Source organism: Clostridioides sp. ZZV14-6153 (assembly GCF_020657855.1).
GTDB lineage: Bacteria > Bacillota > Clostridia > Peptostreptococcales > Peptostreptococcaceae > Clostridioides.
On sequence record NZ_JAGWCZ010000008.1, the window covers coordinates 115,343 to 173,013 of the forward strand.

General features: G+C 26.9%; 51 protein-coding genes (2 of these 51 running past the window's edge). 14 read left to right on the top strand and 37 right to left on the bottom strand.

Annotated elements, in window-relative coordinates:
- A protein-coding gene (ytaF, locus tag KGF46_RS11655; RefSeq protein ID WP_227829509.1) for a sporulation membrane protein YtaF crosses the window boundary here: on the top strand, nucleotides 1-82 show its final stretch. Its footprint begins 542 nt before the window's first position; only the last 82 of its 624 coding nucleotides appear in the window; its start codon lies off the left edge, out of view; it ends in the stop codon at nucleotides 80-82.
- 138 nt (nucleotides 83-220) lie between these two features.
- On the opposite strand, the gene KGF46_RS11660 is transcribed toward ytaF, so the two are convergent.
- From KGF46_RS11660 to KGF46_RS11710, 11 genes are all read right to left on the bottom strand, one after another.
- Nucleotides 221-799: a response regulator transcription factor gene (locus KGF46_RS11660; RefSeq protein ID WP_304521140.1), complete on the bottom strand. Its 579-nt coding sequence runs from the start codon at nucleotides 797-799 to the stop codon at nucleotides 221-223.
- A gap of 4 nt (nucleotides 800-803) precedes the next feature.
- The gene (locus tag KGF46_RS11665) at nucleotides 804-2,390 is read right to left on the bottom strand and encodes an ATP-binding protein (protein WP_227829510.1); all 1,587 of its coding nucleotides are present in this window, start codon (nucleotides 2,388-2,390) and stop codon (nucleotides 804-806) included.
- A 112-nt stretch (nucleotides 2,391-2,502) separates the two neighbouring features.
- A complete protein-coding gene (locus KGF46_RS11670; RefSeq protein WP_227829511.1) occupies nucleotides 2,503-4,482 on the bottom strand; it encodes an FtsX-like permease family protein in 1,980 nt (659 codons plus the stop codon).
- A 25-nt stretch (nucleotides 4,483-4,507) separates the two neighbouring features.
- Nucleotides 4,508-5,257 (bottom strand): ABC transporter ATP-binding protein, encoded by a 750-nt coding sequence (locus KGF46_RS11675; protein ID WP_227829512.1) that lies wholly within the window; start codon nucleotides 5,255-5,257, stop codon nucleotides 4,508-4,510.
- 150 nt (nucleotides 5,258-5,407) lie between these two features.
- The gene (locus KGF46_RS11680; RefSeq protein WP_227829513.1) at nucleotides 5,408-7,324 is read right to left on the bottom strand and encodes an endonuclease MutS2; all 1,917 of its coding nucleotides are present in this window, start codon (nucleotides 7,322-7,324) and stop codon (nucleotides 5,408-5,410) included.
- A gap of 512 nt (nucleotides 7,325-7,836) precedes the next feature.
- Nucleotides 7,837-8,904, bottom strand: a complete 1,068-nt coding sequence (locus KGF46_RS11685) for an RNA ligase RtcB family protein (protein ID WP_227829514.1) — start codon at nucleotides 8,902-8,904, stop codon at nucleotides 7,837-7,839.
- A 251-nt stretch (nucleotides 8,905-9,155) separates the two neighbouring features.
- Nucleotides 9,156-10,133 (bottom strand): protein kinase domain-containing protein, encoded by a 978-nt coding sequence (locus KGF46_RS11690; protein ID WP_227861986.1) that lies wholly within the window; start codon nucleotides 10,131-10,133, stop codon nucleotides 9,156-9,158.
- A gap of 183 nt (nucleotides 10,134-10,316) precedes the next feature.
- Nucleotides 10,317-11,576, bottom strand: coding sequence for a VanW family protein (locus KGF46_RS11695; RefSeq protein WP_227861987.1), 1,260 nt, complete (start codon nucleotides 11,574-11,576; stop codon nucleotides 10,317-10,319).
- Between the two features lie 251 nt (nucleotides 11,577-11,827).
- On the bottom strand, nucleotides 11,828-12,457 hold the full coding sequence (locus KGF46_RS11700) for an endonuclease/exonuclease/phosphatase family protein (RefSeq protein WP_227829516.1): 630 nt from the start codon (nucleotides 12,455-12,457) through the stop codon (nucleotides 11,828-11,830).
- A 192-nt stretch (nucleotides 12,458-12,649) separates the two neighbouring features.
- Nucleotides 12,650-12,811 (bottom strand): hypothetical protein, encoded by a 162-nt coding sequence (locus KGF46_RS11705; RefSeq protein ID WP_227434804.1) that lies wholly within the window; start codon nucleotides 12,809-12,811, stop codon nucleotides 12,650-12,652.
- Nucleotides 12,812-13,153: 342 nt separating this feature from the next.
- The gene (locus KGF46_RS11710; RefSeq protein ID WP_227829517.1) at nucleotides 13,154-14,314 is read right to left on the bottom strand and encodes a DUF819 domain-containing protein; all 1,161 of its coding nucleotides are present in this window, start codon (nucleotides 14,312-14,314) and stop codon (nucleotides 13,154-13,156) included.
- A gap of 485 nt (nucleotides 14,315-14,799) precedes the next feature.
- Here KGF46_RS11710 and KGF46_RS11715 point away from each other — a divergent pair, with 485 nt between their 5' ends.
- The 6 genes from KGF46_RS11715 to KGF46_RS11740 all read left to right on the top strand — a co-directional run bounded on the left by KGF46_RS11715 (nucleotide 14,800) and on the right by KGF46_RS11740 (nucleotide 20,716).
- Nucleotides 14,800-15,840, top strand: coding sequence for a M42 family metallopeptidase (locus KGF46_RS11715; RefSeq protein WP_227829518.1), 1,041 nt, complete (start codon nucleotides 14,800-14,802; stop codon nucleotides 15,838-15,840).
- 379 nt (nucleotides 15,841-16,219) lie between these two features.
- The gene (locus KGF46_RS11720) at nucleotides 16,220-16,471 is read left to right on the top strand and encodes a TM1266 family iron-only hydrogenase system putative regulator (protein ID WP_227434807.1); all 252 of its coding nucleotides are present in this window, start codon (nucleotides 16,220-16,222) and stop codon (nucleotides 16,469-16,471) included.
- A 14-nt stretch (nucleotides 16,472-16,485) separates the two neighbouring features.
- Entirely contained in the window at nucleotides 16,486-17,694 is a 1,209-nt protein-coding gene (gene hydF / locus KGF46_RS11725; RefSeq protein ID WP_227829519.1) for a [FeFe] hydrogenase H-cluster maturation GTPase HydF, read from the top strand.
- A gap of 35 nt (nucleotides 17,695-17,729) precedes the next feature.
- The gene (hydE, locus tag KGF46_RS11730; protein ID WP_227829520.1) at nucleotides 17,730-18,815 is read left to right on the top strand and encodes a [FeFe] hydrogenase H-cluster radical SAM maturase HydE; all 1,086 of its coding nucleotides are present in this window, start codon (nucleotides 17,730-17,732) and stop codon (nucleotides 18,813-18,815) included.
- On the top strand, nucleotides 18,816-20,192 hold the full coding sequence (gene hydG, locus KGF46_RS11735; RefSeq protein WP_227829521.1) for a [FeFe] hydrogenase H-cluster radical SAM maturase HydG: 1,377 nt from the start codon (nucleotides 18,816-18,818) through the stop codon (nucleotides 20,190-20,192).
- 89 nt (nucleotides 20,193-20,281) lie between these two features.
- Entirely contained in the window at nucleotides 20,282-20,716 is a 435-nt protein-coding gene (locus tag KGF46_RS11740; protein WP_227829522.1) for a hypothetical protein, read from the top strand.
- A gap of 72 nt (nucleotides 20,717-20,788) precedes the next feature.
- Here KGF46_RS11740 and KGF46_RS11745 read toward each other — a convergent pair whose 3' ends face one another.
- From KGF46_RS11745 to KGF46_RS11770, 6 genes are all read right to left on the bottom strand, one after another.
- Nucleotides 20,789-22,108: an aminotransferase class III-fold pyridoxal phosphate-dependent enzyme gene (locus tag KGF46_RS11745; protein WP_227829523.1), complete on the bottom strand. Its 1,320-nt coding sequence runs from the start codon at nucleotides 22,106-22,108 to the stop codon at nucleotides 20,789-20,791.
- Between the two features lie 294 nt (nucleotides 22,109-22,402).
- Nucleotides 22,403-23,191: a putative ABC transporter permease gene (locus KGF46_RS11750; protein ID WP_227861988.1), complete on the bottom strand. Its 789-nt coding sequence runs from the start codon at nucleotides 23,189-23,191 to the stop codon at nucleotides 22,403-22,405.
- 112 nt (nucleotides 23,192-23,303) lie between these two features.
- Nucleotides 23,304-24,269, bottom strand: a complete 966-nt coding sequence (locus KGF46_RS11755) for a VanZ family protein (RefSeq protein ID WP_227829525.1) — start codon at nucleotides 24,267-24,269, stop codon at nucleotides 23,304-23,306.
- Between the two features lie 163 nt (nucleotides 24,270-24,432).
- Nucleotides 24,433-24,747, bottom strand: coding sequence for a hypothetical protein (locus KGF46_RS11760; RefSeq protein WP_227829526.1), 315 nt, complete (start codon nucleotides 24,745-24,747; stop codon nucleotides 24,433-24,435).
- Between the two features lie 141 nt (nucleotides 24,748-24,888).
- Nucleotides 24,889-25,389 (bottom strand): GNAT family N-acetyltransferase, encoded by a 501-nt coding sequence (locus KGF46_RS11765; protein WP_227829527.1) that lies wholly within the window; start codon nucleotides 25,387-25,389, stop codon nucleotides 24,889-24,891.
- Nucleotides 25,390-25,443: 54 nt separating this feature from the next.
- On the bottom strand, nucleotides 25,444-26,643 hold the full coding sequence (locus KGF46_RS11770; protein WP_227829528.1) for a DHHA1 domain-containing protein: 1,200 nt from the start codon (nucleotides 26,641-26,643) through the stop codon (nucleotides 25,444-25,446).
- A gap of 359 nt (nucleotides 26,644-27,002) precedes the next feature.
- On the opposite strand from KGF46_RS11770, the gene KGF46_RS11775 reads away from it, so the two are divergent.
- Both KGF46_RS11775 and KGF46_RS11780 read left to right on the top strand, forming a co-directional pair.
- On the top strand, nucleotides 27,003-27,971 hold the full coding sequence (locus KGF46_RS11775) for an L-lactate dehydrogenase (protein WP_227829529.1): 969 nt from the start codon (nucleotides 27,003-27,005) through the stop codon (nucleotides 27,969-27,971).
- Between the two features lie 100 nt (nucleotides 27,972-28,071).
- Nucleotides 28,072-29,034: an L-lactate dehydrogenase gene (locus KGF46_RS11780; protein ID WP_413894756.1), complete on the top strand. Its 963-nt coding sequence runs from the start codon at nucleotides 28,072-28,074 to the stop codon at nucleotides 29,032-29,034.
- Between the two features lie 159 nt (nucleotides 29,035-29,193).
- Here KGF46_RS11780 and KGF46_RS11785 read toward each other — a convergent pair whose 3' ends face one another.
- The 5 genes from KGF46_RS11785 to KGF46_RS11805 form a co-directional block, all read right to left on the bottom strand.
- Complete coding sequence (locus KGF46_RS11785) at nucleotides 29,194-30,324, bottom strand: XRE family transcriptional regulator (protein ID WP_227829531.1); 1,131 nt, start codon at nucleotides 30,322-30,324, stop codon at nucleotides 29,194-29,196.
- A gap of 161 nt (nucleotides 30,325-30,485) precedes the next feature.
- On the bottom strand, nucleotides 30,486-31,439 hold the full coding sequence (msrA, locus tag KGF46_RS11790) for a peptide-methionine (S)-S-oxide reductase MsrA (RefSeq protein WP_227829532.1): 954 nt from the start codon (nucleotides 31,437-31,439) through the stop codon (nucleotides 30,486-30,488).
- 191 nt (nucleotides 31,440-31,630) lie between these two features.
- Nucleotides 31,631-32,542 (bottom strand): patatin-like phospholipase family protein, encoded by a 912-nt coding sequence (locus tag KGF46_RS11795; protein WP_227829533.1) that lies wholly within the window; start codon nucleotides 32,540-32,542, stop codon nucleotides 31,631-31,633.
- A 372-nt stretch (nucleotides 32,543-32,914) separates the two neighbouring features.
- Nucleotides 32,915-34,507, bottom strand: coding sequence for a hydroxylamine reductase (gene hcp / locus KGF46_RS11800; protein ID WP_227861989.1), 1,593 nt, complete (start codon nucleotides 34,505-34,507; stop codon nucleotides 32,915-32,917).
- A gap of 63 nt (nucleotides 34,508-34,570) precedes the next feature.
- Complete coding sequence (locus tag KGF46_RS11805; RefSeq protein WP_227840652.1) at nucleotides 34,571-35,299, bottom strand: 4Fe-4S binding protein; 729 nt, start codon at nucleotides 35,297-35,299, stop codon at nucleotides 34,571-34,573.
- A 163-nt stretch (nucleotides 35,300-35,462) separates the two neighbouring features.
- On the opposite strand from KGF46_RS11805, the gene KGF46_RS11810 reads away from it, so the two are divergent.
- Entirely contained in the window at nucleotides 35,463-36,179 is a 717-nt protein-coding gene (locus KGF46_RS11810) for a Crp/Fnr family transcriptional regulator (RefSeq protein WP_227829536.1), read from the top strand.
- A 201-nt stretch (nucleotides 36,180-36,380) separates the two neighbouring features.
- On the opposite strand, the gene KGF46_RS11815 is transcribed toward KGF46_RS11810, so the two are convergent.
- From KGF46_RS11815 to KGF46_RS11830, 4 genes are all read right to left on the bottom strand, one after another.
- Entirely contained in the window at nucleotides 36,381-37,130 is a 750-nt protein-coding gene (locus KGF46_RS11815) for an amino acid ABC transporter ATP-binding protein (RefSeq protein WP_227841567.1), read from the bottom strand.
- 132 nt (nucleotides 37,131-37,262) lie between these two features.
- The gene (locus KGF46_RS11820) at nucleotides 37,263-38,438 is read right to left on the bottom strand and encodes a M20 family metallopeptidase (RefSeq protein WP_227829538.1); all 1,176 of its coding nucleotides are present in this window, start codon (nucleotides 38,436-38,438) and stop codon (nucleotides 37,263-37,265) included.
- Between the two features lie 139 nt (nucleotides 38,439-38,577).
- A complete protein-coding gene (locus KGF46_RS11825) occupies nucleotides 38,578-39,375 on the bottom strand; it encodes an amino acid ABC transporter substrate-binding protein (RefSeq protein ID WP_227861990.1) in 798 nt (265 codons plus the stop codon).
- Between the two features lie 59 nt (nucleotides 39,376-39,434).
- Nucleotides 39,435-40,097: an amino acid ABC transporter permease gene (locus KGF46_RS11830; protein ID WP_227829540.1), complete on the bottom strand. Its 663-nt coding sequence runs from the start codon at nucleotides 40,095-40,097 to the stop codon at nucleotides 39,435-39,437.
- A gap of 197 nt (nucleotides 40,098-40,294) precedes the next feature.
- On the opposite strand from KGF46_RS11830, the gene KGF46_RS11835 reads away from it, so the two are divergent.
- A complete protein-coding gene (locus tag KGF46_RS11835) occupies nucleotides 40,295-41,047 on the top strand; it encodes an AAA family ATPase (protein ID WP_227829541.1) in 753 nt (250 codons plus the stop codon).
- A gap of 176 nt (nucleotides 41,048-41,223) precedes the next feature.
- On the opposite strand, the gene KGF46_RS11840 is transcribed toward KGF46_RS11835, so the two are convergent.
- Both KGF46_RS11840 and KGF46_RS11845 read right to left on the bottom strand, forming a co-directional pair.
- On the bottom strand, nucleotides 41,224-41,652 hold the full coding sequence (locus KGF46_RS11840) for a 4Fe-4S dicluster domain-containing protein (protein WP_227829542.1): 429 nt from the start codon (nucleotides 41,650-41,652) through the stop codon (nucleotides 41,224-41,226).
- A gap of 13 nt (nucleotides 41,653-41,665) precedes the next feature.
- The gene (locus KGF46_RS11845; RefSeq protein ID WP_227829543.1) at nucleotides 41,666-43,840 is read right to left on the bottom strand and encodes a molybdopterin-dependent oxidoreductase; all 2,175 of its coding nucleotides are present in this window, start codon (nucleotides 43,838-43,840) and stop codon (nucleotides 41,666-41,668) included.
- Between the two features lie 281 nt (nucleotides 43,841-44,121).
- Between KGF46_RS11845 and KGF46_RS11850 the strand changes: the two genes are divergently transcribed.
- The gene (locus KGF46_RS11850) at nucleotides 44,122-47,310 is read left to right on the top strand and encodes a DEAD/DEAH box helicase (RefSeq protein WP_227850127.1); all 3,189 of its coding nucleotides are present in this window, start codon (nucleotides 44,122-44,124) and stop codon (nucleotides 47,308-47,310) included.
- 148 nt (nucleotides 47,311-47,458) lie between these two features.
- On the opposite strand, the gene KGF46_RS11855 is transcribed toward KGF46_RS11850, so the two are convergent.
- Together KGF46_RS11855 and KGF46_RS11860 are read right to left on the bottom strand one after the other, a co-directional pair.
- On the bottom strand, nucleotides 47,459-48,019 hold the full coding sequence (locus KGF46_RS11855) for a chromate transporter (protein WP_227850057.1): 561 nt from the start codon (nucleotides 48,017-48,019) through the stop codon (nucleotides 47,459-47,461).
- On the bottom strand, nucleotides 48,016-48,588 hold the full coding sequence (locus KGF46_RS11860; protein ID WP_227829545.1) for a chromate transporter: 573 nt from the start codon (nucleotides 48,586-48,588) through the stop codon (nucleotides 48,016-48,018). Before KGF46_RS11860 ends, KGF46_RS11855 begins: the two co-directional genes overlap by 4 nt.
- A gap of 113 nt (nucleotides 48,589-48,701) precedes the next feature.
- Here KGF46_RS11860 and KGF46_RS11865 point away from each other — a divergent pair, with 113 nt between their 5' ends.
- A complete protein-coding gene (locus tag KGF46_RS11865; RefSeq protein WP_227850058.1) occupies nucleotides 48,702-49,559 on the top strand; it encodes a LysR family transcriptional regulator in 858 nt (285 codons plus the stop codon).
- Nucleotides 49,560-49,689: 130 nt separating this feature from the next.
- Here the strand turns inward: KGF46_RS11865 and KGF46_RS11870 are convergent, their stop codons facing one another.
- The 6 genes from KGF46_RS11870 to KGF46_RS11895 form a co-directional block, all read right to left on the bottom strand.
- The gene (locus KGF46_RS11870) at nucleotides 49,690-50,454 is read right to left on the bottom strand and encodes an alpha/beta fold hydrolase (protein ID WP_227850059.1); all 765 of its coding nucleotides are present in this window, start codon (nucleotides 50,452-50,454) and stop codon (nucleotides 49,690-49,692) included.
- A gap of 153 nt (nucleotides 50,455-50,607) precedes the next feature.
- The gene (locus KGF46_RS11875) at nucleotides 50,608-51,303 is read right to left on the bottom strand and encodes a DinB family protein (protein WP_227850060.1); all 696 of its coding nucleotides are present in this window, start codon (nucleotides 51,301-51,303) and stop codon (nucleotides 50,608-50,610) included.
- A gap of 42 nt (nucleotides 51,304-51,345) precedes the next feature.
- Complete coding sequence (locus KGF46_RS11880) at nucleotides 51,346-52,839, bottom strand: DEAD/DEAH box helicase (RefSeq protein WP_227850061.1); 1,494 nt, start codon at nucleotides 52,837-52,839, stop codon at nucleotides 51,346-51,348.
- A gap of 350 nt (nucleotides 52,840-53,189) precedes the next feature.
- Nucleotides 53,190-53,732, bottom strand: a complete 543-nt coding sequence (locus tag KGF46_RS11885; RefSeq protein ID WP_227829550.1) for an N-acetylmuramoyl-L-alanine amidase — start codon at nucleotides 53,730-53,732, stop codon at nucleotides 53,190-53,192.
- A gap of 472 nt (nucleotides 53,733-54,204) precedes the next feature.
- Nucleotides 54,205-55,218, bottom strand: a complete 1,014-nt coding sequence (locus KGF46_RS11890) for a DUF11 domain-containing protein (RefSeq protein ID WP_227829551.1) — start codon at nucleotides 55,216-55,218, stop codon at nucleotides 54,205-54,207.
- Nucleotides 55,219-55,245: 27 nt separating this feature from the next.
- On the bottom strand, nucleotides 55,246-55,743 hold the full coding sequence (locus KGF46_RS11895) for an SPOCS domain-containing protein (RefSeq protein ID WP_227829552.1): 498 nt from the start codon (nucleotides 55,741-55,743) through the stop codon (nucleotides 55,246-55,248).
- A gap of 258 nt (nucleotides 55,744-56,001) precedes the next feature.
- On the opposite strand from KGF46_RS11895, the gene KGF46_RS11900 reads away from it, so the two are divergent.
- The gene (locus KGF46_RS11900; protein WP_227829553.1) at nucleotides 56,002-57,258 is read left to right on the top strand and encodes an MFS transporter; all 1,257 of its coding nucleotides are present in this window, start codon (nucleotides 56,002-56,004) and stop codon (nucleotides 57,256-57,258) included.
- A gap of 289 nt (nucleotides 57,259-57,547) precedes the next feature.
- Here KGF46_RS11900 and KGF46_RS11905 read toward each other — a convergent pair whose 3' ends face one another.
- Nucleotides 57,548-57,671, bottom strand: the end of a protein-coding gene (locus KGF46_RS11905) for an ABC transporter permease (RefSeq protein WP_227829554.1). Its footprint extends 581 nt past the window's final position; only the last 124 of its 705 coding nucleotides appear in the window; its start codon lies off the right edge, out of view; the stop codon is at nucleotides 57,548-57,550.

Below are 57,671 nucleotides of genomic sequence, written 5' to 3' on the forward strand. Positions count from 1 at the left end.
ATTTGTTAAAAATATAAATCTAAATTTATCTTGGTTAAGTGGTTTGATTTTACTAATTATTGGATTTATGAAAATATGTTAACAAAAAGGCTATCTTAAAATTTTATTTTAGATAGCCTTTTTATATATATTTTAAAAGATAAAAACTTCTATTTAAATTTAATTATTATATTAGATAAAAATTGACAATCAAATACCTTTACTAAATTACAAACTTTTCTTATTGCATATTAAGTTTAATATATCCAAGCTGAACTCCCTTTGTGACAGCTTCTAATGAAGAAGATACATTTAGTTTATCAAAAATATTTTGGATATGATTAGACACTGTTCGCTCACTTAAATATAATTGACTTGCTATATCTTTTCTCTTAACTCCATTATATAGAAATTGCAATATTAATTTTTCTCTATCCGTTAGCTCTTCAATATATTTTATTTCATCTGGAAAATAATTATATCCATTTTGAATCTGATTTAATATTTCAATAAATTTATCTGGCTCGATATTTTTATTTATAAAGCCTTTAGTACCCATTTTTTGAGCTTCATACTTATATACAGGTAAATCATAACCCGTTAACATGACTATATTTACTTTAGGTATCATTCTTATAATGTCTTTTGCTAGAGACAACCCATCATTATCAATCTTTCCTAAATTAATATCAATAAGAATTATATCGGGTTTTTCATTTTTAATTATTGAAATTACCTGGGAAATATCTTTAATATAAATAAATTTTTCTATTTCAGTATAATCTTCCAATGCAATTTCTAAGCTTTTTGCAAATAACACATGGTCATCTATTAATAAAATATTTATAATAGTTCTCTCCTTCCATAGGAATTTTTACACTAATACTCAATCCAGAAGCTGTCTTATCAATATTAAGAACGCCATTTAACCTATGTAATTGTTCTTGAATAGATGATAGCCCATTATTTTGATGTCTTATTAAATCATATTCACTTTCCACTCCTACTCCATTATCTAATACTGAAAGAATTATATCTTTATTTTTTTGAATTAGTGAAATTTCGATTTTAGAACAATTTGAATGTTTAAAAGCATTTGTTACTAACTCTTTTAATATACGGTATATAATAAAATTATATGGCTCAGCCAAAAATATATTATCTTCACATGTAAAACAAATTTCTATATTTTTAGATAAATAATTGCCTCTAATCATAACAAACATATTTTCTATATTTTCTTTTAATGTAAGTGTTTTTAATAATATTGGATGATAATTTTGCATTTGGTCACGAATAGATAAATTTAATTTTTCTAATGTACTTACGATTATATATTTGACATCTGGCTTTTCAGATTTTTTCATCATATTTTTAATTGACAGTAAATCTTGTAATATTTCGTCATGTAAATAATTGGAAAAATCCTTTTTAAGTTCTTCCTCATTATATATCTGCATTAGATTATTTATTAAATTACTTTCTTGTACATTAAATTTTTCTACTGAATTTTTATTGCAGATGATATCATCAATATTTGTGCAAATTAAAATAAAATAAAGTAAAGTAAACCAAAATATACAATGTATTATTATAAAACATGTAATTATATTAAGGTCTAATAGTTTTCCAATTCCAACAAAAAATACACTTATTAGAGAAATAAAAATCAATCTTTTTTTACCATTTAGCATAGTAGTTTGTTTTATATCACCCTTATCCTTTATAGCAATATTATGGATACTAAATATGGCTAATGATACAATTAAATACATTCCTAGATTCTCAACATATTCCTGTTTTTTAGCAAAAACTATAGCATATACAAGAAATATAAATAATAAAATAGCTGAATATATAAAATTTCTTTTCTCACACTTTAAAACAAGTATCACAGTCTTTTTATATAAGATGATTAAGAATATAAAGCTTATAAAACTTATAATTATTTGTAATAAATAAAGTAGTGCAAACAGATGATTATCAATAAATTTTGAAACGACTGTCAAAACACACATAAGTTTCAATATAAATTCTAAGCTTTTCTGGTAGTTGTATTTGTAATCTTGAAAGAAAAATACAAATAAGAATCTTACACTTTCAAAAACAATAATGGGACTTAGAAAAAAAATTAATTCAGAAGATATTTTATTGTTATCAAGTAAAAATAAAAAGTACCAAGAAATCAAAACAAGCAAGTTTGTAAATTGTACAAGCACTCTATTTTGTTTCAAATTAATTAATTCAATGTACATTATATCAACAACTATAATAGATACAAGTAAAAGAGTGAAAATGGAAATACTTTTAATATTTTTATCATTAAAAAATTCATAAATTAGAAATAATACTATCAATAATTGATTTATTAATATAAAAATCTTTCTTTTATTATAATTGCCTTTGAACATATTAACTCCTTTCTGATAATTAATTATATGATAACATTACATAACTTGTAAATTAATTTATACATACGATGCTTATCTTCTATCTTCCAAATATTTTATAAAATTTTTAATACTATTTTTTAAGTACTATTTTATAACAAGAATACTTCGTCAAGACATAATATCCTACATATACGAGTGTAAATATTACAATTGCAAATACTATTGGAATTATTACAGGTGTATTACTTCCTAATATATTATCTATTAAAGCAGACTTGTAAGCAATTAATCCAAAGATACTATGTAACATCCCTAATATATATGGTATAGAAAAAAACACTAAAATCTGATTCTTAATTATTTTCTTTATATTTTTTTGACTATATCCTATTTTACTCAATATATTAAAACTGTTTCTATCATAAATGGCATTAGAAATACTGTGAAAATACAACATACTTCCTGTAGCAATAAAAAATATAACAGAAAGAAAGCTAATCAATAAAAAAGTCGAACTACTCTCATGCACAATTTCAAATTTTCTTTGGTAAGCACTTATAAAATATGGATTATCCTTTAATAAATTTTTAAGTTTTTCATAAATTTCTTTATTATCTCTCATACCTTTTCCATCAATACTTATGATAGAATTTCTTGATAGATTATTATATCTAGATATTTCATTGTATAATTTATCTGACACTATTAATGTCCCAATACTATTAGAGAAACTAATTGGATTATTCAATGTAGTATCTTTTATAACTACATCTACTTTTTTATCTGAATATAAATCTAAATTAAGGATTTTCCCTTTGTCCACATTTTTTTTACTTGGTCTATATTTTACTAATATACTTTCATTATAATCTAGAGGTTTAAAATCAAGTTTTTTCCCTTGTTGTTTAATTAATTCTATATAATCAGACTCTGATATACAATCAAATCCAGAGATTCTTCCTTTATCTTTGCCAATAGAATACTCAATCGGTAAATTCTTTGATGAAGAATTTACCTTTATAATATTTGTTTCATTGTATTTAAAATTTTCTACTAGTTCATAATCTCTTACAGCATTAATAATTTTATCAACATTAATTTTTTCTTCTACCTTAAATTCGATAGCAGAAGGTACTATACGAGAAACTGCTACTACAGGATAATAAATTGATAAAACAGTAGACGCAAATATACATAATGTTCCTGCTGACAGTAAAGTTAATAAAATTAATGTTTTTGCATTAGAACGTATGGAGTAAATAAACTTAGGAATTGTAATAATCTGTATTTCTCTATAAAAATGATTTTTTTTAGTCTTTAATATTCTAATAATATAAGGTAAAAATGAATTTATAAAAAAAATAGTTCCAACAACTACACAAAGTAAGGTCAATATAGCAATTGGAGAAAATCCAATACTATACCAAACAGAATCCTTTCCTCTAGTCATATCAAAAGCTAGTACATATCCTAATACAAGCATAAAAATACCTATAAAAGCTATCAAAGGTCTTATTCTAATCTGTTTTTCTTCATTTTGCTCTATTTTTACTAAATTAAGAAGAGAATTTCTTCGAATCAATTTCCAATTTGAAAAATATAGTACAAGTAATATAACAATTAAAAATAATAGACTAGAAATAATAGCATTTTTATTAAAAAAGAGTATCTTTGAACTATCTATATTTAAATTTAATGAATACACTATTATATATATAATAAACTTATGTAATAATGAGCCAGTTAAAATACCTATAATAAAAGCAATTATACAAATAAATACATTTTCTATCATAACTAATTTTAATATATTTGATTTTCTATATCCCATCAAGGTGTATATGCCAAGCTCTCTCATTCTACGTCTTATAAAAAATCTATTTGAGTAAAGCATATAGAACAATACAAATGAAATTATAAAAATTGAAATAGTTTTTGTCATAGTTTCGACTCTTCCATCAGATGAAATTTTATTCATTATAATATCATTCATAGAAAAAGATACAAAACTAAAAAATATCATGAGTATAAAAGCTACAGAAAACAAATACAATGAATAAAACGAAAAGTTTTTCTTAAGATTCTTTTTAGCAATGTTATATATATTCATTTTTATTACCTCCTTTTAATGTATATTAATATATTTCTTCTAGTTTAGTGGTCTTACTAACTATAGCTTCAAAGAAATCTTTATGATTTTTTTCATTTTTTTGAAGTTCATCTATAATTTTACCATCTCTAAAAATCAAAATTCTATTACAAAAACTAGCTACATAAGCATCATGCGTTACCATCAATATAGTAGTTTTTAATTCTCGATTTACATCACTTAGTGTTTTTAGTAACTCATTTGCTGATACTGAGTCAAGTGCTCCAGTTGGTTCATCTGCAAGTATTATAGATGGTTTTTTTATAATCGCTCTTGCTGCAGCAACCCTTTGACATTGACCACCAGATAACTCATTTGGATATTTATACAAAATTGAATCTATTCCAAATCGTTTTGTCAATAACTTGATAGAATCTTCAATTTCACTTGGTTGCATATGTTTTAAAGTAAGTGGTACAGCTATATTTTCAAAAACATTCAAACTGTCAATCAAAAAGTATTCTTGAAATATAAATCCAATATTATCCTTTATAAAATCTGCAGTAGAGTTATTATTTAATTCTTTTAAATTTACACCATTAATTACTATCTCACCACTACTTACACTATCTATTGTAGATAATACGTTTAGTAAAGTTGTTTTTCCAGAACCTGACGCCCCCATAATTCCAACAAATTCACCACAATTCACCTCAAATGAAACATGATTCAAACTTGGCTTTTTATTTTTACTATAAATCTTTGTTACATCTTTTACAGATAATAGAACATCCATATTTATACCTCCTTTAATATTATTTCATCTATGTTTAAAGTATAAATTTTTACACACAAAAAAACATGAGTAAAATACGCAAAAATAATCGCATTTATTACTCATGTTTTGTAAAATAATTATTTACATTTTAAATAGTCATTTGTGTTTTTATATTTGTTTTCTATTTTCTTTAATTTCTTTTTGAATCTGTTTAAGAGCTTTTTTTGAACCTCTCTGAATGTCTTTTTCCAATTTTCTATCTTTAAAACTAGTAAACAATGAATTTAAATCATATCCTTCAGGATATAACTCTTCTGCTTTTATACTAAGTTCTAATCTTTTTATATTTACTAATACAAAATTGTCTTTAAATAATACTTCTACATTATTAAACTTATCTCTAGGTTTATACACAACTCCAAAGTCATTTTCATCCAATAATTTTACTTTATCACCTGTATCATACTCTGTATAATGGGAAATAAATTCAATATTATCTTTATTTTCAGTATTGGATTGTAATTTACTTCTCTTAACTAAATCTAAATTGTAGTTTCTATCAGTTATATATTCTTTAGCTCTACTTAATACCTTATTTTTTATTCCCATTTTTTTAGAAATAAAAAGAGCATTACTATCCTCAGATTTTCCTATTGTTAACTTATATAATGGTTCTAAAGTTTCTTTATCAAACATCATACCTGCATTTTCAAATTCTGGATGCAAGTTAGCAAACTTTTTTATCTCACCATAATGAGTTGATGCTATTGTTATACATCCCATACTATAAAACTCTTCTAGTAATGATATTGCTAGTCCTGCTCCTTCATTAGGTTCAGTTCCACTACCTATCTCATCAAATAAAACAAGTGTAGAATTATTTGATGAGTTCATAATTTCTGCAATATTTTTTATGTGTGATGAAAAAGTACTTAGAGCATTTTCAATACTTTGATTATCTCCTATATCTACAAATACTTTTTCAAATACACTTAGTTCACTGTCTTCTTTAGCAGAAATATCAAGTCCACATTGAACCATCAAAGTTAATAGACCAACAGTCTTAAGAGTTACAGTTTTTCCACCTGCATTAGGTCCTGTTATTACAAGACTTCTATAATTTTTACCTATTTCAAAATCTAAAGGTACTACATCTCCTGTTAAAAGTGGGTGCTTACCTTTGATTATTTTTATATATCCATTGTTGTTTATTTTTGGAGTAATACCATTTATTTTTTGGCTATATTTAGCTTTTGCAAATACCATATCATATTCAGAAAGTATTTCTATATTTAACTTTATCTGAACTATTTTATCAAATATAAGCTCTGTTAAATAAGATAATATCTTGTATTCTTCAATAGTCTCATCGGCTTTTAACATAGTCAATTCTGTACTTAAATTTGACACACTTATTGGTTCAACGAATACAGTATTTCCTTTTGATGAAGTATCTAATATAGTACCATCAACTTCATTTTTATAAGAAGATTTAATCGGTATTACATATCTATCATTTCTTTTACTTATTATAAACTCTTGTATATACTTTTTGTTTATACTTGATGTTATAAACTTATTTAATCTATCTTTTATTTTTCCTTCTGTAATTTCTATATTTCTTCTTACCTTTTTTAATTCTTTACTTGCATTAGAATCAACTTTGTTTGATTTTATGCAGTAGTTTATCTCTTCCTCTATGTTTTTACATTCTGTTATATTTAAAGCATAAGAACTTAATGTAGGCGAATAAAATTCTTTGTCTAACATAAAAGCTTTCATCTTCCTACAACCTCTTAAAAAATCCTCTATATTTACAAGTTCAATAGGTTCTATTATCATTCCTTTTTCAATTTTATCTATTGTAGAACCTGCATTAAACAATCCTTCAAGTGGTATATGATTACTGTTTTCAATTATTTTTCTAGCTTCTTTATTTTCTTTTAATTTTCTTCTTACTACTTCAATATTTCCACTAGGAGTTAATTTGTCTATTAGATTTCTTCCAAGTGAACTTACACAATGTATTTTTATTAATTCTTTAACTTCATTTAATTGTAGTCTTTCAATTGTATTACTATTCATTATTTTACTTTCTCCTTTATTTATAAGTCATGAATTTTAAATAACTATTCCACTTACTTTTATAATAATTATTTGTAATCGACTTAATAAATAAGGAATTATTATGCATTAAACTCCTTATTTATTAAGAAGTCTAACCCCGGACTCACTAATGTTAGTATTTTTTTTCATAAAACACTGCTCCTTTTCTATTTTCAATTAACTATTTTAGTCACTTTAACATTATTTCATAAATTATATCCTAGTGTCAATATAAATAAATTTATTTATCTTTTAACATAATAAAAAACCCTATAATGCTCACTATTAAAACAAAAATAATGCTTATTCTTTCATTTATATCCATAATTTCTTATAGAGTCTAATTTTATAAAGATTACACATCATAGAGTTCATCTCTTTAAATTATCATACCTAAAAAAATATAAAAAACAGCTGATAGTATCAAAACATTCTTATATGCTTTAACAAAATCAGCTATTTTTAATTTAATATATTTTTAATTTTTAAAATTACCCTTTATAAGTAATTAGTGGTTTCATAGTTGCCACTACTTGAATAAGTTTATATTCTATCAAACTTTCAATAATTTGTTCTATATTTTTATATGCTTCTGGAGCTTCTTGAAATAATAAATTTATATCATTACATAGAATATAGCTTTTAAATTTAGTTTGTTTTATAGTGTCTTTATTATACTTGTTTTTAAGACGAGATTTACAAATTGAACGAGACCATTTTCTACCAGCTCCATGTGATAGAGAATATAAAGACTGTTCTGTATTTTCAGTAGGCATAACTATATATGATAGACTTCCTCTTGAACCAGGTATAATTACAGCTCCTCTTTCACTTGAAACAGCACCTTTTCTATGTATGAATTTATCTTCTCTTTTTTCTATAAAATTATGATTTATAGATAATATTTTTTCAATATTTCCAGATATACCTATTGATTGCATAATTTTTTTGCTAACAATTTCACGATTGCGCTCTGACCAGATTAAAGCTTTATCATGATTTATCATATAATCTCTTTCTTTTTCACTTCCAACTTCAATACCATTTTTGTTGTAGAACTTTTTAAGTATAGTTTCTCCATAATTTCTTGACCCACAATGAACTAACATCATTATGTCATCAGATGAAAATCTTAATTGCTCAAATTTTTCTTTATTGTGAATTTCATTTACACATTGAAATTCTATAAAATGATTTCCACTTCCAATAGTTCCCAAATTTGATATTGGACATTCCTCTTCATGTGGATTCATTATTTTTACATCAGATAAATCTTTAATTTCAGAAAGACGTTTAATCCATCTATCTTTTTTAAATTTCTTTTTGGAGATTCCAGTTTTAAATAAAGTCATTCCACAACCTATATCATTTCCAATTATATGTGGATAGATAATACCTTCAGTTTCAACTGCTAGACCCACAGGTATTTTACCTGCATGTAAATCAGGCAATCCTACTATTCTTAAAATTCCATTTAATTTTGAAATATCTTCAAGTTGTCTCTTTGCTATATCTTCAATCCAACACTTGTTATTTGCTATTACTTTTATTTCACTCATACTTTGCTCCTTTTTAATATACTCCTGCCTTTAAAAAGTAGCAAAAAGCTGTGACTTTTAGCCACAGCTTTTTTATTTTTAAACTACAAAAGCAGGTGGCTATTTGTTAAAATACTCTTAAACGTTTAATACCTCATCATTTTTTGCTAACATAATAACCACTTCCTCTCATAATTAAAACAATACTAAAATTTTAATCTATATGTATATTATTTATAGACATTTATTTTAAAATGTACAATATATAATTTTTATATTATAGAACCTATAATAATCATTGAAATCATAACTATTGCTAAACCAGCAACAACAATTTTTTTATGTAATTTTCTTCTCACTTTACTTTTATCTTCTTTTTTGACCTGAACAATTTTTTTTGGTTCTTCTTCTACTTTATCTTCAACCTCTATATATGCTTTTTCATACATTACCTTGCTAAGGTCAACAATAATATCATTAGCTCTAGTATACTTATTATTTCTACCAAGTAGCCTTTTTATAACATTTATAAGTTCTATATTTCCATTAATTGCTCTTATACTATTCCAGTCTAGTCCTTTATCAATCAATTGTAACATCTTTTCTTCTGAATTTGCTTCTCCAAAAGGTAATTTCTTAAATATAGACTCAAACAAAATAAGACCTGTTGTGAAAAAATCACTCTCTCTATCAGTATAGTTTATACATAGTTGATGTGGGCATAAATACTTTCTATTTCCATAGCTTCTTGTATTAACCCCATTATTTGCTCTTGTAATTCCAAAATCACAAATTTTAATATTATATTCTGTATTCACCATTATACTACTTGATTTTAAACTGCCATGATATGAATAATTTCTATGTATCATTTCTAAAGCCTTTAAAACTTGTATCATTATATTTATAATTGCTTCTAGATGAAGATAATTACCTAGAATTAATTCATCTAGGCCAATACCATCAAAGTCTTCGCTTACAATATAATACAATGTTGTTTCTTCTGTACAATGAATCCCAACATCAATTATTTTTAGTATATAAGGAGAGTTTATTTCATCTAAAGCAGTACTTTCATCAATTAAATTTGATACAAAATCTTCACAAATATAGTTATTGTGTTTTATAACTTTTATCAACACATTTTTTCTGTAAAAAACATCCCTAGCCTTATAGATTTTGTTAATTTCTAAAACGTCATCAGAATTTACTACCTCATACCTATTGCCTATAAAATTCAACCCTGTCACCTCCTCATACATTTTATATAACTAAATCTATTTATAATTATACCAATATATAGGAATATTTTCTATATATTAATGATTCTAATATCAAAACGACAATTAATAAGTCTACTCTTATACAAAAAACAAGAGAGTTCTCAACTCTCTTGTTTTTTGTATCAATTCAATATTAATCTAAAAAATAATCTATTTTTTCAATTCTTTATAAGAACTATTTGATATATGTTCTCTTTTTATGACTTTCCCACTTGAGTCTTTATACACTCTATATGTAGAATATTTATCTTTTCCAGTGTTTTTTACTTCTATAGATATATTTGGTTTGTCACCAGAATTGCCATATACTATAGATGATACACTTCCTCCACCTGCATAATTTTTAATATATATGGGATGGTTATATGGATTTTTAAATTTTAAATTTAATCCTCCATCACTTACTGTAGCATCTCTACCTCTTGGCACATAAGTAGATGCAGATGAGTGATTTGTAACTTGTGTTATTTCCATACCTGAAAGGAGAGCTGCATTATAAACTGTTGAAGATGTTTGACAAACACCTCCACCTGCTGATTGCTCTAATTTCCCATAAACTATAACTGGTGCATCTTTGTAACCATTAGCTTTATTGCTAGGCCCTGTAAGTTTATTATATGAAAATTCTTCACCTGGCATTAGTAAAACATCACTAGTTTTTCTTGCTGACAATGCCACATTATATGCTCTACCTGATACAGATTGAGAATATGTTGTTGAATATTGGCCTATAACAGAATTCACAGATTTTACTTGTTCTGTCGTTATATCTGGTTTTTGAAGATTTACTTTTAGTTCTAAAGACTTGTACTCTTTATTTTTTATCATGTTGTATATAGATTCTTTATTTGATGCCAAGTCAAATTCTCTACCTACAACAGACTCTGTGTAATTTAATCCACCACTTCCAACACTAATTGAAGCATTTTTCATTTTAACATTGATACTATCAGCTACTGAAGATACTTGAGCACTAAGTTTTGCCTCATCATATCCAGATTCTATTTTTAGGGCTAGCTTATTTATTCTTATATCGATATACTTCTTTAAGTTTTGAAAGTAAGAACCTTTTTTTGTACTCTCATAAGCATTTTTTACAACTTCTTCTGTGTTATATTTTAAATCAATATCATTTGGAGATATTTTATAATCTTTTCCATCATAAGTAAGATTCAGGTCTTCTGGAGTATACTTATCTGTTATAGCTTTTAATGCTTCTTCTTTGGTCATATCAGATACATTTATATCTTCTATATATACATTTTTAGCTATTTTCCCATTATATAGAAATTTGTTGTTAAAAAAATAAGTAGACACACCTATTGCTACAGCTAAAACTGCTAATACTATTATGAAAGTTCGTTTTTTTTCTTTTCCTAATTTTGAAACTCTTGTTGTACTTCTGCTCATAAATTCACCTCATTTTAACACTAACTTAATTTATCTTAATTTTGCTTATTAAAGTTTCCCTTTCAAAACTACTTTAGATTATATTTGAATAGCTTTTTTTAAACAAGGTATTTAAGCAAATGTAACTTTATTGTAAATTTATGTCTTATAATTAGATTTCTTTTTGACACTTTTTAATTATATTTTTTTAATTATACCTTAATAAAAAATTTACCCCTTATTTACGAATATTGATTAATCTACATTAAAAATTAAATATATCCTATTACTGGATAATGGTCTGATAAATAAATCTTTTCTACTATATATCCTTTTAGTTTAGTTTTTCTATCAGCAAAAATATAATCTATCCTAGAATTTGACTTTTCAAAGGTTGCTAAGTGAGATTTATTTAAACAAACAGCCATATCATTAAACATATCTAAAGAGATATTTTTTTCATTGAAATCACCACATAAAACAACAGCTCCTACTAATCTATTTCTGTAGTCTATTATTTCATCTAGTTGCTTTGTCCTCTCTTCTCTATCTAAACCTAAGTGTGTGTTTATAATATTTATAATTCCTCCATAATCATCTACAGTTATACAAAGTGCTCCTCGCTGTTCTTTTTTACTAGTTAAAAAAAAATGATTATTGTTTAATATTTTTAATTTTGTAAATGTACAAATTCCATATATCATATTTACCTTTTTTACATTTGTGGCAAATACACCATCCATATTTAAAACAGCCTTTAAAGCTAAAAATTGAGGGTATAGTACTTCCTGCAAACAAACCACATCACAATTTAATTGTTTTAAATACATTCCCATTTTAGGTAATGTCAATTTATTATTTGAATCCATACCTTTATGAATATTGTAGGTTACTATTTTCATTAATATCACCTCTTATGCAGTATTATGCCCTTGAGATTTAAACTCATTTATTTTTTAGTCTATAAAACACTGTACTGCTTTCTAAAAGTCAAGTAATCACAGATTTTATCACAAAAAACCTAACTTAAGTATTTATATTCTACATAAGTTAGGTTTTACAAAATTTTATAGTATTTATAATTTTATGCATTTTTAATGATGATTCTCCTTTTTTATTTTTTTCAATTTGCCTTCACTTACAACAAATAAAAATCCCATCTTTTTATATATTTCATCTAATTCAATTAAAGTCACTTCACCATTTTTTAAATTTGTTAATGTTATATCTTGTATTTTTCTTGATGGAATTATCATAAGTTATCAACACTCCTTTAAATTCTTTTTATCTTTATATTTAAATATATTTATGTATTGTTATATATATTCATAAATTATTAAAATAATTTCAAAAAACATCCGTTCTGCAAACATTCGTTCTATATGCTTATTATACATCATACAAACGTTCGATTCAATATAAAAATTAAATATATATCACTATTGGTAAATTTTACAATATTATTCACTAAATATGTCAAAATAGCTTTTTGAAATAACTTATTTTGTCAAATAAAAAAAGTTATTTCGATAAAAGTGTACACTTAAATTGAAATAACTTTTCTGATATGAATTATTTAGCTTTATACTATAGTTTCATTAAGCTAACATATGTAATATTTGAGTCACTATAAGAGCACAATAAGTTCCTATAACATTTCCTAAAAGCCCCATAAGTACACCTACTGGAATTAATACCGGATTATGAACCCCAGCAATCATTGGTGCTGTAGTTACACCACCTATATTAGCTATACTTCCTACCTCACAAGTAAATAAGTCTAATTTAAATAGTTTTGCAAGTCCTATAAATGAAATAGCATGTACAAGAACTACTACTAATCCAAACATTATGTAAACAGGAGCCTCTGATAGTCCAAAGAAATTTGCTTTACTTCCTGTTGCTGCAAGAAGCAAGTACATAAATACATTTCCCACTAATGTACTTCCTTTAAGTTTTGATATCTTAGTCATACCTAACAGTATTGATACTGTAGATGCAACAAGCACTACCCACATAGTCTCATTAAGTATACCTGAAGTTGGAAGTATCTTAGATACAATCTGTGCAAATGCTGCAACTCCAAATCCAACAGACAATAAAGTCATAAGTTCCACAAATGTAGGTGCTGTATTATCTTTATTTTCTTTCTCAAGCTTTGCTGTAACCTCATCTATAAAACTTGTATCACATTTTGTCCATTTGTTGAATTTAGGGCCAAATTTTACAGACATTAGACAAACAGACATCCATACTGTATATCCTATAGAACCCATAAGTATTGCATAGCTAAGCCCTTCTTCTGCAACACCTAGAGCATTAGCTGCTGCAATCATATTTGATGAACCACCTATCCATGACCCAGATGCTGCACCAAGAACTTTCCACGAATCTGCACCCATTGAACCTTTAAAAATTATAAAAGCTATGATAAATCCAAGCATAAATGTCAATGTAGCGCAGAAAAATGATAATAACATTTTAGGTCCCATTTTTAATATTTTTCTTAAATCACATTGAATTAATAAGAATACTAACATTAATGGTAGAAAATTTACTGTTATTATATTCTGATATATACCAACTTCTTCATTTTGTGCAAATAAACCAAATGATGCAAGTATAGCAGACCCTAAATAAATTAAAAGCATTGGATTAATAACATCAAATATCTTCCATTTTAATTTATCAACCATGTAAAAAATGCCACCTACAAATACAACTAAAAAACTACAAAATACGAATCCGTTTTCAATCACATTATACACATCCTCTCTTTTCCTAAGTGATTCAGATTTTTTATAATTCCTAATAAAAATTTTTCTCAGAATAATCCAAATAATTAAAATAAACTTTTATATATATATTTAGCTAATTAAATACATATATAACCAACTATTTACATATATTAATAAAGGTTTACAGATTAATTACTTTAAAAACGAATAATCTGAATTTAAAATCTTTTTCAACAATTATTTTATTACTAAAATCTTTATTTGTAAAGAGAATTAAACTAAATATCTCATTTATTTGTTTTTATTTGTTTATTTGTTTTTTATTTATTTTTATTATTTATACAATAAAACTATTTTTAACTTAAACCTATATAATATAAATTAATTTTACCTTATATATTATTTTTTTTAATAGATTTAGAAATTTTTCTTTCAAATACAGTTTTCAGAACATTCGTATTTATGTTATAATTTGTATGAATATATATTTTTTAGGAGGAAATAATATGAACTTAAATTTAACTAATACTATAAATTTAATGAAGAAGTATCTTGATATACCAAGTCCAGCTGGATATACTGAAAATGCAGTTTTAGAAAGCAAAAAGGATTTTGAAACTTTAGGTCTTAATACTACTCTTACAAAAAAAGGTGCACTTATAGCTACTCTTCCTGGTGAAGATGATTCAAATCAAATAACAATATCTGCACATATGGATACACTTGGTGCTATGGTAAAAGAAATATCACCAGATGGTACTCTTAAATACCATAAAGTTGGTGGTGGTTGTTGGGCCGCTATAGAGGGTGAAAATTGTACTGTTATAACTAGAAAAGGTAAAAAAATCAGAGGAAGTATTGTGTTTAAATACGCTTCTACTCATATATATGGACAGACAAAAGCTGCATCTGAAAGAAATGAAGAAACAATGATTATTAGACTTGATGAAAAAGTATTTAATAAACAGGATGTTTTGGATTTAGGAATAAGTGTTGGAGATTTTGTATGTCTAGACCATCGTTTTGAAGCTACAGAATCTGGTTTTATAAAATCTAGATATATAGATAACAAAGCAGCTGTAGCAATGGTTCTTGAAATAGCTAGATACTTTAAGGAAAACAACTTAACACCTAAACATACTACTAACTTCTATATAAGTAATTATGAGGAAATTGGACATGGTGTCTCTAAAGCTTTACCTGAAAAAACTAGAGAATTTGTAGCAATAGACATAGCACCTACTGGGCCAAGTCAAACATCTAGTGAACATGGTGTGACTATAGTTGCAAAAGATAACTTATCTCTATATGATTTTAATTTAAGAAATAAACTTGTAGATGTTGCAGAAGATAATAATTTAGATTATGCTGTTGATGTATTTACTTTTTATGGTTCAGATGCTTCAGAGGCTATTCGTTGGGGAGAAGATGTTCAAATAGCTTGTGTTGGCCCTGGAACAAATAATAGCCACCACTACGAAAGAACTCATATAGAAGCAATTGAAAATACTCTAAAACTTCTTATAAATTATATGCTAAAAAAATAATTAACTATATATTTTATTAAAGTCATTTCTTTGTAAATAACCAATTTTTATTTTTATTTTTATACAAAAATTGGTTTTTCTATAGACTTAATTTCGATTTACTACTATTATATAAGTAACTTCAATTTTCTTTAGTTAATTTTTATATGATTCACACAAATTGTATAAAAATTTTCTTTAGTTAATTGTTGTTAAAATAAATTTTACAAGCTAACCCTACCAGAAAAGAGTTATCTAATCTGTAAGGAAATAGTTTAATATAGCACATTATAATTGTGTAATTAATAACTTTTCTTTTGTAGAAACTTTTCTTTAAAAAGAAAAGTTTTTTGATTTTGGATTTGTTTAAAAACATATTTTCTGAGTTAGGAGGATATTTATGAAAAAGGTTGCGGTTATAAGTGCTATTTTGGAAGAACCAAAAGAATGTCAGCTTAAATTTAATGAAGTTGTATCGACTTTTAAAGGCATTATTAAAGGTAGAATGGGAATTCCTTGTGAAGAAGAGGGTGTCTCAATTGTATGTATAGCAGTTGTTGGCGAAATGGATATTATCAATAGTTTGACTGGTAAATTGGGAAATATACCTCATGTATCTGTAAAAACTAGTATATCAAAAAAAGAAATTTAAGGTGGTGAGTACAAATGAGTCTAAATTCTACTCCACAATCAATAAGAGTACATATAGGTCTCTTTGGCAAAAGAAATGCAGGTAAATCTAGCGTAATAAACGCTATAACAAATCAAAGTGCTGCAATAGTATCAGATATTGCTGGAACTACTACAGACCCAGTATTTAGACCAATGGAAATCCTTCCTATAGGACCTTGTGTTCTTATAGATACTGCTGGTCTTGACGATGTTGGTGAGCTTGGTGAGCTTAGAATAAGCAAATCATTAGATATTTTAGAAAAGACAGACATAGCTTTACTAGTAGTGGATTGCCAAATTGGTGTGTCAAAAGAAGATTTATCACTAATTGAAAAGTTTAATGATAAAAATATACCTCATATTTTAGTACTTAACAAGATTGATACAATTAAAAATCAATCTGAAATTTTAAGCTTAACTAAAAATAAAGTTAAATGTCCAGTTGTTTCTGTCTCATCAACAGATAAAATTGGAATTGAAGATTTAAAAAATGAAATAATAAAGGTTTTGCCTAAAGATAGCAATGAGTTTAAATTGGTATCAGATTTAATTGAGCCAAATGATTTAGTTGTCTTAGTCGTTCCAATAGATAAGGCAGCTCCAAAAGGTAGGCTTATACTTCCTCAACAGCAAGTTATAAGAGATATTTTGGATACTGGAGCAATTTCTATAGTTACAAAAGAAGATAACTTAAAAGAAACTCTATCTAATTTAAGTAAAAAACCTAAGCTTGTTATTACTGACTCTCAAGTATTTCCACAAGTGGATAAAGATACTCCAAAAGATATTCCTCTTACATCTTTTTCTATATTGTTCGCTAGACAAAAAGGAGACCTTAAAGAATTAATTGATGGTGCCTATGCTTTAGAAAATTTAAAAGATGGTGACAAGGTCTTGATGGCTGAAGGTTGTACTCATCATAGACAAACTGATGATATTGGAACAGTTAAAATCCCTAATATGATTAGAAAGAAAACTGGTAAAAATATTACTTTTGAATTTAGTTCTGGAGTATCCTTCACTGAAGATATAACTAAATATGCACTTGTAGTTCATTGTGGAGCTTGTATGATGAATAGAGCTGGAATGTTATCTAGAATAGAAAAGGCAAAATCTTTCAATGTACCTATCGTAAACTATGGTATTTTAATAGCATATACAAAAGGTATTTTAGAAAGATCACTTGAACTTTTCAATTACTAAAAATTTAACTATATTTAATAAATACATATTTAGATATGACTAAAAATAAGATTAAATACTTTATAGATAAACTTTACAGCATTAATTCACTAAGCTTTGATGAACTACTATACTTAATAGAGAATATCGACAATGAAGAATATAACTTTGAACAAAATTTGAGAAACTATCTTTACAAGCAAGCTAGCGATATGAGAAATAAATACTATGGAAATAGAGTCTACTTAAGAGGGCTTATAGAACTTACAAACTACTGCAAAAACAATTGTTACTACTGTGGTATACAATCTTCTAACAAAAATATTACAAGATATCGACTTTCAACGGATGAAATACTTGAATGTTGTGATATAGGTTATAAGATAGGATACAGAACTTTTGTTTTACAAGGTGGTGAAGACACATATTTTACTGATGATAAGATATGTGAGATTGTTTCAAGTATAAAAAATAAATATGAGGATTGCGCTATAACATTATCATTAGGAGAAAAAAGCTATGACTCCTATAAAAAATACTTTTTAAGTGGTGCAGACAGATATCTTTTAAGACATGAAACTGCTACAGACAGCCATTACAAAAAATTACATCCGCCAAACATTGAACTTAGAACTAGAAAAGAATGCCTTAAAAACCTCAAGGAAATTGGTTATCAAGTAGGTGCTGGATTTATGGTTGAGTCACCATTCCAAAGCAATGAGGACCTTGTTCGTGACTTATTATACCTAAAAGAGTTAAATCCTCATATGGTTGGTATAGGACCTTTTATCCCACATCATGATACAATCTTTAAAGATTATAAACATGGTGATTTAGAAAAAACACTACTTATGCTTTCAATTACAAGACTTCTACTTCCAAAAGTCTTATTACCTGCTACAACAGCTCTTGCATCTATAAACCCTAGTGGTAGAAATGCAGGCCTTTTAGCTGGTTGTAATGTAATTATGCCAAACCTTTCTCCTCAAGAATTTAGAAAACAATATTCTCTTTATGATAACAAAGCATTTACTGGTCAAGAAGCTTGTGAATATCACCAGAGTTTAGAGGAAAATATCAAGTCGCTAGGACTTAAAGTTGACTACTCTCGTGGTGATAATATTGAATGGAGGCGTTTGTAAATGTTCATAAAACATGAACTTATTAATTCTTTATTAGAGGATGCAAAAAATTCAACTTCTGATGATATTGAGAAAGTGCTTGATAAGGCTGATAGAAGAGAAAAACTTAGCTATAAAGATATAGCTACACTTCTTGAAGTAGAAGATAAAAAACAACTTGATAGATTGTTTAGTATAGCTGGGCAAATAAAAAATGAAATATACGGTAATAGAGTGGTTTTATTTGCCCCTCTCTATGTATCAAACTACTGTGTAAATGAATGTGTTTACTGTGGTTTCAATACATGTAATAAATTTAAAAGAAAAAAGCTTACTATGGACGAAGTAAGAGAAGAAGTTAAAATACTGGAAAAAATGGGGCATAAAAGACTTGCTTTAGAAGCTGGTGAAGACCCTAAAAATTGTGATATAAACTATATATTAGACTGCTTAGATGCAATTTATTCAACATATAATGAAAATGGAAATATAAGAAGGGTAAACGTTAACATAGCAGCTACTAGTGTAGATGAATATAAACTATTAAAAGAAAAAGGAATAGGAACTTATATACTATTCCAAGAAACATACCATAAACCAACATTTATAAAGATGCATGGTCAATCTATAAAAAATGACTACTACTACCATTTAACAGCTTTTGATAGAGCTATGGAAGCTGGAGTTGATGATGTTGGTGCTGGAGTTTTATTTGGTCTAGCTGATCCTAAATTTGAAGTTTTAGGCCTTATGATGCATAATGAACATCTGGAAGAAAAATTTGGTGTAGGATTCCACACTATATCTTTTCCTAGATTAAAAAAAGCTGAAGGTATGAACTTAGAAAACTTCCCTCATTTAGTTTCTGATGATATGTTTAAAAAAATTGTAGCTATAACTAGATTAGCAGTTCCTTTTACTGGAATTATAATGTCTACTAGAGAAACTGCCGAAATGAGAAATGAATTACTAAAATATGGTGTATCGCAAGTTAGTGCAGGTTCTCTAACAGGTGTTGGTGGATATAAAGCATATGAGGATGGTGACAATACAGATCAATTCGAGGTTGGAGACCACAGAAGTCCTGTAGAAGTACTTAAGGAACTAATCACTGATGGATATATACCTAGTTACTGTACAGCCTGTTATCGAAAAGGTAGAACTGGGGATAGATTTATGAGTTTAGCTAAGAGTCGTCAAATTCACAACGTCTGCACACCAAATGCACTTACTACATTAAATGAATTTTTAATTGATTATGGTGATGAAGAACTTAAAGTTATGGGTAAAAAACTTATTACTGAAGAAATAGCTAAGATAGAAAGAGAAGACATAAGAAACATTGTATCTAACAATATGACTGCTTTAGAACGTGGGGAAAGAGATTTATACTTATAAAATTTTATTCATTGTATATTATTATTGTATATTCTATAGGTTAGTAGTAATATTATCTAAAGGGAAAGTTTAAGGGAGGGAGATTAACATTGAAAGATAACAACAATACCAATAAAACTATTCAATTTGGAGAAAAAAAAGCTAGCCTAGAAAACAATATTCAAAAAAATAAAAATGTCAAACTTGACGATACACACAAAGTCATTCCTTACCCTAAAAATAGAAAAAAGGATGATAAAAAGAAAAATAACAAAAAAAAGAATACAAATATAAACAAACATAAGGTCAATAGAGATAATTATGGACATTCTTTTTTTAATAACAAATACAAATATAAAAGAAAACCATATGTTATTGCTTTATACACAGTAATTTTTATTCTTTTAGCAATTTTGATTATAACAAAATTGACAGATAGTTCGAATAAGGGTAACTACTCTCGTAATACTGTTTCTGATACTCACAAAAGTAATACCCAAAACATAACCTTTAATGAATCGACTAATCTTCTTACTTGTGGGTAACTTAAAAGAGTTATCTCATTTCAGAAATTACTTTCTAAAATTGAGATAACTCTTTTTTATTTAATATCTATTTTACCAACCTTGAGTTACTTCATAAACTTCGTCACCAATTCTACCATTTAAATAATCATCTATTGCAGAATCTATAATGCTCATTGCTTTATCTACCTGTTCCTTAGTTATTACTAGAGGTGGTTGTACTCTTAAAGTAGATTGTCCTAAGAATATCATTATCAAACCAGTTTGTATACATCTATAGCATATCTTAGCTGTAGCATCTGGATATTTTTCAGTAGAACCTTTTCCTTTAACTATATCAACTCCTATAGATAAACCTAAGCCTCTTATTTCTCCAATTATATCGTATTTTTCTTTTAGTTTTTCAAATCCTGCTTTAATATAATCTCCCATTTCTATACTCTTTTGAAGTAAGTTTTCTTTTTCAATTATTTCTATAGATTTTAAAGCAGCTACACATACTGTTGTATTTCCAGCTAAAGTAAATAGATGTGCTGGTGCATCAAGACTTTGCATTATTTCTGTTCTTCCAACAACTGCTCCTAAAGGTAATCCTCCACCAACAGATTTTCCAAGAACTATAAGGTCTGCTTCAACACCAAAGTTTTCTATACCAAACCATTTACCTGTTCTTCCCATACCTTGTTGTATTTCATCACTTATAAGTAGTATTCCATTTTCTTTACATATTTTACTTAATCCTTGAATCCATTCTACTGGAGGCACTATTATCCCTGCATCTCCTGCAATTGGTTCTATAAATATTGCAGCTACTTCTTCTACTGGTAAGTAGTGTGCAAAAGCATATTCCATTTCATCTAAACATTCTTTAGCAGTTCTATTTTTATCTGGATAATGGAAGTGATAAACTTCTGGTAATAATGGACCCATTTTTCTTCTCATATTTGTACTTAATGCAGATATAGATATAGCTCCATAAGTACTTCCATGATATGACTCACACATAGATATTATTTTTGTTCTTCCAGTATATCCTCTTGCTAATTTTATAGCAGCATCTATACAAGCAGAGCCTGTTGCGCTGTATAATACTTTCTTATCATTATCTCCAGGGGCTATTTCCACAAGCTTTTCAGCTAATTTTACAGGAGGATCACTATGGAAATATGCAAGTGTATATTGTGTGATATCATCCATTTGTTCTTTAACTGCTTGTGAGATTTCCTTATTTCCATGACCTACATTTGCAGAGCCTGCACTTGCTAAAAAGTCTACATACTCATTACCTTCATAATCATATAACATCGCACCTTCACCTGATTTAAATGCTACTGGATAATAAGGTATTTTTTGAGTTTTAGCAACATATTTTTTTTCTTCTGTACTTATCATTTGACTAGTTATCTCGCTCATTGGCAAATCATTCCCCTCTTTAAGTAAATTTATATTTTTAGAATTATTGCAATTTGTAAAGATATTTTTATATAAAATTCTTTATATACTAATGTTAGTATTTTTGACACAAATTGTCAATATATGTTTTTATAATTTTCAAAATATTTGTTATTCAGAGATAATATATTTTGTTTTCAGCAAATCAACTCTATTTCTCTAAAAAATAAAGAACTCTATTCTATTATAATAGAGTTCTTTGCAAATTATCTTATAAATACTATTTTTCTGTTTATTTTTAATTAAATCATATTATCATCTTTTATTATCATTGATGATTTCTTTAAAGTATTGTAATTGTTCTTGTTGTTTTTTATGTTTTATATCTGGAAAAGCCTTGATAATTCTTTTTTGTAAGATAATATTAGATTCTATACGGTCTAATTTACTGTTTATTTTATTTAATTTTTCTCTAGCTTCTAATTCTTCACTATTTATTGTTTTAAATAAAGCTTGTATCTCTCTTCTATCAAACTTATCTAATTTCATATTTATACCATTTAGGTCTGTAATTATTTCATCTAATAAATTGAGCTTCATATCTAATTTTTTAAGTGATATGATAGTAACAATTAAATCCACAATTGTCCATAAAGTCGTAATTACCACTATTGAAATTAATATATTATACGGAATAGTACTTACAATATATTCTATATAGGGATGTATAAATTTTATTATTACAACAGACATTATACCAAAATATATTGCATTTTTTAAACAGACTCTTCCCTTTATATTAAATTTTTGGTCAGAATAATTCCACCATTTAGCATGAAATAATGTTTCTAAAATAAATCCTGTAAAATATTCTAGAATTGTAGTCAAAATCATTCCTATCAAAAATAAAATAATTATATTGTCAAATCTTCCTAGTATTGATATCACAAGTACTGCTCCAAAACCATAAACAGGACATATTGGACCATTTAAAAACCCTCTATTGATTATCCTTTTGCTTGCTATAGAACATCCTGCACTTTCTACTACCCATCCTAGAAATGAATATATAAAAAAATACAAAATATATTTTATTATCTCCATAATTTATCTCTACTCCTTCAACAGTTGATATATTTTTGTGCATAATGTAAAAATAATTATAGAAATAGTTTTTTCGTTTTTTACTTTTGTTATTCTTTTTTTATTGGATATTCTATTCATCTAATCCAATTAATAATCTAGAAGCTGTGATTCCATGTTCATCTTTTGGTTGATTATCTTTATCAATCCAAATCTCAAATGTATCAGTTTTCTTTAATAGAGGTAAATTTTTAACATCAAATTCTTCATATCTAATTATATCTTTGTTCTCTTCTTCAGTAATTACAAAAGATATTAATTTTGTATTTTTACTCAGATAAACTTTTATATAACCATCCTTATCCATTAAATTTTCTGGACACTTTATATTATTATTACAAGCTGTCTTAATAGTTAACACACCATTTTTAAAACTTTCAAATGAACCAATTATATCTGCCTCATTTTTATCTATATCTTTAACTATTTCCTTATTTTCTTCAACTAATATTCTTGAAACTTGTTTATCTGGCTTGAGTTTAAAAGTTAACAAGCTTTGGTAGTTTGTAACAATGACACCCAATCCTATCACTCCCAAAATTATGCTTGTACTTATTATGGCTTGGAATTTTTTAATGTTATTAGGAAATAATTTGGTCACCTTTGTATAAATAATAATACCAAGTATCCCACCTAATGAATTTAGAATCACATCATCTATGTCACTGCTTCCAATAGCCAAAATGTATTGTATTAATTCAAATCCTAAACTAATAAGAGAAATTATTATAATTATATTTCTTTTATCTAATTTTTTTAATACTATAGGAAGAAAAATTCCCATCGGAATAAATATACCTACATTACCTATGATATTTGCAATAGCTCTTATAAGACTAATGTTACTGTCTGTTATAAATTGCCATACTGTATAAAAGGGAATTAAATTGACAGACCTAAATCCCCCCTTGAAAATAGCGTAAATTGGTACATCTTTAAATAAAATTATCCTTATAGTTATTAAAACATATACCAAAAATATTGTGTATATAATTGACAATAATAATTTTTCTGAAGTTCCACATATTTCCTTTTTCAATAATAACACCTTCTCTCTTTTAATATTTTAATAGTACCAACAAGTATTTAAGATGCCTTTAAAATTTTCTTAAATTTTCCTTAAGTGTTAAATTAAAACACATTAAAAAAGGTCTATACTTTAAAATATAGACCTTCATAAATTTCCTTATAAATACATTTTATTAAATAACAAACAATTTAAGTGTAGAACAAACAATAACCAAAGTTAAAAGTAATCTAGCATATAAAAAATTTTTTTCTTTAAGCATAACGCCTGCAATTCCAAGTATAAAAAAGAGAGATGCAATAAATTTACCAAGAATATTATTACTTGGATAAGAACTAAAATGCATGAAACAAAGTACAAATGTATATACCCCTATTGCATTAAATACAATTGTATTAGATGCTATCTTTCCTTTATTAAAAAAGAAACAGAATATTGACACTAAATCTAAAAACAAAAATACATAAAACATGACTTTTAAAACGCCCATACTTATACCCCCTAATAAATTTAATTATAATATCTGGTTTATTTCATACAATTCTCAATATACTCAGGATAAACTTATAATCTTAATATAATAATAGTATAAGTTTATATTACTGGCTTATTAATTTTTATATTTACATTACTAGTTTATTACTTCATATTCATACATATTATAATCACATTCATACATATTTAAAGACTCATACGTTGCTTTTGCATTTATGTTTTCTTTTTCTACATATAATCTCATGCCAACAATATTTTCATCTCTATCACACATATTTTTTATATGATTAAATAAATAATTAAAGATGCTCTTTCTTCTATACTCTTTCTCTACATATACACTCTGAATCCAAAGAAAGTTTCCATTTCTCCAATCACTCCACTCATATGTATACATAATCTGTGCGACAACCTTATCAAATACTGTATATACATAATATTTTCCTTTTCTTTCATCTAATAACAATGCCCTTACACCTTTAGTTAAAACATCCATGTCAAGTTCTTTTCCTTCTGTTTCTTTGGCTAAATTATAATTAAATTTCGCTATTATATCCAAATCCTCTAAACGGGCTTCTCTTATCTCTATCAGCTCTTCATTTTCATATAATTCTATATAGTCTTTTTGTTGTTCCATACTTATTCCCCCATATCTATTTTATGTATTACATTAATCTTTTGTAATAATACATTATAAAATTTTTTCTAGTTTCATAAATGCATAATCGAAGGTAGATTCTAAGTTACCATTATTTTTTCCTCCACCTTGAGCTAAAACCTGACTTCCTCCACCTTTACCATCTATAAGACTTATTGCATCCTTCAATAAACTTCCCATATTGACAGCTTTCAAATTTTTAGAACATGCAAAAATCAAGTTTATTTTTTCTTCAAATCTAACAGCTAATAATGCAATATTATTTTCATCTTCTGTAATTTTATTTGCAATTTTATTTACATATTTTAAATCTTCTTCATCATAAATTTTTTTAACAACTGAAACATTTCCAATCTTATTTGCATTTTCTACCATTTCTTTAACTTGATACTTAGCTACTATTTCTTCAAGTTTTCTTTTTTTACTTAGAGAATCTTCCACTTTCTCATTTAAATTTACAATTCCATTTATAGCATCTTCTTCACTACAACTTAAATATCTACAGATTTTGGTTAAGTATACATCCCTTTTTAATACTTCATCTACAGCTCTTTTCCCAGCTAAAAACTCTATTCTTGTACTAGATTTATGCTTCTCCCACTTCTTTATTTTTATCATTCTAAGCTCACTTGTTGATTTTGGGTGTACTCCACAACATGCATTTGTATCTAAGTCACCTATTTTTACTACCCTTATTTCTTCATTTGTGTTTGGTAAAGCACGTCTTACCCAAATTTTTTTTAATTCTCTTTTAGTTGGAAGTAATGTTTCTACTTGTATATTTTGACGAATAATTTCATTAGCAAGCAACTCTATCTCTCTAATTTTTTCTTCATCTAAGTTACCATCTATATCTACTGTACTGTACTCATTTCCTAAATGAAAACCGGTTGTATTTGCATTAAAAGTCTTAAAAAAACACCCTGAGAGTACATGTTGTCCAAAATGTTGATGCATACCATCTTCTCTTCTATCCCAATCAATACTACACTTTACCTTATGTATTTTTATTGGTTTTTTATCTAATATATGATACACTTTTTTATCTTCTTCATATACGCTTATTACTTCATAATCATCTATTTTTCCTAAGTCTCCAAATTGTCCTCCTCCACCAGGGAAAAACGCTGTTTTATCCAGCAAAACATGAAACTTATTTTCTATTTCTCTTATCTCAATTATTTCTGCCGTGAAATCTCTTATATACTGATTCGTATAGTATAACTTTTCCATTATGATTTTATCTCCATTTCCTTTATTCTAAACTGCCTTATTGTTTAAATATGCACATATTTTAGGTTAAGTTTAAAGTAATTACACCAGATATAGCTTAACCTATTTTTTAATAGTAATCTTCTACTATATTTTAACATATAGATATTAATGTTAACAAATTTATAATTATATATTATTTTAAATATTCAATAATATAAAGTATATTAACATTGCTTTTTTAAAAACTTTAGTATAAAATCATATTAAATAAATTTTCTGAAATGATAGAATATTGCAATCTATAAAAAACATACTTAATAACATATAGCATTGTATTATAAATATATCGTTTTATTTTGTAGGGGGAGTGATTTAAAATGCCAATAAAACCAAGAAAAATATCTATTGTAGGTTCAGGTCATGTTGGTTCACACTGTGGATTTAGTTTGATAACTCAAGGAGTTTGTGATGAGCTCTTTATGATTGATATTGATGAAGCTAAGGCAAAGGCTCAAGCTTTAGATTTAGCTGATGCGGTTTCCTATCTTCCACATAAAGTACATATAGAAAAAGGAACTTTTAATTATTGTAAGGATTCTGATATAGTAGTGATAAGTGTTGCAGATTCTTCAGAAGGTCCTTTACGCAGACAAAACACAACTAGGTTAGACTTACTAAAACCAACTATTGGGATGATAAAATCTATAGTAAAACCTATAATTGATTCTGGATTTGATGGTATATTTATCGTTATTTCTAATCCAGTTGATGTAGTTACAAATTATATCTGGGAAAAGTCTGGTTTTCCTAAAAACAGAGTTATTGGAACTGGAACAGCTTTAGACTCAACAAGACTTAGAAGACTTTTATCTGAAGAGACTGGAATCGCTCAACAATCAATACAGGCCTACTCAATGGGTGAACATGGAGATTCTCAAATAGTTCCTTGGTCTCATGTTTCAATTGGTGGCAAACCAATTTTAGATATGATAAAGGATAATCCAGATACTTATGGCAAATTAGACTTACCATCAATAGTTGAAAAAAACAAGAAAACAGGTATAGGTATAATAAATGGCAAAGATTGCACAGAGTTTGGAATAGGAACTGCTTTAGTAGAAATTGTAAAAGCTATACTACATAATGAGAAAAAGATTTTACCAGTTTCTACATTATTAGAAGGTCAATACAATGAAGAAAATGTATTTGCAGGTGTTCCTTGTATTATAGGTAAAAATGGGATTGAGGGAATTGTTGAAATCAATTTAACTAATGATGAGCAAGCTGGATTTAGTAAATCTTGTTCTGTTTTAAGAGACCATATTGCACTTTCAAAGACTATTTAGTTTTAAATCTATGCTATTTATTCTTTAATTAACTTATTTAGATGCTCTATAATTATTATAGAGCATTCTCATATGTATACATAAAACAAAATGTAAGGAGATGTTAAATTTGTCAATAAAACCAAGAAAAGTATCAATAATAGGAACTGGTCATGTTGGTTCACATTGTGGATTTAGTTTAGTAACTCAAGGAGTTTGTGATGAGTTACTAATGATTGATATAGATGAAAGTAAAGCTAAGTCTCAAGCTTTAGATTTATCAGATGCAGTTTCTTATCTTAAACATGCCACAAAAATAAAAAGTGGAAATCTTGATGATTGTAAAGATTCTGATATTATAGTAATAAGTGCGGGTCCATTACCTGAAAAAAATCAGACTAGATTGGATACACTTGAGTCTACAATCAACGTTGTAAAAACAATTGTAAAACCTATTGTTGAGTCTGGATTTGATGGTATATTTATTGTAATTTCAAATCCAGTAGATATAATTACTGATTATATTTGGAAAGTTTCTGGATTTTCTAAAAATAAAGTTTTAGGCACAGGCACTGCACTTGATTCTTCGAGACTTAGAAGACTTTTATCTGAGGAAACAAATCTTCCTCAACAATCAATACAAGCTTATTCTATGGGTGAACATGGAGATTCTCAGATAGTTCCTTGGTCTCATGTTTCAATTGGTGGTAAGCCATTGTTTGATATTATGAAAGAAAATCCTAGCACTTATGGAAAATTAAACTTAGATGAATTAACTGAAAAAACAGCAAGAGCTGGTTGGGATGTACTTTATGGCAAAGGTTCTACTGAATTTGGTATTGGTACTGCTTTAACAGAAATAGTAAAGGCAATTTTTCATAATGAAAGAAAAATCCTTCCTGTTTCTACTCTATTGGATGGACAATATGGACAAAAAGATGTATTTGCTGGTGTGCCTGCTATAATTGGCATAAATGGAGTTGAGTCTATAGTAGAAATTAATTTAACTGATGATGAACAAAAAAAATTCAATAAATCATGTACTATTTTAAAAGAATACATTCAAATTGCTAAGGATATTTAGATTAATATCATATTAGAATACATATTTAAATTAATAGCATATTTTAAATATATCTTAAATTTAATATTGAAAGCAGGTAAATTGCTTATGATAAAAAACCATATCAACAAAGCTTAAATATAAATACCTGCTTTTATCTTTCAATATTAAATTATTAATTTATCTTTTCCCATCAAACTTTATAACTTTGCTTTTTTTCTTTGTATTTTGAGATAGAAATCCATTTTTTAATCCCATCAACAATTCTAGGTCTTCTGGATAAAGACTTATTCCTATATCCCCTAAATTTGATACTATATTATCTGTATTCATTATTTTGTTTTCTATCAATAATTCGACTGCTTTTTTTAAATATACTGGACTTACACCCTTCATTTTATCTAATGGTTCTTCTATTAACCATCCGCGTTTATCCATTTCACTCATAAGATAATTATACTTTTTGTAGCTTATCTCACCTAAATTATATGCTCTAAAAATCATAACAGATATAGGCACAATCCATTTTTGCTTTAGTTCTACATAATAATCTAGGTCTTCTGGATAAACCAAGTCTTCTAAAAAAGTCTCTCTTGGAAGCAAAAATGCACAAGCATACTCATCTGCTAAAAATTGCTTATTTGGTATTCCTAATTGACTTGATATTATATATCCAAGCTCATATGCTAAATCATAGTTTCTAATTGATGCTGATTTTTTATCATTCCCAAGAGATATTAGATATTTAGTTTCTTTACCAATTCTCTGTTTTTGAGTAAATACTGTTGCTCCTTTTCTATCTACATTCATTCCTGATATTATAATCCCATTAGCCTCTAATAAACTTACCATATTTAATATTGGATTGTTGTTTAAACTCCAAAGTTCTCTAGTCTTATTAGCAAGACTTTCTATATCATTTACATTAACATCCTTAATTAGTTTTCTATTCGGTAAGTTTTCTTTTGGAAATTTTATATAACTTTCCATAAACGAGTATATTTTATGGATAATTATTATTTTTTCTCTATAAGAAATTTCCTCTACTCTAGGAAGTTTAGAATGAGGATTAAAATGACTATCTTCTACAATAACATTTATACTTTCATTTTTATAAAAATACTCTTTGGGGAAGTTTAATATATTTGATAATTTTAATGCATTTTCAATATTTGGAACATACTTATTTTCTTCAAAAGCTTGTAAATCTTTTTTATTTATTTTAGTTTCTTTAGATAACTGTTCTAGAGTTTTAGCTCTAAAAACTCTAGCTGATTTTAATCTTTTTCCATTAAAGTCTTTTAAATTCATTTGTTTTCTCTCTTTCAAAAATTAAATTCTTTAGTCATACAAATATAAGTTATAACATTACAATTAATAATTTATCACATTATTGACAAAAAAACAAAAGATGAAAACATAAATTTATATTTCCATCTCTAATCTGAATGTATGATATTAACTAGTTTTAATTATTTAAAAAGTTTTAAATATTCTCCATATCCTAGTTCTTCCATATCTTTTTTAGGTATAAACTTAAGAGAAGCAGAATTTATACAATACCTTAAACCTCCAAGTTCCTTTGGCCCATCATCAAAAACATGACCTAGATGAGAATTTCCTTTAGCACTTCTTACTTCAACCCTATACATGCCTTGTGAAAAATCGCTTCTTTCAATTACAGACTTATCTATAACTGGCTTTGCAAAGCTAGGCCATCCACATCCTGCATCAAATTTGTCCTTTGAAGAAAATAAAACCTCTCCACTTACTATATCTACATAGATGCCTTCTTCATTATTATCGTAATATTCATTTTCGAAAGGTACTTCTGTCATATCATTTTGAGTAACTTCAAATTGAATAGGAGTTAAAGTCTTTTTTAACGCTTCCCTATCTACATTATTTCCATCCCAATAACTTTTTACAAAATTATATCTTCCTGAACCTTTGTAATACATATTATAATTCAATGGTCTTTTTTTATAATAATCTTGATGATTTTCTTCTGCTTCATAAAACTTAGTTGCTGGAATTATTTCAGTAACTATCTTACTATCAAATATTTTACTATTTTCTAAGCTTTCTTTTGACTCCAAAGCTGTATTTTTTTGCTCTTCATCATGATAAAATATAGCGGTTTTATATTGAGTTCCTCTATCACCAAATTGTCCACCATCATCTGTAGGATTAATTTGCTTCCAAAATATATTTAAAAGTTCATCATAACTTATTATGTTATCATCATAAGTTATTTGAATAGCTTCAACATGGCCAGTTGTTCCTGAACATACTTCTTGGTATGTAGGATTTTCAACATGACCAGCTGTATATCCAGAAACTACTTTTATAACCCCATCATATTTATCAAAAGGTTTTACCATACACCAAAAACACCCACCTGCAAAAGTAGCAAGTTTTATCATTTTCATCACTCCTTAAAAAAATTATATTTTATTTATTCCCTAAGAAGTAACTTAATAATCTTGTATTTTATTATTTTTTACTTTATTTAGAAAATACTATATGATATTAATGTATCTAAAATTACAAAATTTTTTATCAAAATTATAAACTATAGAAATTCTCTACTTATAAATATAATTAAAAACTATACTTAATTTTTATAAAAACTTTTTCTATTTATCCATTCAAATGCATCTTTTATATCACAGTTTTCACCTAAAGATATTAAGTATTCTAGTGAATCACAATCATCCATAGCTACCTCTCTTTCCATTCTAGGATTTAACCTATAGTAATTATCTCCAAGAAGTTTTTGAGAAAATAATTGACTCATTTGAGAATTCCCTTCTAGTGTAACAGATATAATTGGTAAGTCTGGCTTCTTATTGATTATCCAGTCAATAGCTCCCCATTCAGTTGTATCTGTCTTTATACTATTATATACATATCCAGTCCCTATAGAAAAAAGTCTTGTATTTTTATAATTTAACTTAAGTCCACTGTCAATTGAATAAACTATACATGCTAGACTTGGATCAGTTGCTATTATTCCACCATCAACATGACAATTATAAGTTGGGAAAAATACTGGTGCAGCACTACTTGCCATTGCTACATCTACAACTTTACTAGTTTTAGTAAGAGAATTTGGCATATTATTATAAAATACAGGCTTCCATGAATGTTCTTCATTGCCTATATAAAAGCTTGGCACCATGACTAGTTTATTTAAATCTTTCAATTCTAAATCCTCTGGAAATATACTTAGCAAAATTTCCTTTAGATTTTTATTTTCATACTTTGGTCTAAGCATTTCTGCATAACTCTTGTTGAAAATATACTTTGAATTTTCAATTGAATAAAGTGTCTTTATCTCTTTAGGGCTTACACCATATGCAAGCCCTAATGCAATCAAACTACCTGTAGATGTTCCTCCAAACATATTTATATTATTTAATAAACTTGGATACTCCTCTACTAGTCTCTCAAGTATGGATATACTTAATGCTCCTTTTAATCCACCACCATCGAACGTTAATATATTAAAATTCGAATTTTTCATATACACATACCCCCATATAAAAGCCTTATATCTTTTAAATTTTAGTTAAAATAATTACACTATAGTATATATATATTATGCAAATTCTATATTACAAAGTTCCTCTTTCTATAATTAAATTCAGTATCCTGCACTATTAAAACTATACTTTTTATTTGTTTATACTATACACATATTTTAAGTATTATAAGTTTAAAAGTATGATTTATTGTAAACAGTTGATTAAAATAGTATCTACTTTGTAATAGACCATAAAAACATAAATAAGGGTTGACTTTATACAAAGCCACCCCCTTATTTATATTAATTATAATTAAGCTTAATAATACTTCGATTATAAAATTTATACCTTATTAATTAAGCGTATACTCTTTATCCTAATATTTTTTTCATATCTTCTTCTGGAGTAGATATAGGAGTTAAAGCAAATTTCTCAACCAATATATTTAATACATTTTGAGACAAAAATGCTGGTAAAGAAGGTCCTATATAGATATTTTTTATACCTAAGTAAATCAATGTAAGAAGTACACAAACAGCTTTTTGTTCATACCATGATAGCACTATGCTAAGAGGTAATTCATTTACATCACATTCAAAAGCATTTGCCAATAAAACAGCCACTTGAATTGCACTGTAAGTATCATTGCATTGTCCCATATCCATTAAACGTGGTAAACCACCTATTTCTCCAAGATTTAAATCATTAAATCTATATTTTCCACATGCAAGAGTCAATATAACAGTGTCATCAGGAGCTTGTTTTACAAATTCAGTATAATAATTTCTTCCAGGTTTTGCACCATCACAACCACCAACTAATAAAAAGTGTCTTATAGCTCCATTTTTTACAGCTTCTACTACTGTATCTTGTACAGATGAAACTGTTCCTCTTGCAAAACCAGTAGTTAGCATATCACCTCCATTTATTCCAGTCATATGCATATCTTCTTTATATCCTCCAAGTTCAAGTGCTTTTTCTATGACACTAGAAAAATCTTTATCTTCTCCAATATGAATCATACCAGGATAAGCAACCACTTCTGTAGTAAATACTCTATCTCTATAACTATCCTTAACAGGCATTAAACAGTTTGTCGTAAATAATATTGGAGCAGGTATATTGTCAAATTCTTTTTGTTGATTTTGCCATGCTGTACCAAAATTTCCTTTTAAATGCTTATATTCTTTTAATTTTGGATATGCATGTGCTGGTAATAATTCTCCATGAGTGTATATGTTTATTCCCTTATCTTTTGTTTGCTCTAGCAATTTGTGTAAATCATAAAGGTCATGCCCTGTAACTACAATAAATGGACCTTTTTCAATTTTCATAGGTACTTGAGTTGGTTCTGGTGTTCCATAAGTTTCGGTATTTGCTCTATCAAGTAATTCCATACATTTTAAGTTTATTTCTCCAGTTTTCATTACAAATCCTAAAAGTTCCTCACTAGATAAGTCTTCTCCAACTGCTACTAACCCTTCATAGAAAAAGTCATTCACTTCTTTATCTGTATATCCAAGTACCATTGCATGATAAGCATAAGCAGCCATACCTCTTAATCCAAATAAAATCAACGATTTTAATGAACGTATATCTTCATTATCATTCCATAAATTCTTCATATCGTAGTTGTCATTTCTACTACAAGTTGTCGAGCAATCTGAACATCTAGGTACAAGTTCACTTTTTGCTAGTTCAGTTTTTTCAATTTGTCTTTTTATAGCTTCATCATCAAAACTTACATTTGTTACAGTAGTAAACAATCCTTCTATCATAACTTTATCTGTTTCTCTTGTTGGTCTATTTTTATTTCCAACAGTTGCTCTTGAAAGTCCAATTAATACTCCTGTAAGTTCATCTTGTAAATTGGCTGTTCCCCCTTTTTTACCACAAGCTCCGTTTATAGTACATCCTTTACCACCAACTGTCTGTTCACATTGAAAACAAAACATATTCTCCATTCTTTATTCCTCCCATTTCATTTTATTTATTAAAATTTATTAATTTGTCTACGATTTACTTAATTAGATTTCTCCATCTACTATTTTCCCATCTACAGATATAGTAATTACTTGCCATGGTATCATCTTTCCACTATTTTGTAGAGCTGTTTTAACTGCATTTACGATACCACCACAACAAGGTACCTCCATACGTGTTACCACTATATTTTTAATATCATTTAATTTTAAAATTTCTGTAAGTTTTTCAGCATAATCAACTTCATCAAGTTTAGGGCAACCAATTAATGTAACCTTATTTTTCATAAATTTATTATGGAAATTTCCATATGCATATGCTGTACAGTCTGCTGCTATTAAAAGACTTGCATTCTTTAAGTATGATGCATTAGCAGGTACTAGTTTTATTTGCACTGGCCACTGATTAAGCTGAGACCCTTGTTCCTCCATCACTATATTGTTATTTATAGATATAGTATCTAAATCTTGTCTTTTTATAGACTTAGACTGAGAACCTGGACATCCACAGGCTAAATTTTCTTTTTGTGCTCTCTTTGCTTCCATGTTTGCTTTTACTGCTTCTTCATCATATTCTGCAGCCTCTCTATTTTCAAATGAAATTGCATTCGTTGGACAAGTTGGTAAACAATCCCCTAAACCGTCGCAATAATCATCTCTTAAAAGTTTTGCTTTTCCATTTACCATACCTATAGCTTCTTCATGACAAGCTTCAACACATAATCCACAACCATTACATTTTTCTTCATCAATTTTAATTATTTTTCTAATCATTTATATCACCTCATAAAAATTTTTTTGTTTAAAATACTACTTTACTAGATATTTATTTTTAAGACATAGATCTTTTTGTTTTAAGTTTTTGTATCAGGATTTTTATATCTCCTTGATTTTATAAATTTAGTATAGTACAATAAAAACAAATTATCGGTTGCATATGCAACAAGGAAGTGATTATTTGAAAAAATTTTTAGAAAAACATATAAATCTATTAAGAAAAATTTCTCTGTTTGAAGGAATTAAAGATGATGAACTTGAAGCAATGTTAGAATGTTTGGGTGTTATTGATAAGACTTATCCAAAAGACAACATAATATTTTCTGTAGGAAATGAAGTGACTTCTATTGGAATTATGCTTAATGGAAGTGCACACATAATAAAAGAAGACATTGAAGGTAATAGAAATATTGTAGCTGAGCTTTTACCTGGTGATTTATTTGGAGAGGTGTTTGCTTGTACTAGACTACATAAAAGTACTGTAACAGTAGTGACAACATCTTCATGTGAGGTTCTATTTATAAAGTTTAAAAGTGTAACTGGTATTTGTTCGTCTACATGTGAATTTCACAATAGACTTATTGAAAATATGTTACAATTAATAGCTGAAAAAAATATTTTACTTCATAACAAAATAGAGTTACTTTCTTGTAAAACAACTCGTGAAAAATTACTCATGTACCTTTCAAATCAAATAGAGAGAACGGGTAACTATAAGTTTACAATTCCTTTTTCAAGAAATGAAATGGCTGACTTTTTATGTGTTGATAGAAGTTCTATGTCAAGAGAACTTGGAAAAATGAGAGATGAAGGTTTATTATCCTTTAACAAAAATAAGTTTGAAATCTTTTGTTTCCAAAATAAGTTTGATATTTAAATTTATACAATTAAATACACATGATTTTAATTAATTCAAATTATAGATATTACGTTCAAATCTAGAATTTATATTTTTACTCAAAAAATTAATAGATATCTTGATTTATATAATTAAGATATCTATTAATTTTGTATGTTAATTAGCTTACTTTTATGAAAGTATCTCATATATTTTAAGACATACTTCAATTATATGTTTTTAATTAAATACTTCTTCTTTCCTAATAATATTTAAAAATTTTGCTGTTCTTTCATTTTTTGGATTATTAAATATTTCATCAGGAGTTCCTTCTTCAGCTATCACCCCATTATCCATAAATATAATTTTATCAGCAACTTCTTTTGCAAAATTTATTTCGTGAGTCACAATAAGCATTGTTATTCCCTCTTTTGCAAGCGATTTTATAACACTTAAAACTTCTCCAACAAGTTCTGGGTCAAGTGCAGATGTTGGTTCATCAAATAATATTACATTTGGATTTACTGCCATTGCTCTAGCTATACCTATTCTTTGTTGCTGACCACCAGATAACTTTGATGGATAAAAATCTTTTCTATCCAACATCCCAACTTTTTCTATTAATTCTAGAGAAATTTCTCTAGCTTCTTGTTTACTCTTTTTATGTACTACTATCAATGCTTCCATTACATTTTCTAATGCTGTTTTATTTTTAAATAGGTTATAGTTTTGGAATACCATAGATGTATGTTTTCTTAAATTTGCTATATCCTTTTTTGTTGCTTTTTCTACATCTACTTTTACATCTCCAATCATTATTTTTCCTTTTGTAGGCTCAACTAAATAATTTAAACATCTAAGTAACGTAGATTTACCTGTTCCAGATGGACCAAGTATGGCTACTACTTCACTTTGATTTATTTCTAAATTTATACCTTTAAGAACTTCTGTACCTTTAAAACTTTTATGCAAATTCTCTACTTTTATCATTATTATCCACCCTTTTTAATAAATATAATAGACTAATCACATACTTGAAACTAAAATTAATATGTTAATTTCAAATCTAAAAATAACTTAGTCATTTTATTTTTAAATAAAATATATTCTTATAACTATAGCCTAAAATTGACAAAGATAATCTACTGCAAGTTGTGCAAATAATGAAGATGCTGTACTTAGACATTTTTCATCTATATTAAACTTGTTATTATGAAGTCTGTAATTTATATTTTTTTCTTTATTACCTACCCCTATATACATAAATAAACCAGGTCTTTCCTTCATATAAATAGCAAAATCTTCACCTGTCATTGCTGGGAAATCAATCATTTCAATATTTTCATCTCCAAGTATTTTTAAAGCACTTTTTCTTCCTAGTTCTATCATATTTTTATCATTTACGACAGCATCTCCTCCTGCACTCTTTTCAAACTTGCAATCTGCTCCATGAGCTTTACATATATTTCTTACCATATGCTCTAGTACTTCACTTATTTCAAGTACTTTTTCCTGACTTACAGCTCTAATAGTTCCTTGAAGTATACATATATCTGGTATTATATTTTTAGAGATACCAGAATTAAAAGAACAAATAGACACCACTACTGGTACAACTGGGTCAATTTTTCTTGAAACTATCTGCTGGATGGATGTATATACTGCATTTCCAACCGCAATTGGGTCTATACAATTGTGAGGTTCTGCTCCATGACCACCTTTACCAATTATTGTTATTTCAAAAGTATTCGTTGCTGCCATAGCACAATTTCTAGCAATTCCAATTTTCCCTGATTCAATAGTTGGCCAACAATGGCCTGTTGCTAATACGTCCACACCTTCAAGTACATTTTCCTTGATTACAATATCAGAACCACCTTTTTCTTCACCTGGTTGAAATAGTAATTTTAAATTTCCATGCAGTTCTTCTTTTATGTCATTTAAAATCATTGCTACCCCTAGTAACCATGAAACATGTGCATCATGCCCACAAGCATGCATATTATCATTTGTAGATTTAAATTCTAAATCATTTTCTTCTTTTATTGGAAGCCCATCCATATCAGCTCTAAGTAGCATTGTTTTTTTGCCATTATTGTTTCCTTTTATAGTTGCTAATACTCCTGTACCTGCAACATCTATGTATTCAATATTAAGCTTATCTAGTTCTTTTTTTATAAGTTTTGATGTTTCAAATTCTTTAAATGCTAATTCTGGATTGCTATGTATTTGTCGTCTTATTTTTATAACCTTTTCATTATTTTTTAGTGCAATAGATTTTATTTTATCTTCAATCATTTATAAGACCTCCATAACTTATTTTAATTTATAAGGGCTAATCTAAATACATTATAATACACAGATAACTATAGATAAATTTACATTTTCATAATTTTATCTATAGTTATCACAATTTTATATTTTATCTTTAAAATATTTATTTTTGTATATCAGCACTTACATCCATTCCAAACCATTTCTCAGATATTTTTTTTACTGTTCCATCTGCAAGCATTTCTTCAATTGCCTTGTTTACATCTTCTTTTATAACTTTTGATTTTTCATCATTTTTCTTAAAGAAATAAGCTATATTAGTAACTGATAATTTTTCGTCTAACACTCTTACTTTCATATTAGCTTTTTTAGAATCTCCTACAACAGTAAGTTCTGCATCAATCCATGCACTAACTCTTCCTAAATCTAAATCTTGAAGACCATTAGTTCCATCACCATAAACCTTTTCTTCAAATAAATTATCTTTATTAACAGTTGCTGCAACTTGTTGACCTTGAGAACCTTCTGATACTGCTACTACTTTTCCTTTTAAATCTTCAAGCTTGTTTATTTCATTGTTTCCATCTTTTACAGCTATACATACAGAATCAGAGCCATAAGGAACAGAAGCATCATATTTTTCTAATCTCTCTTTAGACATTCCAAAAAAGTTGGCTGCTACATCAACTTTACCTGAATCTAACATTCCGAATATAGAACTAAAACCTGTTGGTTCCATTTTTATTTTATATCCACTTCTTTTACCTATTTCTTTCCACATGTCAACTTCAAACCCTTTATGTTCTCCACTATCAACATAAGAATATGGGTCTGCTGAGTTAGATAAAGCTACAGTTATAATTTTTTCATCCTTTGCTTCTTCCTTTTTTGTACAACCAGTGACTAAAACTGTTAATGACAAAACTGCTACCAAACATTTTATAATATTTCTTTTTATCATGTCTCTTCTCCTCACATTATTTTTTATATAAAATACTTTTCTATGTATTTTTTTATGACCTAATAATTGCTGATTTTCTTTTCTAATTTTTTTTGCCCCCAACTTAAAGGAGTTATTATACACCAATAAATTACCATAACTGCTCCATATACCTCAAAGAACTTAAAACTTAATGCTCCTTGTGATTTGGCAACACCCATTATATCATTTACTCCAACAACAAAAGCTACAGAAGAACCTTTAATTAAATCTATAAAATTATTGAATAATGATGGCAATGCAACTCTTATTGCCTGTGGTACAACAATTCTTTTCATTGTTTGTAAATTTGTTAATCCCATTGCATATGCTGCTTCTATCTGCCCCTTATCAATTGAAAGTATAGATGCTCTTATCGTTTCTGACATATAAGCTCCCATATTCAAACTAAGTACTATAGATGTTGCAAATACTGGATCCATATTTTTTACAAAATCACTCATATAGGCCAAACCAAAATATAAAAAGAACAACTGTGGCATAAGAGGTGTACCTCTAAATATTGATACATATACTTTGCATATTTGATTTAATACTTTGACTTTATAATAAGATGATAACGCTACTATCGTTCCTATAATTAATGAAAATACCAGTGAACTTATTGCTAAAATCACAGTTACATTGAATGATTTCATTATTATTGGAAATAATTCCAAAAAATATTTCATGCTAAAAATCATAAAATAAGTCCCCCTCACTTAATGTTGTTTTTTGCAAACTTTTGTCACATGTTCAATTATAATAGAATTTTCTTTATTTTTCCAATAGAAAAAAACTATTTCCTTACCCACTTATATAGCCATTTTTAATATCAAATTTAGTCACTAATTTTAAGTTATAATAAGTATATTAAAATCAATAAAAGGGAGTTTTAAATTTGAATGCTGAAAAAATAAATCAATATATTAGGTCAGTTAAACTAAACAGAAAAGGTATACATAGTATAAATGAATATCCATTTAATCTACCAATAGTAAAAAACTTATATCAACTTGAGTTTCATAAAAACGTAACTTTTATAATTGGTGAAAATGGAAGTGGAAAATCAACATTATTAGAAGCAATAGCTATTGAATATGGATTCAACCCTGAAGGTGGGACAAAAAACTTTGGCTTTAGTACTTATAATAGCCACTCTGAACTTCATAAATATATAACAATCACAAAAGGACCTAAAAAACCTAAGCAAAATTTTTTCTTGAGAGCTGAATCTTTTTATAATGTAGCTACTGCAATAGATAAAGCTTCTATGTTTTCGTCAGGAGTAAAAACTATAAACTATTATGGAGGAGTATCATTGCATGAACAATCTCATGGTGAATCCTTCTTCTCATTATTTATTCATAAATTTTCTAAAGAAGGAATATATATATTAGATGAACCAGAGGCAGCACTTTCACCTGCTAGACAGATGGCTTTTATAACAAGATTACACGAATTAGTAACCCAAAATTGCCAATTCATCATAGCAACACACTCACCCATATTAATTTGTTATCCTAATTCAATCATCTATGAAGTAAATGAGAATGGCATTAATAAAGTTAAATGCGAAGACAGCGAAAATTATCAACTTACTCAAGATTTTTTAAATCATAAAGAAAAATTCTTAAACATATTAATTGATTAGTAATTTATAAGACAAACTTTTTGAAATAAAAATTTAAACTTCTAACTATCTCAATTTTTTATTTTATAAGTATATACATAAAAAAGACTACATTAAACTCGTTATAATACAAATTTAATGTAGTCTTTTACAAAGTTCATTTTACATCTTAGTATAAATTATAATTTATACTTAATCTACACTTCCATATTAAACTTTAATGCTCCTGTAGGACATACCATTACACAAGGTGCATCCATACCACACTCATTTCGTTCAACACAACCATTACACTTGTTTGCCTTACCATCATTTCCATAAATCAAAGCTCCATATTCACAAGCTTTTTCACAAAGTTTACATCCGATACAATCTTGATTATCTAATATGACAAATTTATGTTCTTTTTTAAAACAATCTTTAGGACATACATCTACACATTTTGCTTCATCACAATGAACACATGATAATGAGAAATATTCTACCTTTTCTTTTTCTTCCACTGTAAATACATGTCTAAAAAGTTCACCCTTATCTATGTCATTATCATTTTGGTCTATACAAGCAAGTAAACAAGCCCCACATGCTGTACATAACTCTTTATTAAATTCAAATAAACTTTTCATTATATCCCTCCAATTATTTATTCACTTTTTCAATCTTACACTTACAACTTCTATATGCAGGGAATCCACTATAAGGGTCAAAATTATCACAGATGATACTATTTACATCAGCTTCTCTATATCCATGATACATATGTATGTTTTTATATAAAACTCTATCAGTAACATTGACCTTTACATTCAAACTTCCTATTTTAGTAGTTATTTTTACATAATCTCCATTATTAATACCTAAGTCTTTTGCATCTAAACTAGAAATGTCACAACTAGCCTCATTTTTTAATATTCTTGAAAGCTTAACATCATGAAGTCTTGAGTGTAATGCATTTGGAATTCTTGCCCCTGATGTTAATAGGTAAGTATACTCATCTATATCATCATTAAATTCTTTGTATGTTGGTAATGCGTCTAATCCAAAATCTTTATATTTCTCAATAATTGTAGATTTTAATTCAAACTTAGATGTACTAGTGTCATATCCTTCTCTTGTATATGAACCTACTTCATATGGTTTAAAATCTTTACATTTCAATGGCAAATCACTTTCTTTAAGCTCATCTACAGCTACACAAGTTCCTTTAAACATGTATCTTATACTTGCTTCATAGCCTGCTTTTAACAAATCATCCTCTATTCCCATAACATTTGCTAAGTCAGAAAGTATTTCTACATCTGATTTTGAATCATATAATGTATCAATTACTTTTTTCGTATATGTAATATACCCACCTGGATAACTCTTACATTCTTCTCTTTCAAAAGATGTGCATGCAGGTAAAAGTATATCTGCATATTTTGATGCATCTGTCATAAATAAATCTATATTGACAAAGAAATCTACAGTGTTTAGTGCGTTAAAAAGCCTTCCTGAATTAGGAAACATTCTAGCATTTATACCATGACAAAACAATGCTTTTATTTCATAAGGTGTCTTTTCTTCTATTTGTCGAGTTAAATCCATAGCTTGAAATTGAGTTACCATTTCATTCCAAAGAGGAAATCGTTCCCCACCAATTCTTTCATTTATATTTTTAGGTAGAGCTTCTTTTACAAACTCTTTTTCTAATGTTTGAAATCCTCCTGCCTTACCAGCAAAATAATCTTGTTTTGGTATGTTACCTCCAATTTTATCATAATTACCTGTTATAGCAGATAGAGACATCATTGCCCTATAATTTTGAAATCCATTTTGGTGATGAACTACTGGAGCAGCACTTTCATTTATACAAAATGGACCTTGCGATAACATCTCTACAGCTTTTACTATATCACCTTTAGAAACCCCTGTAACTTTGCTGACAGTATCTAAATCAAATAATTTTACGTATTCCTTGTATTCATCAAATCCATGTACATGTTTTTCTATGTATTCTTTATCTATCAAATCTTTTTCTATAAATAAATTAGCCATTCCAAGGGCTAAAGCTCCATCAGTACCAGGCTTAACTCTCAAATGCAAATCTGCTATTTTTTGAGTTGTTGGTGTTATCCTAGGGTCTACAATTATAAATTTTAAACCTTTGTCCTTTAGTTTACTTAGATTTACGCTATTTAAAAATTTAGAGTAGTATGGATTAAATCCCCAACCTAAATAAGTCTTTGCATTTTCCATATCCTGCATTGTAAAACTTCTTCCAGTTGCAACATTTCCAGCCATTTGTGCTGATGTTGAACATGAGCTTGATTCTGTACCATAATTAGGAGAGCCAAATGAAGATGCAAACCTTTGTAAAAACGGTCTATACCACTTTCCATACCCCGTAAAAAATGCTACATGTTTTGCTCCATATTCGTCTTTTATTTTATTTAATTTTTCCCCTATTTCACTATAAGCCTTTTCCCATGATATTGGCTTAAACTTTCCTTCACCTCTTTTTCCAATCCTCTTCAGTGGTGTTTTTATTCTATCTTCTCTATACATATATTCTCTATTACAAAGACCTTTTGTACACAACAACCCTCTGTTCATTGGATGCTCTTTTGTACCTTCTATTTTTATTACTTTACCATCTTTGACATATGCATCAATTCCACAATGAATTCCTGGAGAACAAATATCACATAAAGTTCTCTTTATTTCTATTCCTGTTTCTTTGCATGGTATCTTAGCCTTAATCAATTTATAACTATCCATATCAATATTTTCCTTTCCCAATGATAAATATAAAACACTATAATTATTATACATTCTTTTAATTTTATATATCACATTTTTAATTTTATATATTATAAATTTAAAATATATTTTTAATAATTAAATTTTATATACGTTAATAAGCTACTTAAATCATTATTTTTCACTCCTAGTTTACAGGATATTACAATAAAAATCTAATAGTAAATTGTTATTTATATATATTTTGCAATAGATAAAAACTATTTATATATGCTTTAATTTAAACACTGTATTTAGAGTGTAAATTGAATAGATTTAGATTATAATATATACAGTGAGGTAAGGTGAATAAGATGAAAATAGATATGATATATAAATTAATCAAAAGAAATACAGAACCATCAAGATGGTCAAGAGGTATAAAATACTATAATAATCAATTAGTTGATTATATAGACATTGATATTGATGACTTACAAAATAACTTGCTAACATTTCGTGGTGGAGTCAATTCTGAGGATAATTATAGCTTTTATTTTAATTCAATAACAATAGATATAAAACACTTTAAAATAATTGAAAGTGACTGTAGCTGTGTTGATTGTCAATCAAATATTACAAATCGAAGCATCTTTATATGTAAACATCTAGTTGCTATCGTGATAAAAAGCCTAAAGCAAATAAAAAGTAAAAATGACATTCCTCCTGTTCTAATAGACATATTAGATGAGGATAAAGATAAACTTTCTAAGACTGATTCTAAAGTCAGCTTGGATTTAAGTAAACAACTACTTTCTTTTTTTAATGATACTAAAAAAGAAAGAGTCAATTTAGATGTATTATTAAGCATTGATTCAAATAAAGCAATTGCTGAGTTTAAAATTGGAATCAATAAAATGTATGTTTTAAAAAATATTACTGAATTTGCATATTCAAAACTTAATGGATATGAATTAGAGTTTGGAAAAAAATTTATTTATAATCCTAATATCCATTATTTTGCTGATGAAGATGAGCAGTTGATAGATATGATAGAAGAATATGGAACAAATCTTTCATATAATTTTTCTTCATCATATTCAAAAAAGTTCATGGAAATAAATATGAGTTCTCTGAAACAATTTTTGAATGCTCTTAAATACAAGGATTTTACTCTTATTTTTTCTAAAGAAGAATATCATCCAAAAGTATTAAGTGATATTTTACCAATAAAATTTAATTTTAAAAATATAGAAGATAAAATTGTCTTATCTTCCAAAGACTTACTACCTGTTCCACTTACTAGAAAGAATGATGTACTTTTATATGACAATAATATCTACTTATTGTCTCATAAAAAGGCTCGCGATTATTCAAAAATCTATCAAGTATTATCAAAATCTAAAGAATTAAAATTTGATAAAGAAGACTCTAAAGATGTTTTAGGTCTATTAGTTCCTAAATTAAAGTCAATATCCAAAGAAGTTTATTTGGATGAAAACATAAAAAATAATATCGCAAACGATTTTGAAACAGAGTTTTACTTTGATATAATTGATGGCAATGTATGTTGCGACATAAAGTATATCTATGATGATGAAGATGGTAAAAAATTTATACTTCCTAACATACAAAAAGAGGCTAAAATTGAAAATAAAATGCTTTCTTCACAATTTGTAAAAGAAAATAACAGATATACATTTAAAGGAACTGACTATGACCTATTTACATTTTTAGATTTACAGTTAGAACCTTTAAAGGAATTTGGAGATATCTATTATTCTGAGAAGTTTAAATTGAAGAAAATATATAATTCTTCATCAATTCAAGCTTCAATTAATCAAACTAATCAAAATTATCTAGAATTTAATTTTAATATATCTGATATAAATCCAAAAGAGTACAAAGATATTCTAAAAGCTCTCCAAGAAAAACGTACTTTTTATAAACTAAAAGATGGAAGTTTTATAGACTTATCAGAAAAAGAAACTAAAGACTTTTTTGAACTGGTTGAAAATTTGGATGTAATTGATAAATCAAAAGATAATAAAATTCATAATAATAAAGCTCTGTATATAAATGAAATGATAAAAGGTAAAAACTTAAAATTTATAAATGGTGAAAAAGAATTAGAAAATACATGTGAAAAATTTAGAAATTTTAATGTTATAAGTCCAGAAATTCCAAGTAATTTAAAAGCAAATCTACGTGACTACCAAATAAATGGTTTTAATTGGTTTAAAGTTTTAGATTTTTATAAATTTGGTGGTATATTAGCTGATGAAATGGGACTTGGAAAAACAATACAAACTATTACATTTTTATTATCTGTGTCCAGTAAAAAAAGTATTATTGTTACGCCAACATCACTTATTTATAATTGGAAAAATGAATTTGAAAAATTTGCTCCAGATATAAAAGTTCTATTGATACATGGAAATAAAAAAGATAGAGAAAAGTGTTTTAGAGAAATAAACAATTTTAATGTAGTCCTTACAACATATGGTACTCTCAGAAATGACTTAGAAAGATATAGTGAAATAGTTTTTGATTATTGTGTAATAGATGAGGCTCAAAACATTAAAAATCCAGTGGCTTTAGTAACAGAAGCTGTAAAAAATATAAATGCCAAAAATAAGTTTGCACTTACTGGTACACCTATGGAAAACAATTTATTAGAGTTATGGTCTATATTTGATTTTATAATGCCTGGATATTTATATAGTAGAGGAAAATTTCAAGAGTTATTTATAAATAAAGAAGATAATGTTGAAAATTTAAAAAGACTTATAAAACCTTTTATTCTTAGAAGAAGTAAAAAAGAAGTAATGAAAGAACTGCCAGATAAGATTGAGAAAAACTTTTTTGTTGAATTAAATAAGGAGCAGAAAAAAATATATAGTGTATATGCAAAAGATATACAAGATAAAATGAAAGATAAGAATCTTAAGAAAGATAAAATAGTTATTTTCTCTTATTTAACTAAACTAAGACAACTTTGTTTGGACCCAAGTATAGTGGTAAAAGATTATAATAAAAAAAGTTCAAAAATAGAAACGTGTCTAGAAATACTTAGAGATAGTATAAATGAAAATCACAAGATATTATTATTTTCGCAATTTACATCTGTCCTTAAAAACATAGGCAAGGAACTTGATAAGTGTAAAATTGCATATCACTATATAGATGGTAAAACTAGTGCTAAAGAAAGGCTTGAACTTGTAGATGAATTTAATAAGAGTACTGACAAAAAAGTTTTTTTAATATCTTTAAAGGCAGGTGGGACAGGATTAAATCTTACAACTGCTGATATTGTAATTCACTTTGACCCATGGTGGAATCCATCAGTAGAAAATCAAGCTAGTGACAGAGCTCATAGATTTGGTCAAAAAAATGTAGTACAAGTTATAAAGTTAATTGCTAAAGGCACCATAGAAGAAAAGATAATAAAATTACAAGAAAGTAAAAAAGAGCTTATAAATCAATTTATAAATGGAGAACTTTCTAATGAAGGTGTATTAAGAAGTTTATCTGATAATGAGATAATGGACTTGTTTAATTGAAAGTGAGATATATGGCAAGTAAAAATAAAATACTACTATGTTATTTATAATTGATAAACAGGAGTTTCCTAAAATATAGGAGACTCCATAATATCTTAAACTTTTCACATTATATGTAAACCTTTCTTTACCTATATATTGACCTTCTTTACAAATATACAATTAATCCAAACAATCCACATAATACCATCATAAGTATAGGTCCAATCTTATATTTTCGTAAACAGTACAGTGAACAACAAAATAAAATAACAGCTACAATATCTATGTTTTTGAAAATATTGGTAGTATAATAATTTGAAGAACCAAAAAATGTCAACAATATAATTGTAAATCCTGCTGAGATGATTAATCCTAAAGATGATGCTTTTAGTCCATTTAAAATTTCAAAAACAAATTTCGAATTCCTATATTTCTTAAAAAATTCATATAAAAATATAGAAATAATTATTCCTGATATTATACAGCCAACTGTTGCTGATATAGCACCCTCAATTCCTGCCACTTGCATACCAACAAAGGTAGAAGTATTAACAGCTAATGGGCCAGGAGTCATTTGAGAAATTGTGATAATATCAGTAAAAACCTTTTGTGTTATCCATCCTTGCTTAAAAACTACCTGTTCCTGTATAAGTGGAATAATAGCATAACCACCACCTATACTAAACATTCCTATTTTCAAAAACGTAAAGAATAAATTTATAATCATATACTCCCCTCCTTTTTTCGAAGTTGAATATATATAGCAAACAAAGAAATCAAACAACTTAAAAGTAATACGAGTATTACATTAATTTTAAGGAAAGTACAAGCAATAAATGAAAATGGTACTAATAGATTTAATAGCATTGATTTCTCATTAAGAATCATTTTATACATATCTATAGTCAAATCTACAATCAATGCAGCAACACATGCTTGCATACCTTTTAAGATTGCAATTATATAAATATTTGAAGAAAACGCAACATACCACCTTGAAACAAGACCTAAAATTACTATAGGAGGTATAATTGAACAAATACAACTGATAATTACTCCTATAAATCCAGCTGTTCTTTTACCTGCTAAAATGCTTAAGTTAATTGCAATTGCTCCAGGTGAAGATTGAGCAATCGTAGCCATTTCCATAAGCTCTGATTCACTAAATATTTTTTTATCCATAACATAGTACTTTTTTATCATGGGAACAACAACATATCCTCCACCAAAAGTAAAGGCACTTATAAATAAATTTATATAGCAAAGCCATAAATACAATTTAATATTTTTTCTCATAATATTCCTTTCTATGTGCACATGGACATATTATAAATGTTGTACTGCTATTTGTAAAATGATAAAATATTGTTGCAGACATGAATTTAATTCATGAGTAAAGGAGTCTGATTATGAATTTTAAACATTGCATTATTTTTAGAGAAGTTGCAAAAGTAGAAAATTTTACTAAAGCTGCAAATAATTTATTTATTACACAATCAGCAGTTTCTCATGCAATAAGAGAACTTGAGAATGAAGCTGAAACCAAATTATTTGAGCGATTACATAAAAGTGTTAAATTAACAAAAACTGGAGAACTTCTTTTACAAGAAATTTTACCAATACTTGAAAATTTAGAAAATGTTGAATCAAGAATTAAAAACTTAGAGTATGAAACTCCCATACATATTGCTTCTTGTATTACGTTTGCTCAAATATGGCTTCCTCAGTTAATAAGGAAATTTCAGGAAATATCTCCAAATACTAAGATTAACGTTGAAGTCCATAGTGCATTAAAAGCATTAAAATTATTGAAACAAGGAAAGGTTGATATAGCTTTTATTGAAGGGAAAATCATACAAGGCTCATTAGAAATAAGGAAATTTTCTTCTTATGAATTATGCATTGTATCTTCACCAAGTTATTGTAGTACTGCCGAATTAAGTTTATCTCAACTATTGGGTATGGATTTACTATTACGAGAAAGAGGAAGTGCTGTACGCGAAACTTTTGAATCAGCTGTAACCTTGCAAGGTTACAAAGTACATGCAAGCTGGGAAAGTGTAGATTCACAATCCCTAATAGAAGCTACTAAAAATAGTTTAGGTGTTTCAATTCTTCCTAAAATTCTAGTTGAGCAAGAAATAGAAAAAGGAAACCTCATGCAGATATTCATTCCTGATTTTAAACTTTTTAATGATATTACTGTAGTAATAAATAAAAATAAGTATAAATCTGCCTCATTAGAAAAGCTATGTCAATTGATTTAGCATTTAAAAGGATACTTGATAAATTCTCTATGAAATAATCAAGTATCCTTTTTATAGGCAATATTTATTACTTTTTATAAGTCTCTTTTCCAATGTTTGTTACACATTCTTATGTACAAAGATTTTTAAATTACTTCTTTAAAAATTCTTTAGCTATTTTTGAGAAATCAAGACCATTTGATAAAATTGCAGGATGTCCACCTTTATTAAACACATGTATTTTCCCATTTTTAATCTTTTTAAGAAGTGAAGAAAATGTATTCTCATAAAAATCAAAAGACACTAAAGATACAAATTCATCTTCTTTACTTCCTGTTAAAAGCACATCTGGTTGCATAGTTTCTAGGGGCTTATGAAAAAATTTACCTATAGTTTTATAATGTTCAAAAATAGCTTCTGTATCATTATCTACTACTTGCTCCCAATTTTCGCCTTGATTGTAAATATAAAAAGCTTTTGCATCATCATCTTGCTTTGATGCTTCACGCTCTAATTTTACATTTTGCACAAATGACTCTAGAGGAACCTCTCCTTCAAAACTATCTGCAATTACCTTATTCACTAAATCAGGTCTTTCAAGTGCAACATTTAATGCAACAAGAGCTCCTCCACTACTACCAATTATATTTACTTTTTTATAGTTCATCTTTTCTAAAAAACATATAACTTGCATAGCTTCATCAAACCATAAATCGACAGAAAACTTATCAACCATTTGAGATTTGCCATGACCCACAAAATCAATTAATATTACTTTATATTCATCTTTATAAAAATCTATTATATTCTCAAACATCTTAGAAGAAGCTGTATTTCCATGTAAAAAAAGTAATGGCGTACCATCTCCAATTTCATTATAGTAGCACTGTTTGTTATTATAGTTAAAATATGCCATATATTTCCCCCTTTAATATTTCTATAAATATATATTTACAACTTACATTTAAAATAACTATTGTCATAAACACTTAAAAATAGTATAGCTTAGAGTATAGCTAAAATCAATAATACCTTTAGTTGATTTGTTATTTACTTAATTTATTGTAATTTAACTTCTGTAAAGTTTCTTTTTTGTACGAAAATGTTCTTTCCATTTGCAACAATCATTCAAGTGAAGTATAACATGGCGAGTAGGAGGCATAAGCAAAATGCCAGCAATATCTTTATTCCCCCAAAAGTCCAGCAACCAAATAGAATCTCCATGCTTTGTTACTCCACCAGTTACCAAAATCCTTTCTAAATCAATTGGAGAAACCTTTCGCTTCATATCTTCAGATTTCAACTTCTTAATAACCTCTCTTGTGTTTTTTGCAACTTCATTTCGATAGCAAAGCAATTCATCAATATTGATACTTTTACTTAAATTCATAATTTCATTATCAGAGAGAGTATTTCCTGTATCTGTAATGAAAACATTCAATCTCTCTTTCCATTGTTCATTAAAAATTTGTTCTTTTTGGGCAACCAGTACATTTACTGTTAAATCTTCAATCCTTGCAATATGCCACAAAACCCACGCAATAGTTTCGTCCTTACTTGTTGGCATAATAGCATATTCATTTCTGTTTAAGTCATAAATAAGCTTGTCCACTTCATTTTTTTCTGTATTTGATATTTCTGAGAGATGTAATTTTGAATGAATTTCCAAAAATAGTGCTTTCGCCTGTTCTATTTTTTCTTCTTTACGTATGATTTTATTTAATTCTTTGTGTACTTCACTTAACCCATTTCCAAAATATTTCATAATAATACCTCTTAATCAAATTCTTTTTTCTATTACACTGAATTATCGTATATCTCTTTTCACCTTAACCATTTTTTTCTTTATAGGTATCTCCTTATATTTTTTTAATATTAAATCTCCCTTGTGATTTAATATATCTATATATGAACATAAATCTTTAACTTCGATTACACCTATATCATCATTAGTAATACCTTTTATATTGCTAAATGCTCCAACTATATCTAAGACCCTTATTTTCTTCTTTTTACCAGCATTTAAATATAATCTAACAACTTCATTTTCTAGATTTAGTTTTATACATTTACTTTTGTGTGGATTTTTATCCATTTTTTTTCTTTTCGATACTTCTTTCAAAATTTCTTTTGAATATTCTTCAAATAAAACTTTACCCTGTATAATACTACTTTGTTCTATATTAGTTAACTCATTTATTTTATATCCTACATATGTTTCTATATTCTCTATATATTTTTCATCCTTTTCATCCACTATAGTAATAGCTTTTCCACTATTTCCTTTTCTCCCAGTCCTACCTATTCTATGTATATAGTTTTCCTTATCTTGTGGTACATCATAATTTATAACTAAAGAAATATCATCAATATGTATTCCTCTAGATGCTACATCACTACTAACTAATACATTAAACTTTATATTTTTAAAATCCTTAATCACAAATATTCTTTTTTCTTGGGATAAATCTGCATGTAACTCTCTTACCAAAAAACCTTCCTTACTCATTTTGTTATATAATTTAGATACTTTTTCTTTAGTATTACAAAATATTATTACACTTCTTGGATTTTCACTGTATATTAATTCTTTTAAAACTATATACTTATTTCTTTCCTTTGACTTGATTATTTTATCATCTATTTGTCTTAATCCTTCATTAGTATTACTTTCATTTCCTTCTACATTTATAATACTATAATCTGGCATATATTTTTCACATATATATTCTATCTCTTCACCTATCGTAGCTGAAAAAAGACCTAACGTTCTCTCTTTCGGTATATTGGTTAATATTGTTTCCATTTGTTCAAGAAAACCTTTGTTAAACATTTTATCAGCTTCATCTATTATTAAATACTTCATTTTTTCTAAATTAATAGTACCTCTATTTATATGGTCAATTATTCTACCTGGAGTAGCTACAACGATATGAACCCTTTGTTTTAACTCAGCTATTTGTTCTTTTATAGATTGTCTACCAAATATAGCACTACATCTCACCTTCTTTAACCTTCCTATATCTGATATTTCATCTTTTACCTGTAGTGCTAATTCTCTCGTTGGTACTACTATAAGTGCTTGAATATTATTATACTCTATATCAATATTTTCACATATAGGTATTGCAAAACTTGCTGTTTTCCCACTTCCTGTTTTTGATTTTACTGCTATATTTTTATTATTTAACAATTCTGGAATAACCTCTATTTGTACCTTAGAAGGCACATTATATTCTAAATTTTTTAATGACTTAAGTATCTTTTTATCTAATTTAAAACTTTCGAATGTATATTTCATATGTTACCACCTTACTATATTTATTTTCATCTTATCAATTATATTTTTCTCCATTCTATTATTATAATGTAAGATGTCAATATTTTTATAGTTTTTATTATCCTATATATATAGATTTTCGCAACAAAAAATTATAAACTAGTCCTTAAATCAAAATAAAATCTTACAAAAAAATACCCCTTATTAACATTGATAAATCAATATTTTCAAGGGGTATTTTTTTAGATAATTTAATCGACTTAAATAGACTGAATTAGTATACTTTTTAGGTTTAATTTATATTTCTAGACATTGTTTCAATTTATATCTAAGATTAAAAGGTATTAATCAATACCTAAATTACCATAATCTCACATACCTATATCTTTATTCAAAATACCTTCTGTTATTAATCGTGCTATATAGTCATAACCTGCTTCATTGGCTTTATTACAATCATCCATATTATCACAGAAAAAACTTTCAATTTGTATTGCAACTGGATTGGTGTTTCTCAATATATATAAATTTTCTCTTTTTTTAGCTCCTCTATTTTCAAATAGTTCCCCAAGTTTATTAGATACTCTTTTAGCATATTCTAATCCTTCATTACCATAATAAAGTACTTCTGCACCAAAGCTTTTTCCATCACTTTTATTTAAATGTAGCTCTACTAGTAAATCATATTTGCCACTATTTATTTTTGGAACTCTATAAAAAAACTCTTCCTTTTCTGCTACAAAATGTCTTTCTGGACAAATTATTACATCTACTGCATTACCTTGACTTATAAGCATCTCTGCTAGCATAGGAGCTAATTTTTTATTATAACTATACTCATCAACTATTGCATTTACACCTGTACTTTTTCCACCTTTTAGTATACTATGACCTACTGTTATGCATATTTTCATTTACTTTTTGTCACCTTCTTTTAAAGCTAAAATTTATATAATAGTAATATGATTTTAAAGTTATTACTAGTAATAATATATTAATTGAAGATGGCAAAAGTTCTCATAACTTATCATTTTTTTAACATATTTGTCTTATTTTAGCGTAAATCTAGATGCTTAATTTTATTTATTACAGATATATTGTAAGCTAAAAGTTCCTCAAGAATCACAAATTTCTTATCTCTAACTTTGCTAACACTTTTATTCTTAAACTATATACTTGTCATTATAATATTAGAATAAATTGTTTGGTAAGAGGTGATTATTAAGGATTTATAATCGATTTATAAGTCATAAATACTTGATAATTGATTTTTTATAATTGACACCGTTTTAACACAATTATCACCTTATATCTAATCTATAATAATATTTGTATACATTAAACTATATAGTTACTTTAGTAATTTTAAATTTTATGTACAACTAATTAATAGTATAATAGAAGTGATGTATTTATAAATAATTCACCATTATTCAGTTCATTTATTGATACATGTTCAGTTTTTATATTTATACTTTTTACATCTTCATAAACTATTCCAACAGGTGAACAAATAGAGCAAGAGAAACCAAAAGTTTTAGTTACTTTTTTAATTTTGTTAGTATTAATATTAATTTGATTTTTGTAATTTTTTATATTTTCATTAGCCATTTTTATATTACTTCTATAGTCCTTATCTTCTTGAGTGTCATCAATATTATCTGATTTATTTACTGATTTAAATCTACTATGATTTCTACAACTATAATCCATTTCAAACTCTATACTTCCAACAATTATTAAATTACATAGTTTTAAATTTTTTTCTTTATTTATAGGATTTTTTATAAGTTTTACATCGAGTATTTTGCTATTTGTATTCACTTTTAATATATCTTTTAGATTTTTAGGTGCTTTTAAAGTATTACTTATATTTAATTGTTTAAATACAGCTTTTTTAATACTTGTATAAACACAATTACTTTCTATTGATATTTTCATTGGAAATTTTTCCATATCATACTTATAATAATAATATATATTAGCGTGGTTTTCTATAACCCTGCATGCTGAATTTGCTAATACTATACTTTTAAAAGATATTATTTTTTTACAATTTCCATTTATCTTACCTATGTAAAAACCTTGTTGTGGATTTAATTCACCTTTTTTGATACCATTAACTTCTACAGTATTATTTATAAACTTTATGTATTTAGAAATATAATCTTTAAAAAATATATTCCCAGTTTTGCGATTACTTATATTTGTAACAACAATAGTATATGTTAAAATATCAAATACAGATGCATATTCTTTATCAACATATTTTTCTACCTTTAAAATATTTCCACTGATATCATTTGAAATAATATTACTAAAAGTAGTTTTTGTTATTATAGGGCTTCTAGATAATAACTTATAACTAAAATTTTCCCCATATTCATTGATACCTCTCATTGCACCCACCTTTCTATAATTTAAACATTATCTTATTTTAAAATTATTGTCATAACTTATAATTGTAGTTACACTTATAAATAAATTATTTTCATCTAAAATAGATGATGTTATATCTTGTATAATATACTTTAAATTAATTTTATCGTTATTTTTAATTCCTCTAGGCATTTGTATAAATGTACTAAAAGGTATTTTTAATTCAAGTATATTTTTCTTTGTAGGATTCCTATTTCTTTTAGCATTACTTATGTTTTCTAACCTTATATTAGCATTTATATCACCAACTAAAATTAACTTTTTACCCGTCATCTGCTCATCCTCTAATGACATACATTCTATTGTATCAATCAATTTTATATCGTGGATATTCATGCCACAAACAGATGTGTCTAATAAACTTACTCCAGATTTTTTAGAAGCTAGCTTAAAATTTTTATATGTATTAAATTGAGAAAAGTAAAATGTATTTTCTAGACTTTCACATTCTTCCAGATTATATATAACCTTATCTTTTTCATACATGATTTCATCAATCTCCCTATATCTATATATTAATACTATTCATTATAACTATTTCAAATTACTATTTTTAATTTAGTATCAAAGAAATATCGCTATTCATAAGATACTATATATTTTTAATAGATATAATACCTTTTATTTAAACTAAAAATATAATTTTAAAATTATAAATTAAGTATATCTATTGACTTCTTATTTATAATTGATTATAATCTTTATAGACCGACGGTCAGTCTTTAAAAGTGAGGTGTTCTAAAAATGCAAGATTTAAATAAAATGAATAGTTGTTTTAATAAGAATTTTAATCTAATAGTACTTGGTCAAATTATCTCTATACTTGGTTCATCGTTGTTAAGATTTGGACTTTCCACTTATATTTTAGATACGACAGGACGTGCAGACATATTTGCAGCTTTATATGCAATATCAAACATACCTCTTTTATTTTCTCCAATTGGTGGTGCAATAGCGGATAGATTTAATCGTAAAAATTTAATGGTCATCTTTGATTTTATGAGTTCGATTATTATTTTTACGTTTATTTGTCTTCTTTCCTCTTTAAACAATTCAATTATATTAATTGGGGTTATTATGGTACTATTGTCAATTATTAGTTCTATGTATCAACCTACTGTGCAGGCAAGCATACCTTTAATAGTAAATGAAAAAGATTTAGAACAAGCAAATGGAATTGTAAATGGAATTGGCTCTCTTTCAAGTATGTTTGCTCCTGTTCTTGGAGGTTTGTTGTATGGTCTTATTGGAATTAAGATGCTTCTTATTACAAGTTGTATTGCATTTTTTCTATCCGCAGTAATGGAAATGTTTATTCATATACCTTTTAATAAAAGAGAAGTTAATGGAAGCATAGTATCAACAATAGTCAGTGATATGAAAGAAGGATTTTCTTATGTTATAAAACAATCTTATATTAGTAAAGCCATGATTCTAGCAGCTTCTTTAAATTTATTTTTGACTCCATTCTTACTTGTAGGAATACAATATATTTTACGTATAACAATGCATAGTAGTAATAATATGTATGGCATAGGGATAGGAATTATTGAATTTAGTAGTGTTTTAGGTGCACTTTCAATAGGTATGTTTGCTAAAAAAATGAAAATGAATACATTATATCGCTGGTTAATGTTAATTAGTATTTTGATGATACCAATGGCCATTTCTGTTTCACCTTCAATGCTTAAACTAGGATACTATCCATCTTTTATATTACTATTTATTTGTGTTATACCTATAGCCATGTCTATGACAATTATTACTATATTCGTTTTAACTATTGTTCAAAAACAAACTCCTAATGAATTATTGGGGAAAGTAATGGCTACTATTACAGCTGTATCACAGTGTGTTGCTCCAGTTGGTCAAATTATGCATGGAAAATTATTTGAAGTTTTCAGTTCTAGAGTTTATATACCTATAGTATGTATGTTCATAATTATGCTATCAATTTCAATCCTTGCTAAATATCTGTATAAGAATGAATCAAAGGCATAAAATATAAAATAATTAAAAAGGATTTAATTCTTTTATAAAAAGCCTATAGTAAAAGGGCATATTTAAAGTTTTAAATTTATTTATTAATATTGAGATAACAAAAATGCTAAATCAAGTAATTAAAGTAAAATAAACATACTATTTATAATTATTTTTAAATATACAAACTGATTGGAAAACATACTTTAATCATCTACAAAACGGTAAAAAGCAACAGATAAATAAAGTATGACACCTTATTATTATCTGTTGCTTTATTCATTAGAACTATCTTTAATTAAATATACAATTATACTTCTATGTCTTCGACTTTTGAGATAAGCCATAAGTACGAAAGTACAGCTAATACTGCTGCTACTATCCAGACAATAATAAAAGGAATATATGTGTGAATCATAGTTGTTACAATGTTA

Bases quoted from the DNA above. Each gene is read 5' to 3' on its own strand.
- KGF46_RS11830 (WP_227829540.1), bottom strand. From the start codon at position 40,097: ATGATTTTTAGCATGAAATATTTTTTGGAATTATTTCCAATAATAATG.
- KGF46_RS11715 (WP_227829518.1), top strand. From the start codon at position 14,800: ATGAACTTAAATTTAACTAATACTATAAATTTAATGAAGAAGTATCTT.
- KGF46_RS11870 (WP_227850059.1), bottom strand. From the start codon at position 50,454: ATGGCATATTTTAACTATAATAACAAACAGTGCTACTATAATGAAATT.
- KGF46_RS11785 (WP_227829531.1), bottom strand. From the start codon at position 30,324: ATGAATTTAAAAGACTTTAATGGAAAAAGATTAAAATCAGCTAGAGTT.
- KGF46_RS11845 (WP_227829543.1), bottom strand. From the start codon at position 43,840: ATGTATAATAATTATAGTGTTTTATATTTATCATTGGGAAAGGAAAAT.
- KGF46_RS11685 (WP_227829514.1), bottom strand. From the start codon at position 8,904: ATGAGTGAAATAAAAGTAATAGCAAATAACAAGTGTTGGATTGAAGAT.
- KGF46_RS11805 (WP_227840652.1), bottom strand. From the start codon at position 35,299: ATGATTAGAAAAATAATTAAAATTGATGAAGAAAAATGTAATGGTTGT.
- KGF46_RS11720 (WP_227434807.1), top strand. From the start codon at position 16,220: ATGAAAAAGGTTGCGGTTATAAGTGCTATTTTGGAAGAACCAAAAGAA.
- KGF46_RS11705 (WP_227434804.1), bottom strand. From the start codon at position 12,811: ATGATAATTCCATCAAGAAAAATACAAGATATAACATTAACAAATTTA.
- KGF46_RS11695 (WP_227861987.1), bottom strand. From the start codon at position 11,576: ATGAGCAGAAGTACAACAAGAGTTTCAAAATTAGGAAAAGAAAAAAAA.
- KGF46_RS11825 (WP_227861990.1), bottom strand. From the start codon at position 39,375: ATGATAAAAAGAAATATTATAAAATGTTTGGTAGCAGTTTTGTCATTA.
- hydE (WP_227829520.1), top strand. From the start codon at position 17,730: ATGACTAAAAATAAGATTAAATACTTTATAGATAAACTTTACAGCATT.
- KGF46_RS11680 (WP_227829513.1), bottom strand. From the start codon at position 7,324: ATGAATAGTAATACAATTGAAAGACTACAATTAAATGAAGTTAAAGAA.
- KGF46_RS11745 (WP_227829523.1), bottom strand. From the start codon at position 22,108: ATGAGCGAGATAACTAGTCAAATGATAAGTACAGAAGAAAAAAAATAT.
- KGF46_RS11865 (WP_227850058.1), top strand. From the start codon at position 48,702: ATGAATTTTAAACATTGCATTATTTTTAGAGAAGTTGCAAAAGTAGAA.
- KGF46_RS11820 (WP_227829538.1), bottom strand. From the start codon at position 38,438: ATGATTGAAGATAAAATAAAATCTATTGCACTAAAAAATAATGAAAAG.
- KGF46_RS11840 (WP_227829542.1), bottom strand. From the start codon at position 41,652: ATGAAAAGTTTATTTGAATTTAATAAAGAGTTATGTACAGCATGTGGG.
- KGF46_RS11855 (WP_227850057.1), bottom strand. From the start codon at position 48,019: ATGATTATAAATTTATTCTTTACGTTTTTGAAAATAGGAATGTTTAGT.
- KGF46_RS11875 (WP_227850060.1), bottom strand. From the start codon at position 51,303: ATGAAATATTTTGGAAATGGGTTAAGTGAAGTACACAAAGAATTAAAT.
- KGF46_RS11900 (WP_227829553.1), top strand. From the start codon at position 56,002: ATGCAAGATTTAAATAAAATGAATAGTTGTTTTAATAAGAATTTTAAT.
- KGF46_RS11670 (WP_227829511.1), bottom strand. From the start codon at position 4,482: ATGAATATATATAACATTGCTAAAAAGAATCTTAAGAAAAACTTTTCG.
- hydG (WP_227829521.1), top strand. From the start codon at position 18,816: ATGTTCATAAAACATGAACTTATTAATTCTTTATTAGAGGATGCAAAA.
- KGF46_RS11860 (WP_227829545.1), bottom strand. From the start codon at position 48,588: ATGAGAAAAAATATTAAATTGTATTTATGGCTTTGCTATATAAATTTA.
- KGF46_RS11750 (WP_227861988.1), bottom strand. From the start codon at position 23,191: ATGGAGATAATAAAATATATTTTGTATTTTTTTATATATTCATTTCTA.
- KGF46_RS11665 (WP_227829510.1), bottom strand. From the start codon at position 2,390: ATGTTCAAAGGCAATTATAATAAAAGAAAGATTTTTATATTAATAAAT.
- KGF46_RS11675 (WP_227829512.1), bottom strand. From the start codon at position 5,257: ATGGATGTTCTATTATCTGTAAAAGATGTAACAAAGATTTATAGTAAA.
- KGF46_RS11795 (WP_227829533.1), bottom strand. From the start codon at position 32,542: ATGAAAAATTCGAATTTTAATATATTAACGTTCGATGGTGGTGGATTA.
- KGF46_RS11815 (WP_227841567.1), bottom strand. From the start codon at position 37,130: ATGATAAAAGTAGAGAATTTGCATAAAAGTTTTAAAGGTACAGAAGTT.
- KGF46_RS11760 (WP_227829526.1), bottom strand. From the start codon at position 24,747: ATGGGCGTTTTAAAAGTCATGTTTTATGTATTTTTGTTTTTAGATTTA.
- KGF46_RS11850 (WP_227850127.1), top strand. From the start codon at position 44,122: ATGAAAATAGATATGATATATAAATTAATCAAAAGAAATACAGAACCA.
- hydF (WP_227829519.1), top strand. From the start codon at position 16,486: ATGAGTCTAAATTCTACTCCACAATCAATAAGAGTACATATAGGTCTC.
- KGF46_RS11700 (WP_227829516.1), bottom strand. From the start codon at position 12,457: ATGAAAATAGTAACCTACAATATTCATAAAGGTATGGATTCAAATAAT.
- KGF46_RS11780 (WP_413894756.1), top strand. From the start codon at position 28,072: ATGTTAAATTTGTCAATAAAACCAAGAAAAGTATCAATAATAGGAACT.
- KGF46_RS11895 (WP_227829552.1), bottom strand. From the start codon at position 55,743: ATGTATGAAAAAGATAAGGTTATATATAATCTGGAAGAATGTGAAAGT.
- KGF46_RS11810 (WP_227829536.1), top strand. From the start codon at position 35,463: ATGCAACAAGGAAGTGATTATTTGAAAAAATTTTTAGAAAAACATATA.
- KGF46_RS11880 (WP_227850061.1), bottom strand. From the start codon at position 52,839: ATGAAATATACATTCGAAAGTTTTAAATTAGATAAAAAGATACTTAAG.
- msrA (WP_227829532.1), bottom strand. From the start codon at position 31,439: ATGATAAAACTTGCTACTTTTGCAGGTGGGTGTTTTTGGTGTATGGTA.
- KGF46_RS11775 (WP_227829529.1), top strand. From the start codon at position 27,003: ATGCCAATAAAACCAAGAAAAATATCTATTGTAGGTTCAGGTCATGTT.
- hcp (WP_227861989.1), bottom strand. From the start codon at position 34,507: ATGGAGAATATGTTTTGTTTTCAATGTGAACAGACAGTTGGTGGTAAA.
- KGF46_RS11890 (WP_227829551.1), bottom strand. From the start codon at position 55,218: ATGAGAGGTATCAATGAATATGGGGAAAATTTTAGTTATAAGTTATTA.
- KGF46_RS11770 (WP_227829528.1), bottom strand. From the start codon at position 26,643: ATGGAAAAGTTATACTATACGAATCAGTATATAAGAGATTTCACGGCA.
- KGF46_RS11765 (WP_227829527.1), bottom strand. From the start codon at position 25,389: ATGGAACAACAAAAAGACTATATAGAATTATATGAAAATGAAGAGCTG.
- KGF46_RS11885 (WP_227829550.1), bottom strand. From the start codon at position 53,732: ATGAAAATATGCATAACAGTAGGTCATAGTATACTAAAAGGTGGAAAA.